General features: G+C 62.1%; 55 protein-coding genes and 1 pseudogene (2 of these 56 cut by a window edge). 26 read left to right on the forward strand and 30 right to left on the reverse strand.

Annotation, left to right across the window (positions count from 1 at the left end; all coding sequences use genetic code 11):
* Both recG and LOY53_RS26260 read left to right on the forward strand, forming a co-directional pair.
* On the forward strand, positions 1-1,878 hold the 3' portion of the coding sequence (gene recG / locus LOY53_RS26255; protein WP_027592142.1) for an ATP-dependent DNA helicase RecG. Its footprint begins 201 nt before the window's first position; the window shows 1,878 of its 2,079 coding nt (coding positions 202-2,079); its start codon lies off the left edge, out of view; the stop codon is at positions 1,876-1,878.
* A gap of 78 nt (positions 1,879-1,956) precedes the next feature.
* The gene (locus tag LOY53_RS26260; RefSeq protein ID WP_252826250.1) at positions 1,957-3,360 is read left to right on the forward strand and encodes an aminoacyl-tRNA deacylase and HDOD domain-containing protein; all 1,404 of its coding nucleotides are present in this window, start codon (positions 1,957-1,959) and stop codon (positions 3,358-3,360) included.
* A gap of 131 nt (positions 3,361-3,491) precedes the next feature.
* On the opposite strand, the gene LOY53_RS26265 is transcribed toward LOY53_RS26260, so the two are convergent.
* The 4 genes from LOY53_RS26265 to LOY53_RS26280 form a co-directional block, all read right to left on the reverse strand.
* Positions 3,492-3,866, reverse strand: a complete 375-nt coding sequence (locus LOY53_RS26265; RefSeq protein WP_027592140.1) for a helicase — start codon at positions 3,864-3,866, stop codon at positions 3,492-3,494.
* Between the two features lie 147 nt (positions 3,867-4,013).
* Positions 4,014-4,313 (reverse strand): HU family DNA-binding protein, encoded by a 300-nt coding sequence (locus tag LOY53_RS26270; protein ID WP_027592139.1) that lies wholly within the window; start codon positions 4,311-4,313, stop codon positions 4,014-4,016.
* 188 nt (positions 4,314-4,501) lie between these two features.
* Positions 4,502-5,650, reverse strand: coding sequence for an NAD(P)/FAD-dependent oxidoreductase (locus tag LOY53_RS26275; protein ID WP_252826252.1), 1,149 nt, complete (start codon positions 5,648-5,650; stop codon positions 4,502-4,504).
* Positions 5,651-5,684: 34 nt separating this feature from the next.
* The gene (locus LOY53_RS26280; protein WP_027592137.1) at positions 5,685-5,852 is read right to left on the reverse strand and encodes a rubredoxin; all 168 of its coding nucleotides are present in this window, start codon (positions 5,850-5,852) and stop codon (positions 5,685-5,687) included.
* Between the two features lie 169 nt (positions 5,853-6,021).
* Between LOY53_RS26280 and LOY53_RS26285 the strand changes: the two genes are divergently transcribed.
* Together LOY53_RS26285 and ubiA are read left to right on the forward strand one after the other, a co-directional pair.
* Positions 6,022-6,579 (forward strand): chorismate lyase, encoded by a 558-nt coding sequence (locus tag LOY53_RS26285; RefSeq protein ID WP_252826253.1) that lies wholly within the window; start codon positions 6,022-6,024, stop codon positions 6,577-6,579.
* The gene (gene ubiA / locus LOY53_RS26290) at positions 6,579-7,469 is read left to right on the forward strand and encodes a 4-hydroxybenzoate octaprenyltransferase (protein ID WP_027592135.1); all 891 of its coding nucleotides are present in this window, start codon (positions 6,579-6,581) and stop codon (positions 7,467-7,469) included. Before LOY53_RS26285 ends, ubiA begins: the two co-directional genes overlap by 1 nt.
* A 109-nt stretch (positions 7,470-7,578) precedes the next feature.
* Here ubiA and LOY53_RS26295 read toward each other — a convergent pair whose 3' ends face one another.
* Positions 7,579-7,947, reverse strand: a complete 369-nt coding sequence (locus LOY53_RS26295; protein WP_085272159.1) for a hypothetical protein — start codon at positions 7,945-7,947, stop codon at positions 7,579-7,581.
* Between the two features lie 172 nt (positions 7,948-8,119).
* Between LOY53_RS26295 and phoB the strand changes: the two genes are divergently transcribed.
* From phoB to LOY53_RS26310, 3 genes are all read left to right on the forward strand, one after another.
* Positions 8,120-8,809, forward strand: coding sequence for a phosphate regulon transcriptional regulator PhoB (gene phoB / locus LOY53_RS26300; protein ID WP_003253341.1), 690 nt, complete (start codon positions 8,120-8,122; stop codon positions 8,807-8,809).
* Between the two features lie 45 nt (positions 8,810-8,854).
* Complete coding sequence (phoR, locus tag LOY53_RS26305) at positions 8,855-10,162, forward strand: phosphate regulon sensor histidine kinase PhoR (protein WP_252826255.1); 1,308 nt, start codon at positions 8,855-8,857, stop codon at positions 10,160-10,162.
* A gap of 139 nt (positions 10,163-10,301) precedes the next feature.
* A complete protein-coding gene (locus LOY53_RS26310) occupies positions 10,302-11,642 on the forward strand; it encodes a hemolysin family protein (protein ID WP_027592132.1) in 1,341 nt (446 codons plus the stop codon).
* A 16-nt stretch (positions 11,643-11,658) separates the two neighbouring features.
* Here LOY53_RS26310 and LOY53_RS26315 read toward each other — a convergent pair whose 3' ends face one another.
* From LOY53_RS26315 to LOY53_RS26360, 10 genes are all read right to left on the reverse strand, one after another.
* Positions 11,659-12,555, reverse strand: coding sequence for a M23 family metallopeptidase (locus LOY53_RS26315; RefSeq protein ID WP_258703443.1), 897 nt, complete (start codon positions 12,553-12,555; stop codon positions 11,659-11,661).
* A 212-nt stretch (positions 12,556-12,767) separates the two neighbouring features.
* A complete protein-coding gene (locus tag LOY53_RS26320; protein WP_027592130.1) occupies positions 12,768-13,658 on the reverse strand; it encodes a response regulator in 891 nt (296 codons plus the stop codon).
* A gap of 165 nt (positions 13,659-13,823) precedes the next feature.
* Positions 13,824-14,594, reverse strand: coding sequence for a phosphate signaling complex protein PhoU (gene phoU / locus LOY53_RS26325; protein WP_027592129.1), 771 nt, complete (start codon positions 14,592-14,594; stop codon positions 13,824-13,826).
* A gap of 94 nt (positions 14,595-14,688) precedes the next feature.
* A complete protein-coding gene (pstB, locus tag LOY53_RS26330) occupies positions 14,689-15,522 on the reverse strand; it encodes a phosphate ABC transporter ATP-binding protein PstB (protein ID WP_252826257.1) in 834 nt (277 codons plus the stop codon).
* A gap of 72 nt (positions 15,523-15,594) precedes the next feature.
* A complete protein-coding gene (gene pstA / locus LOY53_RS26335; RefSeq protein WP_027592127.1) occupies positions 15,595-17,265 on the reverse strand; it encodes a phosphate ABC transporter permease PstA in 1,671 nt (556 codons plus the stop codon).
* A 17-nt stretch (positions 17,266-17,282) separates the two neighbouring features.
* A complete protein-coding gene (locus LOY53_RS26340) occupies positions 17,283-19,571 on the reverse strand; it encodes an ABC transporter permease subunit (RefSeq protein ID WP_099455731.1) in 2,289 nt (762 codons plus the stop codon).
* A gap of 139 nt (positions 19,572-19,710) precedes the next feature.
* Positions 19,711-20,709: a phosphate ABC transporter substrate-binding protein PstS gene (locus LOY53_RS26345; protein ID WP_027592125.1), complete on the reverse strand. Its 999-nt coding sequence runs from the start codon at positions 20,707-20,709 to the stop codon at positions 19,711-19,713.
* Positions 20,710-20,876: 167 nt separating this feature from the next.
* Positions 20,877-21,260: a hypothetical protein gene (locus LOY53_RS26350; protein ID WP_225874404.1), complete on the reverse strand. Its 384-nt coding sequence runs from the start codon at positions 21,258-21,260 to the stop codon at positions 20,877-20,879.
* Complete coding sequence (locus LOY53_RS26355) at positions 21,247-21,750, reverse strand: Panacea domain-containing protein (RefSeq protein ID WP_099430814.1); 504 nt, start codon at positions 21,748-21,750, stop codon at positions 21,247-21,249. The genes LOY53_RS26350 and LOY53_RS26355 overlap by 14 nt, the downstream gene beginning before the upstream one ends.
* A 169-nt stretch (positions 21,751-21,919) precedes the next feature.
* Positions 21,920-23,209: an MFS transporter gene (locus LOY53_RS26360; RefSeq protein WP_099455733.1), complete on the reverse strand. Its 1,290-nt coding sequence runs from the start codon at positions 23,207-23,209 to the stop codon at positions 21,920-21,922.
* A gap of 356 nt (positions 23,210-23,565) precedes the next feature.
* Here LOY53_RS26360 and LOY53_RS26365 point away from each other — a divergent pair, with 356 nt between their 5' ends.
* Complete coding sequence (locus LOY53_RS26365) at positions 23,566-23,964, forward strand: acyl-CoA thioesterase (protein ID WP_003253317.1); 399 nt, start codon at positions 23,566-23,568, stop codon at positions 23,962-23,964.
* Positions 23,965-24,036: 72 nt separating this feature from the next.
* Positions 24,037-24,932: pseudogene (locus LOY53_RS26370) on the forward strand (D-hexose-6-phosphate mutarotase).
* A gap of 124 nt (positions 24,933-25,056) precedes the next feature.
* Here LOY53_RS26370 and LOY53_RS26375 read toward each other — a convergent pair.
* The 5 genes from LOY53_RS26375 to LOY53_RS26395 all read right to left on the reverse strand — a co-directional run bounded on the left by LOY53_RS26375 (position 25,057) and on the right by LOY53_RS26395 (position 28,681).
* A complete protein-coding gene (locus LOY53_RS26375; protein ID WP_085272156.1) occupies positions 25,057-25,626 on the reverse strand; it encodes a DUF3299 domain-containing protein in 570 nt (189 codons plus the stop codon).
* 12 nt (positions 25,627-25,638) lie between these two features.
* A complete protein-coding gene (locus LOY53_RS26380) occupies positions 25,639-25,884 on the reverse strand; it encodes a GlsB/YeaQ/YmgE family stress response membrane protein (protein WP_027592121.1) in 246 nt (81 codons plus the stop codon).
* A gap of 108 nt (positions 25,885-25,992) precedes the next feature.
* Entirely contained in the window at positions 25,993-27,075 is a 1,083-nt protein-coding gene (locus tag LOY53_RS26385; RefSeq protein WP_099430817.1) for a 5-(carboxyamino)imidazole ribonucleotide synthase, read from the reverse strand.
* 10 nt (positions 27,076-27,085) lie between these two features.
* Positions 27,086-27,577, reverse strand: coding sequence for a 5-(carboxyamino)imidazole ribonucleotide mutase (gene purE / locus LOY53_RS26390; RefSeq protein WP_016489856.1), 492 nt, complete (start codon positions 27,575-27,577; stop codon positions 27,086-27,088).
* Between the two features lie 171 nt (positions 27,578-27,748).
* A complete protein-coding gene (locus tag LOY53_RS26395; protein WP_172960396.1) occupies positions 27,749-28,681 on the reverse strand; it encodes a LysR substrate-binding domain-containing protein in 933 nt (310 codons plus the stop codon).
* Between the two features lie 182 nt (positions 28,682-28,863).
* Between LOY53_RS26395 and aspA the strand changes: the two genes are divergently transcribed.
* The 4 genes from aspA to LOY53_RS26415 all read left to right on the forward strand — a co-directional run bounded on the left by aspA (position 28,864) and on the right by LOY53_RS26415 (position 33,750).
* A complete protein-coding gene (gene aspA / locus LOY53_RS26400; RefSeq protein ID WP_027592118.1) occupies positions 28,864-30,288 on the forward strand; it encodes an aspartate ammonia-lyase in 1,425 nt (474 codons plus the stop codon).
* Positions 30,289-30,465: 177 nt separating this feature from the next.
* Complete coding sequence (locus LOY53_RS26405; protein ID WP_099430818.1) at positions 30,466-31,458, forward strand: AraC family transcriptional regulator; 993 nt, start codon at positions 30,466-30,468, stop codon at positions 31,456-31,458.
* 145 nt (positions 31,459-31,603) lie between these two features.
* Positions 31,604-32,647, forward strand: coding sequence for a histone deacetylase family protein (locus LOY53_RS26410; protein ID WP_252826261.1), 1,044 nt, complete (start codon positions 31,604-31,606; stop codon positions 32,645-32,647).
* Positions 32,647-33,750, forward strand: coding sequence for an extracellular solute-binding protein (locus LOY53_RS26415; protein WP_099430820.1), 1,104 nt, complete (start codon positions 32,647-32,649; stop codon positions 33,748-33,750). Before LOY53_RS26410 ends, LOY53_RS26415 begins: the two co-directional genes overlap by 1 nt.
* Positions 33,751-33,924: 174 nt before the next feature.
* Here the strand turns inward: LOY53_RS26415 and LOY53_RS26420 are convergent, their stop codons facing one another.
* A complete protein-coding gene (locus LOY53_RS26420) occupies positions 33,925-35,454 on the reverse strand; it encodes a PLP-dependent aminotransferase family protein (RefSeq protein WP_258703444.1) in 1,530 nt (509 codons plus the stop codon).
* An 89-nt stretch (positions 35,455-35,543) separates the two neighbouring features.
* Between LOY53_RS26420 and LOY53_RS26425 the strand changes: the two genes are divergently transcribed.
* From LOY53_RS26425 to LOY53_RS26435, 3 genes are read left to right on the forward strand one after another with little or no spacing between them, the layout of a single operon-like run.
* Positions 35,544-36,173 carry an FMN-binding negative transcriptional regulator gene (locus tag LOY53_RS26425; RefSeq protein ID WP_258703445.1) on the forward strand — a complete coding sequence of 210 codons (630 nt, stop codon included), beginning with the start codon at positions 35,544-35,546 and terminating at the stop codon, positions 36,171-36,173.
* A gap of 11 nt (positions 36,174-36,184) precedes the next feature.
* A complete protein-coding gene (locus LOY53_RS26430; protein WP_238210064.1) occupies positions 36,185-36,631 on the forward strand; it encodes a GNAT family N-acetyltransferase in 447 nt (148 codons plus the stop codon).
* 7 nt (positions 36,632-36,638) lie between these two features.
* The gene (locus LOY53_RS26435; RefSeq protein WP_252826265.1) at positions 36,639-37,310 is read left to right on the forward strand and encodes a GNAT family N-acetyltransferase; all 672 of its coding nucleotides are present in this window, start codon (positions 36,639-36,641) and stop codon (positions 37,308-37,310) included.
* Here the strand turns inward: LOY53_RS26435 and LOY53_RS26440 are convergent, their stop codons facing one another.
* Entirely contained in the window at positions 37,311-38,210 is a 900-nt protein-coding gene (locus LOY53_RS26440) for a homocysteine S-methyltransferase family protein (RefSeq protein ID WP_258703446.1), read from the reverse strand.
* A gap of 105 nt (positions 38,211-38,315) precedes the next feature.
* Between LOY53_RS26440 and LOY53_RS26445 the strand changes: the two genes are divergently transcribed.
* Together LOY53_RS26445 and LOY53_RS26450 are read left to right on the forward strand one after the other, a co-directional pair.
* Positions 38,316-39,137 carry an ABC transporter substrate-binding protein gene (locus tag LOY53_RS26445; protein WP_258703447.1) on the forward strand — a complete coding sequence of 274 codons (822 nt, stop codon included), beginning with the start codon at positions 38,316-38,318 and terminating at the stop codon, positions 39,135-39,137.
* Positions 39,134-39,955, forward strand: coding sequence for an amino acid ABC transporter permease (locus tag LOY53_RS26450; protein ID WP_258703448.1), 822 nt, complete (start codon positions 39,134-39,136; stop codon positions 39,953-39,955). Before LOY53_RS26445 ends, LOY53_RS26450 begins: the two co-directional genes overlap by 4 nt.
* 133 nt (positions 39,956-40,088) lie before the next feature.
* Here the strand turns inward: LOY53_RS26450 and oadA are convergent, their stop codons facing one another.
* Positions 40,089-41,897: a sodium-extruding oxaloacetate decarboxylase subunit alpha gene (gene oadA, locus LOY53_RS26455; RefSeq protein WP_027592105.1), complete on the reverse strand. Its 1,809-nt coding sequence runs from the start codon at positions 41,895-41,897 to the stop codon at positions 40,089-40,091.
* A gap of 11 nt (positions 41,898-41,908) precedes the next feature.
* Positions 41,909-43,324 (reverse strand): acetyl-CoA carboxylase biotin carboxylase subunit, encoded by a 1,416-nt coding sequence (locus LOY53_RS26460; protein WP_099455745.1) that lies wholly within the window; start codon positions 43,322-43,324, stop codon positions 41,909-41,911.
* 189 nt (positions 43,325-43,513) lie between these two features.
* Here LOY53_RS26460 and LOY53_RS26465 point away from each other — a divergent pair, with 189 nt between their 5' ends.
* Positions 43,514-44,476 (forward strand): LysR family transcriptional regulator, encoded by a 963-nt coding sequence (locus LOY53_RS26465; protein ID WP_027592103.1) that lies wholly within the window; start codon positions 43,514-43,516, stop codon positions 44,474-44,476.
* Here LOY53_RS26465 and LOY53_RS26470 read toward each other — a convergent pair.
* The gene (locus tag LOY53_RS26470) at positions 44,418-44,636 is read right to left on the reverse strand and encodes a PA3496 family putative envelope integrity protein (protein ID WP_081717438.1); all 219 of its coding nucleotides are present in this window, start codon (positions 44,634-44,636) and stop codon (positions 44,418-44,420) included. The genes LOY53_RS26465 and LOY53_RS26470 overlap by 59 nt on opposite strands.
* A 243-nt stretch (positions 44,637-44,879) precedes the next feature.
* On the reverse strand, positions 44,880-45,746 hold the full coding sequence (gene hexR, locus LOY53_RS26475) for a transcriptional regulator HexR (RefSeq protein ID WP_027592102.1): 867 nt from the start codon (positions 45,744-45,746) through the stop codon (positions 44,880-44,882).
* A 103-nt stretch (positions 45,747-45,849) separates the two neighbouring features.
* Between hexR and zwf the strand changes: the two genes are divergently transcribed.
* The 5 genes from zwf to LOY53_RS26500 all read left to right on the forward strand — a co-directional run bounded on the left by zwf (position 45,850) and on the right by LOY53_RS26500 (position 51,490).
* Entirely contained in the window at positions 45,850-47,292 is a 1,443-nt protein-coding gene (zwf, locus tag LOY53_RS26480; RefSeq protein WP_099455746.1) for a glucose-6-phosphate dehydrogenase, read from the forward strand.
* Positions 47,293-47,377: 85 nt separating this feature from the next.
* Complete coding sequence (locus LOY53_RS26485) at positions 47,378-47,695, forward strand: hypothetical protein (protein ID WP_252826273.1); 318 nt, start codon at positions 47,378-47,380, stop codon at positions 47,693-47,695.
* Between the two features lie 122 nt (positions 47,696-47,817).
* Positions 47,818-50,001 (forward strand): DNA helicase II, encoded by a 2,184-nt coding sequence (gene uvrD / locus LOY53_RS26490; RefSeq protein ID WP_252826275.1) that lies wholly within the window; start codon positions 47,818-47,820, stop codon positions 49,999-50,001.
* 113 nt (positions 50,002-50,114) lie between these two features.
* Positions 50,115-50,969: a Tim44 domain-containing protein gene (locus tag LOY53_RS26495; protein ID WP_027592098.1), complete on the forward strand. Its 855-nt coding sequence runs from the start codon at positions 50,115-50,117 to the stop codon at positions 50,967-50,969.
* A gap of 113 nt (positions 50,970-51,082) precedes the next feature.
* Positions 51,083-51,490, forward strand: a complete 408-nt coding sequence (locus LOY53_RS26500) for an SMI1/KNR4 family protein (RefSeq protein WP_252826277.1) — start codon at positions 51,083-51,085, stop codon at positions 51,488-51,490.
* 156 nt (positions 51,491-51,646) lie between these two features.
* On the opposite strand, the gene LOY53_RS26505 is transcribed toward LOY53_RS26500, so the two are convergent.
* Positions 51,647-53,407, reverse strand: coding sequence for a cation:proton antiporter (locus LOY53_RS26505; protein ID WP_252826279.1), 1,761 nt, complete (start codon positions 53,405-53,407; stop codon positions 51,647-51,649).
* Between the two features lie 323 nt (positions 53,408-53,730).
* On the opposite strand from LOY53_RS26505, the gene LOY53_RS26510 reads away from it, so the two are divergent.
* Positions 53,731-54,216, forward strand: coding sequence for an acyl-CoA thioesterase (locus LOY53_RS26510; protein ID WP_027592095.1), 486 nt, complete (start codon positions 53,731-53,733; stop codon positions 54,214-54,216).
* Here the strand turns inward: LOY53_RS26510 and pdxY are convergent.
* Entirely contained in the window at positions 54,213-55,085 is an 873-nt protein-coding gene (gene pdxY, locus LOY53_RS26515) for a pyridoxal kinase PdxY (RefSeq protein WP_258703449.1), read from the reverse strand. The genes LOY53_RS26510 and pdxY overlap by 4 nt on opposite strands.
* A gap of 120 nt (positions 55,086-55,205) precedes the next feature.
* Between pdxY and LOY53_RS26520 the strand changes: the two genes are divergently transcribed.
* A complete protein-coding gene (locus LOY53_RS26520) occupies positions 55,206-55,595 on the forward strand; it encodes a DUF3301 domain-containing protein (protein ID WP_027592093.1) in 390 nt (129 codons plus the stop codon).
* Here LOY53_RS26520 and LOY53_RS26525 read toward each other — a convergent pair whose 3' ends face one another.
* Positions 55,596-56,567, reverse strand: coding sequence for a GTP-binding protein (locus LOY53_RS26525; RefSeq protein WP_258703450.1), 972 nt, complete (start codon positions 56,565-56,567; stop codon positions 55,596-55,598). It abuts the gene before it with no gap.
* Positions 56,568-56,607: 40 nt separating this feature from the next.
* On the reverse strand, positions 56,608-56,789 hold the end of the coding sequence (locus LOY53_RS26530) for a DUF1826 domain-containing protein (RefSeq protein ID WP_258703451.1). The gene runs 445 nt beyond the window's last position; only the last 182 of its 627 coding nucleotides appear in the window; its start codon lies beyond the right edge, outside the window; the stop codon is at positions 56,608-56,610.

The raw sequence follows: 56,789 nt of genomic DNA on the forward strand, positions 1-56,789 counted from the left end.
GGTGCGGACGTGACCATGGGCAAGCGCCGCAGCCTCGTGGTGCGCCTGGGTGACGGCAGCGGCGTATTGAGCCTGCGCTTCTATCACTTCAGCAATGCGCAAAAAGAAGGCCTGAAACGCGGCACCCACCTGCGCTGCTATGGCGAAGCTCGCCCCGGCGCCTCTGGCCTGGAGATCTACCACCCGGAGTACCGGGCGCTCAACGGCGACGAGCCACCGCCCCCGGTGGAACAGACCCTGACGCCGATCTACCCGTCCACCGAAGGCCTCACCCAGCAACGCCTGCGCCTGCTCTGCCAGCAGAGCCTGGGCATGCTTGGCCCGCGCAGCCTGCCCGACTGGCTGCCCGATGAGCTGGCCCGGGACTACCAGTTGGCGCCGTTGGACGATGCTATCCGCTACCTGCACAACCCGCCGGCCGATGCCGACCTCGACGAGCTTGCCGAAGGCCAGCATTGGGCTCAACACCGCCTGGCGTTCGAAGAGCTGCTGACCCACCAGCTGTCGCAGCAACGCCTGCGCGAGAGCCTGCGCAGCCTGCGTGCCCCCGTACTGCCCAAAGCCAGCCGGTTGCCGGCGCAGTACCTGGCCAACCTGGGCTTCAAGCCGACCGGCGCCCAGCAACGGGTGGCCAACGAAATTGCCTACGACCTGGCCCAGGCCGAGCCGATGATGCGCCTGGTACAGGGCGATGTCGGGGCCGGTAAAACGGTGGTCGCCGCACTGGCGGCACTGCAAGCGCTGGAGGCCGGTTACCAGGTGGCGTTGATGGCCCCCACCGAGATCCTCGCCGAACAGCACTTCATTACCTTCAAGCGCTGGCTCGAACCGCTGGGCATCGAGGTGGCATGGCTGGCCGGCAAGCTCAAGGGCAAGGCCCGCGCCAGCTCGCTGGAACAGATCGCCAACGGCGCACCGATGGTGGTGGGCACCCATGCGCTGTTCCAGGAAGAGGTCAAGTTCAAGCACCTGGCCCTGGCGATCATCGATGAACAGCACCGGTTCGGCGTGCAGCAACGCCTGGCCCTGCGCAAAAAAGGCGTGGCCGGCGAACTGTGCCCGCACCAGCTGATCATGACTGCCACGCCGATCCCACGGACCTTGGCGATGAGCGCCTACGCCGACCTCGACACCTCGGTCCTCGACGAGCTGCCACCCGGGCGTACGCCGGTGAACACCGTGCTGGTGGCCGACAGCCGCCGCTTCGAGGTGGTAGAGCGGGTGCGTGCCGCCTGTGCCGAGGGGCGTCAGGCCTATTGGGTGTGCACCCTGATCGAAGAATCCGAAGAACTGACCTGCCAGGCGGCCGAGAGCACCTATGAGGAGCTTGGCAGCGCCCTGGGCGAGCTACGCGTCGGCCTTATCCACGGGCGCATGAAGCCTGCGGAAAAGGCCGAGATCATGGCCCAGTTCAAGGCCGGTGAGCTGCAACTGCTGGTGGCGACCACGGTCATCGAGGTGGGGGTGGACGTGCCCAATGCCAGCCTGATGATCATCGAGAACCCCGAACGCCTGGGCCTGGCCCAACTGCACCAGCTGCGTGGCCGGGTTGGCCGGGGCAGCGCGGTGAGCCACTGCGTGTTGCTGTATCACCCGCCACTGTCGCAGATTGGCCGCGAACGCCTGGGGATCATGCGTGAAACCAACGATGGCTTCATCATCGCCGAAAAAGACCTGGAACTGCGCGGCCCCGGCGAGATGCTGGGAACACGCCAGACCGGCCTGCTACAGTTCAAGGTCGCTGACCTGATGCGTGATGCCGACCTGCTGCCGGCCGTACGTGATGCCGCCCAAGCGCTGATCGCGCGCTGGCCGGACCATGTCAGCCCGTTGCTTGACCGCTGGCTGCGGCATGGCCAGCAATACGGCCAAGTGTGACGCCAGTCCCACAATGGATCCAGATTTGCGGCGGGACTGGTTATACTTCGCGTTTAAAAGAATTAGTGGATACGGACCATGACTGAAGTTGCCCTGGACACCGCAACCCCACACGCGCCCTCTGTCATCCGGCTGCTGCTCGATAAGGTTGGCGTCACCTACCGCGAAGTGCTCGAGCATGCGCAATTGCCTGCCGCCTCGCGGGTGCAGGCGGTGCTCCTCGACGACGAAGTCGGCGCCTTGATGGTGTTGTTCCCGCAGAGCCAGCTGCTTGACCTGAATCGCCTGACCGAGCTGACCGGCCGCAAGTTGACCGCCGTATCGGTCCCCCGGCTCAAGCAGATGCTCGACAAGCACCACCTCAAGCGCCTGCCGGGCATTCCGGCGTTGACCAGCTCGCCGTGCCAGTACGAAAAAAGCCTGCTCGACTGCGAGACGGTGCTGATTCAGTCCGGCGAAGCTGGCCTGTTGCTGGAAATCGACCGCGCGGACTTCAAACGCATGCTCGCCAAGGCCAGCGCCAGCAGCTTTGGCCAGGAGGTGAAGGCCATCAGCCCCAACCTCGATCGGCCCGATGATGACTCCCACGAAATCACCCAGGCGGTCCAAGCCTTTACCGCGCGACGTATCCAGAAGCGCCTGGAAGAAACCATCGAAATCCCGCCGTTGGCCGACACAGCGCAGAAGATCATCAAGCTGCGGGTAGACCCTAACGCCAGCATCGATGACATCACCGGCGTGGTCGAAACCGACCCTGCGCTGGCTGCGCAGGTGGTCAGCTGGGCGGCATCGCCCTACTACGCCTCGCCAGGCAAGATCCGTTCAGTAGAAGACGCCATCGTGCGCGTGCTGGGCTTCGACCTGGTCATCAACCTGGCCTTGGGGCTGGCCCTGGGCAAGACCCTGAGCCTGCCCAAGGACCACCCGCAGCAGGCCACACCGTATTGGCAGCAGTCGATCTACACCGCAGCCATCATCGAAGGCCTGACCCGCGCCATGCCGCGGGCAGAGCGCCCGGAAGCCGGCCTGACGTACCTGGCCGGGCTGCTGCACAACTTTGGCTATCTGCTGCTGGCGCACGTGTTCCCGCCGCACTTCTCGCTGATCTGCCGGCACTTGGAGGTCAACCCGCACCTGTGCCACACCTATGTGGAGCAACACCTGCTGGGCATCAACCGCGAGCAGATCGGCGCGTGGCTGATGAAGCTGTGGGACATGCCGGATGAGCTCTCGACGGCGCTGCGCTTCCAGCATGACCCGTCTTATGACGGCGTCTATGCGGCGTTCCCCAACCTGGTGTGCCTGGCGACTCGCCTGCTGCGTTCGCGCGGTATTGGCTCGGGGCCTCAGGAAGATGTCCCCGATGAACTGCTGGAGCGGTTGGGGGTGACTCGGGAGAAGGCCGAGGATGTGGTGAACAAGGTGCTGGAGGCCGAAACCCTGCTGCGGGAACTGGCATCGCAGTTTCACGCCCCGCACTAATAGCTCGGGGCGTAACGCGCAACCCTTGTAGGAGCAGCCTTGCGCTGCGAAGAGGCCGGTGACTGCAGCGAAAATTCACTGTGTTGTCACCGGCCTCTTCGCAGCGCAAGGCTGCTCCTACAGGGCCAGGCTCAGCGCTTTTTCTTCGGCTTGAGGTACTTCATCAAGCCCTGGAACCACATCACCAACGCCGGATTGCCCTTGATCTGGATGTGTTTGTCCTGAATCCCCTGCATAAAGGCCAACTGCTTGTTGCTTGCCTGCAGCGTGGCAAACCCGTAAGCGGCATCTTTGAACGCAATGGCGAACGCCGGCTGCGGGTGCACGCCGCCTTTGCTGCTGATGCGCTCGTCGCTGACGATGAAGTGCCGGGCGATTTTGCCGTCCAGGGTCTGCATCTGGAATACCAGATCTTTGTCCTTGAGCTGCTGCTTGAACGCCGGGTTGTTACGGCTGGCCCTGGCCATCAACAGCCCCATGGCCCAGAGAAGAAAGCGGAACTTCATCAACGCGCCTCGAATAAAAAATGACTGAGTCGCGCAGTTTATCCTCTTCCAGAACTATTTATGCAAGTTCGCAACATATCCCTACAGAAAGCACAACGGGCGCCCTAGGGCGCCCGCTGAACCGACACTGGGGATGTCAGGATTCGATCACTTGCCTTTCTTGGCTGGCTTGGCCGGTACGTTGACGCTGTCACGCAGGTTCTTGCCTGGCTTGAAGGCTACGGTGTTGCTGGCCTTGATCTTCACCGGCTCGCCGGTCTGGGGGTTCTTGCCGGTACGCGCACCACGGTGACGTTTTTCAAAGGTGCCGAAACCGACCAGGGTCACGGTGTCCTTGTCCAGCGCACCGGTAATGCTGTCGAGGATCGCATTCAGCACCACGTTGGCCTTTTCCTTGGTCAGATCGGCCTTTTCGGCGATGACAGCGGCGAGTTCTGGTTTGCGCATAGTGAAGCCTCTTTGACGGGATTTTTTGTTGTTATGCCGTGCTGCCTCTGGGAGCAGCGCTCAAGGCACCGCAGGCTCTAATCTGCGGCAGACGGGAGTGAGAATGGCACGCTCACCGAGGCCGCGCCAGTATCTGGGCGGCCATTGTGTGAGCAACAACAGGATAAATCCGACAGAACGCCCGCTATTTACGCCATTACCGGGGGTAACTGACGATTCAGCGCCAGCTTTTCCATCACGGCCGCACCGGTCAGGGCATAGCCCAGCAGCTTGCCGTCAGCATCGTGGCAGAGCACCTTGAGGTCGCTGCCCTGCCCCTCCACCTGCCAGTTGCCGTCGTGCCCTTGCGGCGGCGGCGAGACCACCAGCGGGCATGCGGGGGTCTTCACGGTGATCGGCATCGCCCCGTAGCTGACGGCCGTGGGGTTGCCGGCCAGGGTCTGCGCCAAGGCGCGGGCACAGCTCATCAGCGGCATCACATAGAGCAGGTTGATGCCGTCCACCTCGGCGCAGTCGCCCAGGGCGAAGATATTGGCGTGGGACGTGCGCAACTGCCGGTCCACCACCACGCCGCGATTAGTCTGCAGGCCAGCAGCAGCGGCAAGATCAGTGCGGGGGCGCAAGCCGATGGCTGAAACCACCAGGTCGCAAGCGATCACGCTGCCGTCGGACAGGTGCGCCTCAAGGCCCTGCGCCACCTGCTGCAGGCGCGTCAGCACCGGGCCTAGGTGGAAGCGCACGCCAAGGCCTTCAAGCCCGGCCTGCACGGCTGCGGCGGCGGCTGGGTGCAACAGGGTCGGCATCACCTGCTCGCACGGGGCCACCACCTCGACCTGGAACCCGCCCTGGCTCATGTCATTGGCGAATTCGCAGCCAATCAAGCCAGCGCCCAAAATCAGCACGCGCTGCTTACCGGCAGCGGCGGCGCGAAAGCGTGCGTAATCCTCCAGGTCGTTGATCGGGAAAACCTGCCCGCCAGCGTCGCCCTCGATCGGCACCTGCACGGTCTGGGCGCCCCAGGCCAACACCAGGTCACGATAGGCCACGGCCTCTTCGCCGATCCACAGGCGCTTGTGCCCGGGGTCGATGCCGCTGATACGGGTGTGGGTGCGGATTTCGGCCTTGAGCTGCTCGGCCATCGCGCCTGGCTCGGCCATGCACAGCCCATCGGCATCCTTGAGCTTGGCAAAACCCGTGGAGAGCATGGGTTTGGAGTAGGAACGACCATCGTCGGCGGTAATCAACAGCAGCGGCGTCTCGCCATCGAGCTTGCGAAATTCACGGGCCAGGTTGTAGCCGGCCAGGCCAGTACCGATGATGACTACGGGGGACGTCATGTCGTGCTTACCTCAGGGTGGGAACAGGGGATGATCAGCCGATGGCGATCATTTCGAAGTCGCTCTTGCCGACGCCGCAGTCGGGGCACAGCCAGTCTGCAGGGACGTCTTCCCAGCGGGTGCCGGGGGCGATGCCGTCGTCGGGCCAGCCTTCGGCTTCGTCGTAGATCAGGCCACAGACAATACATTGCCATTTTTTCATCGGTACGGATTCCTCGTTTCAGGCTCGGGCTTGTGTCGCTGCTGATGGCCCGCCAGGGGGCCGCCGCGCAATCTTTGGGGGCTTTTTACTGGCCCTGCCAGCAGTATGCAAGCAGTCGGGGCAATCATGCTAAGCTCGCCGCCTCTCTGGCTGTAACAAGCATACCGACGTGTCGTACGAATCCCCGCAAGCAGCCGCTGTCGCGTGGCTGCCGTATTCACAGCTGGCGACCGAGATCGACCAGCCGACCCTGGACTGGCTGTTCGACGAGGGCTCGCTGACCCGCCGCCTGACCCGCCTGTCCCACGATCATTTCTCCGTCACCCCGCTGCTGGAAGGCTGGCAGCCACTGCGTGATGACGAATGCCAGGCCCTGGGCATCGCGCCGGGGGCGCAAGGCTGGGTGCGCGAGGTGTACCTGCGTGGCCACGGCCAACCCTGGGTGTTCGCCCGCAGCGTGGCCAGCCGCAGCGCCCTGGAGCGCGGTGGCCTGGACCTCGAGACCCTGGGCAGCCGCTCGCTGGGCGAGTTGCTGTTCTGTGACCAGGCGTTCATTCGCCACCCCCTGCAAGTGTGCAGTTATCCACAGGCCTGGTTACCGACCGAGGCCCGCCATGATGCGCTTTGGGGCCGACGCTCACGCTTTGAACGGGACGGCCTGGACCTGCTGGTAGCCGAGGTGTTCCTGCCAGCCCTGTGGCAAGCGGCCAAGGAGGAAAACCGCTGATGTACCTGCAACTGCTCAAGTCGCTAAACCGCGTGCACCCGCGCGCCTGGGACTTTGTCCAGCTCAGCCGCATGGACCGCCCCATCGGCATCTACCTGCTGCTGTGGCCGACCCTGTCGGCTGTATGGATTGCAGGCCAAGGTTCGCCGACCCTGGCCAACGTGCTGATCTTCGGCCTTGGCGTGGTGCTGATGCGCGCGGCAGGCTGCTGCATCAATGACTTTGCCGACCGCAAGGTCGATGGCCACGTCAAACGCACCGCTGACCGCCCCTTGGCCAGCGGCCGGGTCAAACCCCGCGAGGCGCTGGCACTGTTCGCGATCCTGGTCGGGGTGAGTTTCCTGCTGGTGCTGTGTACCAACAGCCGGACCGTCTGGCTATCGTTCGGCGCCGTGGCCCTGGCGTTCTGCTACCCGTTCATGAAGCGCTATACCTATTACCCGCAGGTGGTGCTGGGCGCCGCGTATTCCTGGGGTATCCCCATGGCGTTCACCGCTGCTGGCGGTGAGCTGCCGGCCAGTGCCTGGCTGCTGTACATCGCCAACCTGCTGTGGACCGTGGGTTACGACACTTATTACGCCATGGTCGACCGCGACGATGACCTGAAGATTGGCGTGAAATCGACGGCCATTCTGTTTGGCGAAGCCGACCGGGTGATCATCCTGACCTTGCAGTTGCTGTCGTTGGCTTGCCTGCTGTTGGCTGGGAGCCGCTTCGAGCTGGGCGGCTGGTTCCACCTGGGGCTGCTGGGGGCGGCGTTGTGCTTTGCCTGGGAGTTCTGGTCGACGCGCAAGCTGGACCGCGAGTCGTGCTTCAAGGCGTTTCTGCACAATCACTGGGCGGGGTTACTGGTGTTCATTGGGGTCGTGCTGGATTACGCACTGCGCTGACTTTTCCGGCCCTATCGCCGGCAAGCCGGCTCCCACAGAGTTTGCATAGCTGCTGCCCCTGTGGGAGCCGGCTTGCCGGCGATAGGGCCGCAAAGCGGCCCCGGCTATGTCACGGCTTGGCCACGTGCCAGACGTCTTTCATGCCGTCACCGGTGGTATCCCCGGCCTTCTTGTCCTTGACGAAGGTGTACAGCGGCTTGCCGTCATAGGCCCATTGCATCGTGCCATCGTCACGCTTGATCTGTGTCCACTCACCATCTGCCTTTTCGCTCGCTTTAGCCGTCAACGGCGGCCAATTCTTTGCGCAATCGCCATTGCACATCGACTTGCCCCCAGCGTCTTTGTCAAAGGTGTACAGCGTCATGCCGGCATGGTCGACCAGCATGCCGTTCTTCTCCATCGCATGGTCGGCCGAGGCCACCCCCGGGAGTGCCAGCGCAGCAAGAAGGGCCATCCAGCTCAGCGTATGTCGTGTCATTGGATTCACCATTGTTTCCGGGGAAATGAGTTCTGATAGCCGCCGCAGCGGCCCTTTCAAGCCTAGTCCAGTCATGGAATGTCGCCAGAACAGCCAATGCTCTGTCACACAGCTGCAATAATTCCGTTATCTAATGCGGGCCAGACACGATTTTCCAGGAGAGGTTTTGAGCATGGTTGGCAGGAACATTCTGATCGTCGACGACGAAGCGCCTATTCGCGAGATGATCGCCGTTGCATTGGAAATGGCCGGCTATGACTGCCTGGAAGCGGAGAACTCGCAACAGGCCCACGCGATCATCGTCGACCGCAAGCCTGACCTGATCCTGCTCGACTGGATGCTGCCGGGCACCTCGGGCATCGAACTGGCCCGCCGCCTGAAGCGTGACGAGCTGACCGGGGACATCCCGATCATCATGCTCACCGCCAAAGGTGAAGAGGACAACAAGATCCAAGGCCTGGAAGTGGGCGCCGATGACTACATCACCAAGCCCTTCTCACCCCGCGAGCTGGTCGCCCGCCTGAAAGCCGTGCTGCGTCGCACCGGCCCGAGCGACAGCGAGGCGCCGATCGAAGTCGGTGGCCTGCTGCTTGACCCGATCAGCCACCGCGTGACCATCGACGGCAAACCGGCCGAGATGGGCCCCACCGAATACCGCCTGCTGCAGTTCTTCATGACCCACCAAGAGCGCGCCTACACCCGTGGCCAGTTGCTGGACCAGGTTTGGGGCGGCAACGTCTATGTCGAGGAGCGTACCGTCGACGTGCACATCCGCCGCTTGCGCAAGGCGCTGGGTGAAGCCTACGAAAATCTGGTACAAACCGTCCGCGGCACTGGCTACCGTTTCTCGACCAAGAGCTGACACGCCTGCACGCCTGGCTGCACGACGTTGTACAAGGACCGTCAATTGAACCAGAACTGGCACGCGACCCTGATTCGCCACCTGCTGCTGCTGATCTCTGTCTGCCTGGTCGGTGGGCTGGTCAGCGGTTATTACGGCTGGAGCCTGGCCATCGGCCTGGCCCTGTACCTGGGTTGGACCCTCAAGCAGCTGCTGCGCCTGCATGACTGGCTGCGTAACCATCAACCCGACGAGGCCCCGCCAGACGGCTATGGCCTGTGGGGCGAAGTATTCGACAGCATCTACCACCTGCAACGTCGCGACCAACGCGTACGCGGCCGCTTGCAGGCGGTGATCGACCGGGTGCAGGAGTCCACCGCCGCGCTGCGCGACGCGGTGATCATGCTCGACAGCGACGGCAACCTGGAATGGTGGAACCGCGCCGCCGAAACCCTGCTGGGCTTCAAGACCCCGCAGGACGGCGGCCAGCAGGTGACCAACCTGGTGCGCCACCCTCGCTTCAAGGAATACTTCGAGGCGGAGAACTACGTCGAACCGCTGGAAATCCCTTCGCCGATCAATGACCGGATGCGCGTGCAGCTGCACATCACCCGCTACGGCAATAACGAGCACCTGATGCTGGTGCGCGATGTCACCCGCATCCATCAGCTCGAACAGATGCGCAAGGACTTCGTCGCCAACGTTTCCCATGAGTTGCGTACGCCGCTGACGGTGATTACCGGCTACCTGGAAACCTTGCTCGACAACGTCGAGGACGTAAACCCGCGCTGGACTCGAGCCCTGCAGCAGATGAGCCAGCAAGGTTCACGCATGCAAACCCTGCTCAATGACTTGCTGTTGCTGGCCAAGCTGGAGGCCACCGACTACCCCTCCGACAACCTGCCCGTGCCCGTCGATGCCCTGCTGCAGTCGATCAAGGGCGATGCCCAGGCGCTGTCCGGCCCACGTAACCAGCGCATCAGCCTGGAAGCCGCACCCGGCGTCAGCCTCAAGGGCAGCGAGGCAGAGCTGCGCAGTGCGTTCTCCAACCTGGTGTTCAACGCGGTCAAATACACCCCGGACGAGGGCAGCATTCGCATCCGCTGGTGGGCCGATGCCCAGGGTGCGCACCTCAGCGTGCAGGATTCGGGTATCGGCATCGATGCCAAGCATTTGCCACGGCTGACCGAGCGCTTCTACCGCGTCGACTCCAGCCGGGCGTCCAATACCGGGGGCACGGGGTTGGGCCTGGCGATCGTCAAGCATGTACTGCTGCGCCATCGCGGGCGCCTGGAGATCAGCAGCGTGCCGGGGCATGGCAGCACCTTTACCTGTCACTTTGCGCCGGCACAATTGGCCAACGGCAAGGGTTGAGAAGGCTGCGCCGCAACCCCATCAAGACCATCACCCTTTGCTTTTGCGGTTTCAACCGCTACATTGGACCCCCTGTGCCAGCCTGTGCTGGCACTTTTTTTCTCCATTCCCCAAAGACGGACCCCGTAAAAACTCCATCATGGACCCTTCCCCTGGTATCAGCCTCACCTCGTTATTCGCCGATTTCGGCATGATCATCTTTGCCTTGCTCCTGGTGCTGCTCAACGGCTTCTTCGTTGCCGCCGAGTTCGCCATGGTCAAGCTGCGCTCAACCCGCGTCGATTCCATTGCCGAACTGCACGGCTGGCGTGGCAGCATCCTGCGTAAGGTGCACAACCAGCTCGACGCCTACCTGTCCGCCTGCCAGCTGGGCATCACCCTCGCCTCCCTGGGCCTGGGCTGGGTCGGCGAGCCAGCGTTCGCCCACCTGCTGGAGCCGCTGCTGGCCTACATGGGCGTTGACACGCCAGAGCTGATCAAGGGCATTTCGTTCTTCGTCGCCTTCTTCGTCATCTCTTACCTGCACATCGTGGTCGGTGAGCTGGCGCCCAAGTCCTGGGCGATCCGCAAGCCCGAGCTGCTGTCGCTGTGGACCGCGGTGCCGCTGTACCTGTTCTACTGGGCGATGTACCCGGCCATCTACCTGCTCAATGCCAGCGCCAACACCATCCTGCGCATTGCTGGCCAAGGTGAGCCTGGCCCGCACCATGAGCATCATTACAGCCGCGAAGAGCTCAAGCTGATCCTGCACTCCAGCCGTGGCCAAGACCCGAGCGACCAGGGCATGCGCGTGCTGGCCTCGGCAGTGGAAATGGGCGAGCTGGAAGTGGTCGACTGGGCTAATTCCCGCGAGGACATGGTCAGCATCGACGCGCACGCGCCGCTCAAGCAGATCCTGGCCCTGCTGCGCCGCCACAAGTTCAGCCGTTACCCGGTCTACGACGCCGAGCGCGAAGAGTTCACCGGGTTGCTGCACATCAAGGACCTGTTGCTGGAGTTGGCTGAACTCGACCACCTGCCCGAAACCATCGACCTCGAAGACCTGGCCCGGCCGCTGGAGCGGGTTTCACGGCATATGCCGCTGTCGCAGTTGCTGGAGCAGTTCCGCAAGGGCGGCGCGCATTTCGTGCTGGTCGAGGAAGCCGATGGCAAGGTAATCGGCTACCTGACCATGGAAGACGTGCTGGAAGTACTGGTCGGCGATATCCAGGATGAACACCGCAAGACCGAGCGCGGCATCCTCGCCTACCAGCCGGGCAAGCTGCTGGTGCGCGGTGACACGCCGCTGTTCAAGGTCGAGCGCCTGCTGGGCATCGACCTGGACCACATCGAGGCTGAGACCTTGGCTGGTCTGGTGTATGAAACACTCAAGCGCGTCCCCGAAGAGGAAGAAGTGCTTGAGGTCGAAGGCCTGCGCATCATCATCAAGAAGATGAAAGGGCCGAAGATCGTGCTGGCCAAAGTGCTGAAGCTGGATTGACCTTACGGCCCATCGTTCAGGGGTTGCCCGCCGTAAAGTCGGGCAGCCCACTGATCGGCCTGTCGAACTGATAGGGTATCGACTCCAGCGCCAACCCCACGTTGCGCTGCACCACAAAATGCAGGTGCGGGCCGGTGCTGTTGCCGGTGTTGCCGGACTTGGCCAGTACCTGCCCCTGCCTCACCCGCTGCCCCTCAGCCACCACCACCGAACCACGCATCAGGTGCAGGTACACGCCCATGGTGCCGTCGGCGTGCAGGACCCTGACGAAATTGCCCGAAGGGTTGCTGCCACGCCCGGTCTGGCTGTTCTCGACATTCACCACCACCCCTTCCCGGGCCGCAATGATGGTCGTGCCCTCAGGCATGGCGATATCCATGGCATAGCGCCCCTTGGGGCCAAAATGGCTGAAGCGGCCGTTGGGCCCCTGCGTCACCCGAAACGGCCCGCCCAGCCAGGGGAAGGCGTACCGATAACCCTGAGGCCGCAGCCCCGGGTCACCCATTGCCTGCAGCAGCGTCGAGCGATAGCCCAGCAACGTACCAGGGCGGCCCCGCAGCACGCTGAGCATTTGGGTTGAACGCCCTGGCAGCACCCTGCGCACGATCCGCGGCGCATTGCCGCCTTGGGCGTTGATCAGCTTGTCCAGGTGCAATTCGACCTGCACCGGCACATGCGATTCATTGCGCGCAGAAAAGCTCACGCCGCCCTGGAACACGATCGCGTTGAGCCGCACCTGGCTTTCCTGGCGCTCGACCATGGATTCATGCAGCTCGATCGGCTTGGCACCGGGGCCTGGTCGGTCGGTATAGGCACCCACACCGTTGGCATCGGTGATCGGGTAGAGGGTCACGCCCAGGCTCGACGCCGAGGCCATGAGCAATGCACAGAACAGCAGCAGGCGGGCGGGCATGATAGTGGCTTTTTGACAGTTGTGATCTGTCGAAGCCTAGCAGCCGGTTTGGCGGGGGATATGACAGTTGGTCGGATGGCGAACACGTACCCTGTAGGAGCAGCCTTGTGCTGCGAAGAGGCCGTTGATAACAGCCAATATCACGGTGTCATCACCGGCCTCTTCGCAGCACAAGGCTGCTCCTACAGGAACCGCGGATGCCTGATTGTGGATCAGGCGCCGGGCGTGAAGTGCTTCTGCGCCGTGCCGCGGGCAATCAGCCGCGACAGGTAGTCGAGCTTCTGCGCATCCTGATCGACGAACTTGAAGGTCAGCTGCAGCCAGTCGCTGTCTGGCTTGGGCTCCAGCGCCGCGACGGCATGCAGGTAACCGTTCAGGCGCGCGACTTCGGCGTTTTCGCCTTGCTCCAGGTCCAGTACCGCGCCCTCCAGCACCTGCGGCAGCGCTTCGCTACGGCGCACCACCAACAGCGCCTCTTTCAGGCTCAACGCCTTGATCACGCACGGCTGTGTGCCGCTAGACAGGCGCAACTGGCCTTGGCCACGGCCACTGGGTGCAGCCGCAGGCGGTGCCGGCGCATTGATCAACGGCTTGGCCGGCGCGGCAGCAGGCGCCGCGACCTTGACGGCTTCAGGCTTGCCGCCCGTCAGCGCGCTCAGCGAATCGTTGGCAAACGCCGAATTCGCCCGCGCAGGCCCAGTGGCCATCAGGCTGTCGAGTTTGCCGATCTTGGTCAGGGCTTTCTTCACCTTGGTCAGCAACTGCTCGTTGGTGAACGGCTTGCCGACGAAATCGGACACACCGGCCTGAATGGCCTGGATCACGTTCTCCTTGTCACCACGGCTGGTCACCATGATGAACTGCAGGCTCTTCAACGCGGGCTGCTGACGGCACCAGCTGAGCAGCTCCAGGCCCGACATCTCGGGCATTTCCCAGTCGCACAGGACCAGGTCGAACGGCTCCTTGCCCAACATGGCCATAGCCTTGCGACCGTTGACCGCATCGTCGATGACCATGCCCGGAAAGGCATTGCGCAGGCACTTCCTGACCAGATCGCGGATGAACGGGGCGTCATCCACGACCAGCACATTGACTTTACTCATCGATACTCCTCTTGAATCCCGACTAGCCTATCGGCAAGTGATGGCTACTTGCCACAACTGCGCGTGGAGCGGGACTTCTTCACACCGTTCGCGGGTGCCTGATGGCTGCTCGACCGCAAACGAAAACGCCCGGCCTAAGCCGGGCGTTGAGGCTCGGGAGCAATACTATTTATCGTCCGCTTGGCCCGGAACATTAGCGCTTTCGGCCTCATCGCCGCTGGTGCCCTGCACTTCCGCCTTCATGCGCTTGAGGCCCATGTGACGGACGTCGGTACCGCGTACCAGGTAAATCACCAGTTCGGAAATGTTGCGGGCGTGGTCGCCGATACGCTCCAACGAACGCAAGGCCCAGATGACGCTCAGCACCCGCGAAATCGAACGCGGGTCTTCCATCATGTAGGTCACCAGCTCGCGCAGCGCGGTCTTGTACTCGCGGTCGATGGTCTTGTCGTACTGCGCCACCGACAACGCCAGGTCGGCATCGAAGCGGGCAAAGGCGTCCAGCGCGTCGCGCACCATGTTGCGCACCTGGTCGCCGATGTGGCGCACCTCAACGTAACCGCGCGGCGACTCGCCTTCTTCGCACAGCTGGATGGCGCGGCGGGCGATCTTGGTCGATTCGTCACCGATGCGTTCCAGGTCGATCACCGACTTGGAGATGCTGATAATCAGGCGCAGGTCGGACGCCGCTGGCTGGCGGCGGGCGAGGATGCGGACGCACTCCTCGTCGATGTTGCGCTCCATCTGGTTGATCTGCTCATCGACCTCGCGCACCTGCTGAGCCAGGCCCGAATCGGCCTCGATCAGCGCGGTTACCGCGTCGTTGACCTGTTTCTCGACCAGGCCGCCCATGGCCAGGAGGTGGCTGCGCACCTCTTCGAGCTCGGCGTTGAACTGCTGGGAGATGTGATGCGTAAGGCTTTCTTTGTTGATCATCGTTTCGCTCCGCGAAAAAGCTGCAAGCCTCAAGCCGCAAGCTTCAAGTCGTTCGTGTTATCCCTTGGCCCCAGGCCTGCGGCTGGCAGACCGACTAGCCATAGCGACCGGTGATGTAGTCTTCGGTCTGCTTCTTCGCCGGGTTGGTGAACAGGGTGTCGGTGTCCCCGAATTCGACCAGTTTGCCCATGTACATGAAGGCGGTGTAGTCCGAGACGCGCGCCGCCTGTTGCATGTTGTGGGTCACGATGACGATGGTGTACTTGGATTTCAATTCGTAGATCAGCTCTTCGACCTTCAGCGTCGAGATCGGGTCCAGTGCCGAGCACGGTTCGTCGAGCAGCAGCACTTCTGGTTCCACGGCGATGGTGCGGGCAATGACCAGACGTTGCTGCTGGCCACCCGACAGGCCCAGGGCCGAATCGTGCAGGCGGTCTTTGACCTCATCCCACAGGGCGGCGCCCTTCAGTGCCCATTCGACGGCTTCGTCGAGGGTGCGCTTCTTGTTGATGCCTTGGATGCGCAGGCCGTAGACGACGTTCTCGTAGATGGTCTTGGGGAAAGGGTTCGGCTTCTGGAACACCATGCCCACACGGCGGCGCAGCTCGGCCACGTCTTCGCCCTTGCGGTAGATATTGGTGCCATACAGGTTGATGGCGCCATCCACACGGCAACCGTCAACCAGGTCGTTCATGCGGTTGAAGGTACGCAGGAGGGTCGACTTGCCGCAGCCGGACGGGCCGATGAAGGCGGTCACGCGCTGCTTGGGGATATTCATGCTGACGTCGAACAAGGCTTGCTTGTCGCCGTAGAACAGGCTCAGGCCCGGTACTTCGATGGCCACGGTCTCTTCGGCCAGGCGCAGGCTCTGCTTGTCGCGGCCCAGGGCAGACATGTCGATGCCGTGGGTATGGGATTCGTGCTGCATGGTCAACTCCATACGCTATCAATTCGTTTCAAAGGGCCGCCCGGCTTGCAGGCGGCACGCTTGTAATCAGGATCAGTGGTCCAGCGCCTTGTACTTCTCGCGCAGGTGGTTACGGATCCACACCGCCGAGAGGTTGAGGGTGGCGATCACCAGCACCAGCAGCAGCGCGGTGGCGTACACCAGCGGGCGCGCGGCCTCGACGTTAGGGCTCTGGAAGCCAACGTCATAGATGTGGAAGCCCAGGTGCATGATCTTCTGGTCCAGGTGCAGGTACGGGTAGTTGCCATCCAGTGGCAACGACGGCGCCAGCTTCACCACACCCACCAGCATCAGTGGCGCCACTTCACCCGCGGCGCGGGCCACGGCGAGGATCATGCCGGTCATCATGGCCGGGCTGGCCATCGGCAGGACGATTTTCCACAGGGTCTCGGCCTTGGTCGCGCCCAGGGCCAGCGAGCCCTCGCGCACGGTGCGTGGGATCCGCGCCAGGCCTTCTTCGGTGGCCACGATCACCACCGGTACCGCCAGCAGCGCCAGGGTCAGCGAGGCCCACAGCAGGCCCGGTGTACCCAGGGTGGGTGCCGGCAGCGACTCGGGGAAGAACAGCCGGTCGATCGAGCCACCCAGCACATAGACGAAGAAGCCCAAGCCGAACACGCCGTAGACGATCGCCGGTACACCCGCCAGGTTGTTCACCGCGATGCGGATCAGGCGCGTCACCGGGCCCTGTTTGGCGTATTCGCGCAGGTAGACTGCAGCCAGCACGCCGAACGGGGTCACGATCACGGCCATGATCAGGGTCATCATCACCGTACCGAAGATGGCCGGGAAGATACCGCCCTCGGTGTTGGCTTCACGCGGGTCGTCGCTGAGGAACTCCCAGACCTTGGCGAAGTAAGTGCCCATCTTGGTCAGCCCGGACATGCCGTTCGGCTGGATGGCGTGCACCACCTTGCTCAGGTTGATCTCCACTTCGCGGCCGTTGGCATCACGTGCCACCAGGCTGTCGCGGGAGAAGGCCTGGTGCAGGCCGCTGAGGCGGTCTTCGATGGCCTTGTAGCGGCTGTTCAGCTCGGCACGCTCGGCGTCCATGTCGGCCTGGGCAGCGGCGTCGAGCTTGCCCTCCAGTTCCAGCTTGCGGCTATGCAGGCGCAGGCGTTCGAGGCCATGGTTGATGGCGCCGATGTCTTTTTTCTCGAGCTGCTGCAATTCGCCGTTGAGCTGGTTGGCGCGCTTGAGGCGGGCCTGCAGTTCGTTCCAGGCGGCAGGGCCTTCGGCGACCACGCGGCCTTCTTCCTTGACGCTGACCAGGTAGCCGTAGAAGTTGCCCCACTCGCGGCGTTCCAGCGCCATCAGGTCGACCGGGCGTTGCTCATCGACCAGCCAGTCGCCCACCACCCAAGTGAAGTCGCTGCCGTTGAGGTCGCGGTTACCGACCTTGATCAGCTCACGGGTCATGAACTCTGGGCCCTGCTCAGGTACCGGCAAGCCGGCACCCTTCAGGCGTGCACGGGGCACTTCTTCTTTTTGCACCACTTCGCCGACGACGATGTGATCAGCCTGGCCAGGCACCTTGTAGGTGGCCTGGACCAGGTCGGCCGGCCAGAAGTGGCCCAGGCCTCGCACGGCGATGACCGACAGCAGGCCGATGGTCATGATCACCGCCATGGCAACCGCGCCACCGCTGATCCAGACGCCTGGGGCGCCGCTCTTGAACCAGCCTTTGAGGGAATCCTTTTTCACGGATCTCTACCTTTCTATCAAAGCGACGAGTATTTCTTGCGCAGACGCTGGCGAATCAGCTCGGCCAAGGTGTTCATGATGAAGGTGAACATCAGCAGCACGAGGGCCGCCAGGAACAGCACGCGATAGTGGCTGCCACCGACTTCCGACTCTGGCATTTCTACCGCCACGTTGGCGGCCAGGGTGCGCATGCCTTCGAACAGGTTCATCTCCATCACCGGGGTGTTGCCGGTGGCCATGAGCACGATCATGGTCTCGCCCACCGCACGGCCCATGCCGATCATCAGCGCCGAGAAGATACCCGGGCTGGCGGTGAGGATGACCACGCGGGTCAGGGTCTGCCACGGCGTCGCACCCAGGGCCAGGGAGCCCAGGGTCAGGCTGCGCGGCACGCTGAACACGGCGTCTTCGGCAATCGAGTAGATGTTCGGGATAACCGCGAAGCCCATGGCGATGCCGACTACCAGGGCGTTGCGCTGGTCGTAGGTGATGCCCAGGTCGTTGGTGATCCAAAGGCGCATGTCGCCGCCGAAGAACCAGGTCTCCAGGTAAGGGCTCATGGTCAGTGCGAACCAGCCGGTGAACAGGATCACGGGGATCAGGATCGCCGCTTCCCAGCCATCCGGCACGCGCAGGCGGATCGACTCCGGCAGGCGGCTCCAGACGAAGCCGGCCAGCAGGATGCCGAACGGCATCAGCACGAACAAGCTGAACACACCCGGCAAGTGGCCTTCGAGGTACGGCGCGAGGAACAGGCCGGCGAAGAAGCCGAGGATCACCGTCGGCATCGCTTCCATCAGCTCGATCACCGGCTTGACCTTGCGGCGCATGCCAGGGGCCATGAAGTAGGCGGTGTAGATGGCGGCGGCAATGGCCAGCGGGGCGGCCAGGATCATCGCGTAGAACGCAGCCTTCAGGGTACCGAAGGTCAGCGGCGACAGGCTCAGCTTGGGCTCGAAGTCGGTGTTCGACGCAGTCGACTGCCAGACGTACTTGGGCTCGTCATAGTTCTCGTACCAGACCTTGCCCCACAGCGCGCTGAAGGAGACTTCCGGGTGCGGGTTCTTCAGGCTCAGCGGCAACAGCTTGCCGCCTTCCTCGATGATGATGCGGTTGGCACGCGGCGACAGGGCCAGGATGCCAGCGCCTTCTGCAGCCGGCTCGACCAGCAGCGTGCGGTGCGCGGTGCTGTGGAACACACCAAGCTTGCCTTCGGCGTCCAGGGCGATGAAGCCCTTACGGCGCTCTTCGGCATCGATCTGGACGATCGGCGCGTTGCCCATCTGGAAGCTGCGGATCAACTTGAAGCGCGACTCGCCATCGGGATCGCGGGCCATGAACCACTGGTTCAAGCCACCTTTGGAGTCACCGAAGATCAGCGAGATACCACCCACCAACTGGCCACTGGCCGTGATTTCGGCATTGCCATCTTCCAGCAGCTTGTAGCGGCCGTTGAGGCTCTTGTCACGCAAGCTGAAGACATCGGCGGTGGCACGGCCGTTGACCACATACAGCCATTGCTGGCGCGGGTCGACATAGATGGCCTTGACCGGTTCGGTCATCTGCGGCAGGTCGATACGGTTCTGCTCGCTGGTGACCTCGCCGGTCATCATGTTCTCTTCGCGGGTCAGTTGGGTGACCTGCAAGTGCGAGCCGGTGGAACCTGCCAGCAGCAGGGTTTCGCCGTTGACGTTGACGCTCACGTGTTCCAGGGGGCGGCCCTGGTCGTCAAGCACGAACGCGTCCTTGCCGTAGGGGTAGTCGATGCCTGGGGTGATGGTCTTCTTGTTGTCCGGGTAGGTGATCTTGTAGGTGTGGTGGAACACCAACGCCTGACCATTGGACAGACCCAGCACAACCAGCGGGCTACCCGGCTGATCGGTGCTGATGGAGCTCACCTGGGTACCGGCCGGCAGCGGCAGGTCGACGCGCTGCAGCTCGGCACCGGTCTTGGTGTCGAAGAACAGTGCCTGCCCCTTGTCAGAAACCCGCATGCCCACCAGGTTCTGCTCTTCAAGCGCGATCATCAGCGGCTTGCCGGCATCCTGTTGCAGCCAGGTCGGCTCCAGGGCCTTCTTGCTGGTCAGCTCAGCGCCCTGGAACAGCGGCAGCACCACATAGGCCAGGTAGAAGAAAATCAGGGTAATTGCCGCCAATACGGCAAGCCCGCCCACCAGTACATACCAGCGGGTCAGGCGGTCCTTGAGCGCACGCATGCGGCGCTTGCGTTGCAACTCGGGCGTATTGAAGTCAATCCGCACGGGTTGGGAATTTTGGGTCATGGTGGAGTTGGCCAGATCATTCATGCGCACACCCTAGCGGTCCCGTATGACAAAAACATGACAATGCAGTGACGCAAGAAAGCCCGACGCTCAGGAGTTCTGGCTTCGGACTGAGAATTCGTGGAAGTGGCCGGGCTTTGGCGCCGGCCGCTTCCTCAATTACTTACTTCTTTGCGACGTTACCAGCGTGGGACAGGCCCAGGTCAGCCAGGGTCTTGTCGACCACTTTGGCCGGCAGCGGGATGTAGCCATCCTTCACCACGACCTGCTGGCCAGCTTGCGACAGCACCAGCTTGATGAACTCGGCGTCCAGCGGGGCCAGAGGCTTGTTCGGGGCCTTGTTGACGTAGACGTACAGGAAGCGGGACAGCGGGTACTTGCCGTTCAGGGCGTTTTCTTCGTTGTCTTCGATGAACTCGCCGCCTTCTTTCTTGGCCAGTGCTACGGTCTTGACGCTAGCGGTCTTGTAGCCGATGCCCGAGTAGCCAATGCCGTTCAGCGAGGAGCTGATCGACTGCACGACCGAAGCCGAGCCAGGCTGTTCGTTGACGTTAGGCTTGAAGTCGCCTTTGCACAGGGCTTCTTCTTTGAAGTAGCCGTAGGTGCCCGATACCGAGTTACGGCCGAACAGCTGCACTGGCTTGTTGGCCAGGTCGCCGGTCACGCCCAGGTCACCCCAGGTTTTGACATCGGCCTTGGCGCCGCACAGGCGGGTGGACGAGAAGATCGCATCGACCTGAGCCATGGTCAGGCCCTTGATCGGGTTGTCCTTGTGGACGAATACAGCCAGGGCGTCAACGGCGACCGGGATGGCGGTCGGCTTGTAGCCGTACTTCTGCTCGAAGGCCTGCAGCTCGACGTCCTTCATCTTGCGGCTCATCGGGCCCAGGTTGGCGGTGCCTTCGGTCAGCGCGGGTGGCGCGGTGGAAGAGCCGGCGGCCTGGATCTGGATGTTTACGTTCGGATATTCCTTCTTGTAGGCCTCAGCCCACAGGGTCATCAGGTTGGCGAGGGTGTCCGAACCGACGCTGGAGAGGTTGCCCGAAACACCGGTGGTCTTGGTGTAAGTCGGGATTGCTGGGTCGACAGCGGCTACCGCATTGGCGGTTGCAACGCCAGCGGCGGCGAAGGTAAGGGCCGCCATCAAACGCTTCAGTTTCATGCCTTGCTCCTAGCAGGAATATTGGGGGTGTTGGATGGATCGGGCCCAAGTATCTGCAGGCCGCATGAATACGATATGACTTCAATGTGACAATTGGATGAAAGGCCATCACCGGGTGCCGGGGATGGCCTTTTCAAGATGTTGCAAGGAGGCTTTTAGACGGAGGGCTAGCCGCCTGATCGCTTGCCGCCGGCAGGAAAGAGGCCGCGAATGACGCCGAGGAAGGCGGCAAACAAGTTAATCGACGTAGCGGTTGTTACAGCAATCAGCAGATTGTCGGAGAACGGCGACTTCCCGGTGTAGTAAGTCGCCCAGCCGTTCCAGACTAAAAGCGCACACCAAAACGAAACACCGGCGACCGCAAACCAAAACGCGCGGCCTGCATACTTTTTGCGCAGTTGGCGCTCAGCCTTCTGGTCCTTGAGGTTTTCTACCTTTTCGCGGTCAGCGTCCTTTTCAGCCGCGTCATTGACTGGCTGAACATCTTCAACCGGACCTTCGCCGGAAACCTCAAGGTTCAAATCACCTAGATCGAGATCATTCTTTGCCACTGAAACGGCTCTCAGGGTGAATTTTTTGAGCCATCTCGCCCCAGGTGATCGGCGAGCCGTCTGCATCACCTTCTGCCCAGGCGGTCCCCGCCTCATGCGTCAGATTGGAGAGTTCGGTGCCCGTCAACTTGCCGTACTTGCTGATGATTTTATCGATCAGGTTGTGGGTGGCCTGATCTGACTTTGGAACGGTTGGCGTGATGAGGATCGCATCACCATCGCTATCAAAATTTATATTCTTGATCAGCGATGTCACCTCTTGGGCGCCATAGGATTTGAGCTCATGGTAAAGCGACGGGATGACCGGGCCAAACTTCCAGCGGGCAAAATTATCATCGATTAGAGGAGATCTCTCCCCGTTCAGACGCAGATGCCATGACTGCGTGTAGAAGAGAAGCTTCTGAAGCTTCATCGGCGTGAGATTTCGGATTTCACCTTTTCGCGCACGCTCAATGAAGGCGTTTGCCACAGCTAATGCTGAATAGGCCATGGGCACCTCCATGAAGGATCAAGTAGCCAAGGCCTTACTGTACATGAATACAGGGCCAACAGCAGCTTAAGGGAGCCGAATGAACATGTAGGCAAAATCGCCTGACAGGAAGGGAATGTTGCCCTATCTGTTCACCAGTAGGGCAACACACCGGCGCTATCGGGCGTGGTCAGCGCTTATTGGCGAACAGATAAACGCCTACGGCCAGCCCGACAGCACACAGCCCCGCCACATAATAGGCCGGCGCCATTGGGCTGACCTTCAACAGCGCGGTCACCACCATCGGCGTCAGCCCGCCGAAGATGGCGTAGGCGACGTTGTAAGAGAACGACAAGCCGCTGAAACGCACCACCGGTGGGAAGGCCTTGACCATCACATAGGGCACGGCGCCGACGATACCGACGCACAGGCCGGTCAGCGCATACAGCGGGAACAGCAGGTCGGGGCGGGTCGGCAGGCTGTGGTAGAAGGTCCAGGAGCTGGCCAGCAAGAGCAGGCTGCCGACGATGAACACACGCCCAGCGCCGATGCGGTCGGCCAGGCTGCCGGCACCGATACAGCCGAGGCTGAGCAGCACGATGGCCAGGCTGTTGGCCTTGAGCGAGTCGGTCGGGCTGATTTGGTAGAAGCTCTGCAGCAGCGCCGGGGTCATCAGGATCACCACCACGATGCCAGCCGACAGCAGCCAGGTCAGCAGCATCGACAAGATGATCGCGCCACGGTGATCACGCAGCACGGCACGCAGCGGCAGCTCTTCGGCCAAGGCCTTGCGCTGCTGCATCTCGGCAAAGACCGGGGTTTCGTGCAGCCAGCGGCGCAGGTACACCGAGAACAGGCCGAACACACCCCCCAGCAAGAACGGTATACGCCAGGCGTAATCGGCAACTTCAACTGGGGTGTAAATGCTGTTGATCAGGGTCGCGACCAGCGAGCCGAGCAAAATGCCCGAGGTCAGGCCGGCGGTCAGCGTGCCGCAGGCGTAGCCGGTATTGCGCGCTGGTACGTGCTCAGAGACGAACACCCAGGCGCCCGGCACTTCGCCACCAATCGCCGCGCCCTGAATCACGCGCATCAGCAGCAGCAGAACCGGTGCCCACAGGCCAATCTGCGCGTAGGTCGGCAGCAGGCCCATGATCAGGGTCGGCAGCGCCATCATGAAGATGCTCAGGGTGAACATCTTCTTGCGCCCGAGCAGGTCACCGAAGTGCGCCATGACGATGCCGCCCAGTGGCCGCGCCAGGTAGCCGGCGGCGAAGATGCCGAAAGTCTGCATCAAGCGCAGCCATTCCGGCATGTCGGCAGGGAAGAACAGCTTGCCGACCACCGTGGCGAAGAACACGAAGATGATGAAGTCGTAGAACTCCAGTGCACCGCCCAGGGCGGACAGTGAAAGGGTCTTGTAGTCGCTGCGGGTCAGCGGCCGTGAAGGCTGCTCGATACTGCTCGGCACGGAGGTCATCGATCTTTCTCTTGTAGGTCATGCAGGCCGCTTGGCGCGCGACTTCTGGATTGGTAGACGAGCGAAGATAGCAAATTGCCGAGGCGCGCCGAAAGCGATACAAAAACCATACAGATATTCATGAATGTGCGGTCGTCGCTGGCCGTTATGCTCTATATACTGGCCGTTCGTAGGAAAAGGTTGCTCCTAGCGTGGGATGTTGTGCGAAAACGCCGGTCTGCATGTCAGGCGGTTTCGCAGAGTTTCCCTACGGCCGCCCAGTGAAACGAAATCGGCGTAGTATGTTTCCAGCTGAATCGTTTACCCGGCCTTTGCGCCACACCAACGAAAGCGTCACGGGTCAGAGGCCCCATCGCATGATTGAGCTCGAACAAGAAGATCCAATCCCGCAAGGCGACCTGGCCTTGCAAATCACCGCACTCCCTCGTGAGACCAATGGCTTTGGTGACATCTTTGGCGGCTGGCTGGTCGCCCAGATGGATTTGGCCGGCACTGCCATGGCCAGCCGTGTCGCGGGTGGCCGTGTGGCCACGGTGGCCATCGATCGCATGGCCTTCCTGGTCCCGGTCGCCGTGGGCGCCCAGCTGTCGTTCTATACCCAGACCCTGGAAATCGGCCGCAGCTCGATCCAGATGATGGTCGAAGTGTGGAGCGACGACCCGCTGTCCAGCGAATGGCGCAAGGTGACCGAAGCGGTATTCGTCTTCGTCGCCATCGACGGCAGTGGCCGCACCCGCTCTGTGCCTCGTCGCTGAGCCACGCCGGCGGTAAACTCATTGCACGTGCCCGGGTCCAAGGCCCACAGGGCAATCAATGAGACGAGTGCAATGGCTACTTTCAAGGTCGACACCGAGCAACACGGCGAACTCAATTGCTGGCGCATCACCAGCGAGCATGCCGAACTACTGATCGCCCAGCAGGGCGCGCAGATCCTCAGCTACCAGCGCGTGGGCGAACCGCCGCTGCTGTGGCTGAGCGACCAGGCCATTTTCCGCCAGGGCAAATCCGTGCGCGCCGGGGTACCGGTGTGCTGGCCGTGGTTTGGCAATCTGCAGCGCAACCCCGCGTCTGTACAAAATATGTACAAGGGCGAACAAGCCCCGCGCATGGGCTGGTGCGGGGTCGTGACTGGCAGTTGAACGGGGCCGAGCAGGTCGGCGACACGATTCAGATCGAATTCGAGCTGCCTGCGGCTCAAGGTGACTTGCCCGACTGGCCGCATGAGGTCGAGCTGAAGCTGCTGATCGAGCTGGGCGAACAGCTGAACGTGACGCTGACCAGCTATAACCTCGGCAGCGAGAGTGTGACCATCAGCCAGGCCCTGCACAGCTACTTTGCCGTCAGCGACGTGCGCCAGGCGCGGGTCGAGGGTGTGGACGGGTTGAGCTACATCGAGACCTTGGCCGACTGGGAGCAACGCCAGCAGCAAGGTGCGCTGGCATTTGCCGGGGAGACTGACCGGATCTACCTGGCTACCCCGCAAACCCTGAGCATTGTCGACCCGCACTGGGCCCGGCGGATTACCCTGACCAGCAGCGGGTCACGCTCGGCGGTGATCTGGAACCCGTGGACCGAGCGGGCGCGGGAGCTGCCGGACATGGCGGATGATGGCTGGCAGCGGATGCTGTGCATCGAGACGGCGAATGTGTGGGATGACGTGGTGGAATTGAAGCCTGGCGCGAGCCATTCGCTGGGCGTGCAGATTGGTTGTGAAATGATCTGAGCTTTGCAGTGGTTTTGCGGGCCTCTTCGCGGGTAAACCCGCTCCCACAGGTACTGCACCGCATTCGAAATGGGTGAAGTACCTGTGGGAGCGGGTTTACCCGCGAAGAGGCCGGTGCAGGCAATCAGAGGTCGGCGTCCTCCACCACCCTCACCTTCTGCGCATCCAGCGCATAGGCCGCATCCGCCAGGTCGTTGCTGACCTTCTCCACCTTCAACGCCCCGCTAACCCACAGCGGCGTGTAGATGTCGTCGATTTTCAGCCCCTTCGGATAACGCACCAGCACCAACTGGTTCGGTGGCGGTGGCGGCACGTGGATGCAGGCACCCGGGTACGGCACCAGGAAAAACAGCGTGCTGTTGCCCTTGGCATCGCTCTCAAGCGGCACCGGGTAACCGCCCAGGCGAATTTGCTTGCCGTTCATGGCGGCCACGGTCTTGGTCGAGTACATCACCGCCGGCAACCCTTTGCTCTGCTTGAGGCCGCCCTTGTCGGTGAAGGTGCCCATGGCCTCCGGCGAGTTGTGGTCGATTTCAGGCATCTGCTCAAGGGCCTTCTGGTCCGACTTGGGCATCAGCTCCAGCCAATCGGTTTCGGGCAGCTCGGCACGGGCCAGGGTGCTGGCCAGAAGCAAGGGGATGAGAAATAAGGCACGCATGAAAATGCTCGGCAACTCGGATGAATTGCCGAGCATTCTAAACGGTATTCAGCGTTTCTTGATTAATCCGTAGATCACCAGAAGGACGACGGCACCGACCAGCGCGCCGAAGAACCCTGCGGCCTGCCCCGCCTGATAAATCCCCAGTGCCTGGCCGCCGTAGGTGGCGAGCAAGGAGCCGGCAATACCCAGCAGGATGGTCATGATCCAGCCCATGCTGTCGTCGCCCGGCTTGATGAAGCGGGCCAGCAGGCCAACGATGAGGCCGATGAAGATGGTTCCAATGATGCCCATGGCAATCCCTCTGCAGTGAAGATGGAACAAGCCAAAGCCTAGACGGGCTTTGGCTTGTTGCCATGTTCAGAGGGCAAGCCGCTTGCAGAAGTTCGATTTGCAGCCCGATCAGTTGCTGATCAGCGCCTCTACTTCGGCAATCTTGCGCTCGAGGGTGGCCATGTCCTGGCAACGCAGGGTGGCATGGCCAACCTTGCGCCCGACCTTGAAGGCCTTGCCATAGTGGTGCAGGTGGCAGTCTTCGATGGCGACCACTTTATCCACCGCGGGTACTTCGCCGATGAAGTTGAGCATGGCGCTCTCACCGACCTTGGCGGTCGAGCCCAGCGGCAGGCCGGCAACGGCGCGCAGGTGGTTCTCGAATTGGCTGCACTCGGCGCCTTCGATGGTCCAGTGCCCGGAGTTGTGCACACGCGGGGCGATTTCGTTGGCCTTGAGGCCACCGTCGACTTCGAAGAACTCGAACGCCATCACGCCGACATAGTCCAGCTGCTTCAGCACACGGCCAACGTAGTCTTCGGCCAGGCCTTGCAGCGGGTGCGCTTCGCTGGCCACCGACAAGCGCAGGATGCCGCTCTCGTGGGTGTTGTGCACCAGCGGATAGAAGCGGGTTTCGCCATCGCGGGCACGGACGGCCACCAGCGAGACTTCGCCGGTGAACGGCACGAAGCCTTCCAGCAGGCACGGCACGCTGCCCAGCTCGGCGAAAGTATCGACGACGTCTTCAGCACTGCGCAGGACCTTCTGGCCCTTGCCGTCGTAGCCCAGGGTGCGGGTCTTGAGCACGGCTGGCAGGCCGATGCTGGCGACCGCGGCATCCAGGTCTGCCTGGGAGAGAATGTCGGCAAAGGCCGGGGTCGGAATACCCAGGTCGCGGAACATGCTCTTCTCGAACAGGCGGTCGCGGGCAATACGCAGCGCTTCGGCGCTTGGGTAGACCGGGACGAACTGCGAGAGGAAGGCCACGGTCTCGGCCGGGACGCTTTCGAACTCGAAGGTCACCAGGTCGACTTCGTCGGCCAGCTGGCGCAGATGGTCCTGGTCACCGTAGTCGGCGCGCAGGTGCTCGCCCAGAGGGGCGGCGCAGGCATCTGCAGCCGGGTCGAGGAACGCGAAGTTCATGCCCAGCGGAGTACCCGCCAGGGCCAGCATGCGGCCGAGCTGGCCACCACCGATTACACCGATCTTCATGGGGTCAGCCTCAAGCCTGGCGCGGGTCTGGATTGTCCAGCACGGTGTCGGTCTGTTCCGTGCGGAACTGCTTGAGCGCCGCGTGGTACTGCGGGTACTTGGCGCCCAGGATGCTCGCCGACAACAAGGCAGCGTTGATCGCGCCCGCCCGGCCGATGGCCAGGGTTGCAACCGGAACGCCCGCCGGCATCTGCACGATCGATAGCAGCGAATCGACACCCGACAGCATCGACGACTGCACCGGCACGCCCAGCACCGGCAGGTGGGTCTTGGCGGCGCACATGCCTGGCAGGTGGGCTGCGCCACCGGCACCGGCGATGATCACCTCGATGCCACGGCCTTCGGCCTCTTCGGCATACTGGAACAGCAGATCCGGGGTGCGGTGGGCGGAAACCACCTTCACTTCGTAGGGAATGCCGAGTTTTTCCAGCATATCGGCGGTGTGGCTAAGGGTGGACCAATCGGACTTGGAGCCCATGATCACGCCAACCAGTGCACTCATCGTCGAGCCTCTTCGCTTGTGCGCCCTTGGGCGCGTCAAAAAACAACAAGCCACGCGGGACGACCGGCGTGGCTTGTTTGCTGATCAGGACCGGAGCTATCCGGTCTAAAGGCCGCGCAGTATACCGTAACCCTGGGCGATGCTGGCACCCCCGGCGACCAACTGTCGGCCTTATTTTTCGGGGCTTTGGCTGACTTTTGGGTCAACCGCCGCCGCCCCCTCCAGCTTGCGCCACAACAAGCGCACGTTGGCCTTGCGCACCAGGGCGCAGCGGTACAGGCGGATTTCCAGGGGCACGTGCCATTGGCTGCCACCGCAGATGGCCAGTTCGCCTCGCTCCAGCTCGCCGCGCATCGACAGGCGTGGCACCCAGGCAATGCCCATGCCCTCAAGCGCCATGCTCTTGAGGCTGTCGGCCATGGCGGTTTCATAAACAGTGGTGTAGCGCAGGTTGCGCTGGCGCAGCAGCAGGTTCACCGAACGGCCGAGGAAGGCACCGGCGGTGTAGGCCAAGAGTGGCACGCTGCCCTCGCCTTCCAGGTCGAACAAGGGCTGGCCGTCGGCATCCACGGCACACACCGGCAACATTTCGGTGGTGCCCATGTGCAGCGATGGGAAGATCTCGGCATCCATCTGCAGCGCGGCATCGGGGTCATAGAAGGCCAGCATCAGGTCGCAACCGCCTTCGCGCAGGGCATGCACCGCATCACCCACGTTGGTCGCCACCAGACGGGTGGCGATGTTCAACCCGTCGTTGCGTAACTGGGCCACCCAGCGTGGGAAAAACCCCGACGCCAGGGAGTGTGCCGCCGCCACTTGGATAACCTCGCCCTGGCCACCTTCGAGGTGGTGCAAATGGCGCAGAATTTCGCTCAACTGGTCGACAACGGTGCGCGCCGTGACCAAAAACAGCTGCCCGGCCTCGGTCAGTTCAATCGGCGTGCGGGAACGATTCACCAGCTGCAGGCCCAAGGCTGCTTCGAGGCTGCGAATACGTCGACTGAAGGCCGGTTGAGTGACGAAACGCCGCTCTGCCGCCTGCGAAAAACTGCGCGTGGCAGCCAGGGCGCTGAAGTCTTCCAGCCATTTGCTTTCCAGGTTCACGAAGCACATCTCCCGGCGTGCACCAAAATGGAACACGCTCGAATGTCAATTGGCGTCACATGAAACACTATGCCGTTTGTGCATAGGTTAGCGTGCAACAGCATTGGCCGCAAAATCCTCTTCGGGCCTAGGATTAGCGCCATTCCGGCATGTGCCGGGTCAAATTCGAGATGATATACATCATGTCTGCCGCTGCATCGTTCCGCGTCGAAAAAGATCTGCTGGGTACCCTTGAAGTTCCTGCTGATGCCTACTACGGCATCCAGACCCTGCGCGCTGCCAACAACTTCCACCTCTCCGGTGTTCCGCTGTCGCACTACCCGAAACTGGTAGTGGGCCTGGCGATGGTCAAGCAGGCTGCTGCTGACGCCAACCGAGAGCTGGGGCACCTGAGCGATGCCAAGCACGCCGCCATCAGCGCCGCCTGCGGCCGGCTGATCAAAGGCGACTACCACGAGCAGTTCGTGGTGGACATGATTCAAGGCGGTGCTGGTACTTCTACCAACATGAACGCCAACGAAGTCATCGCCAACATCGCGCTGGAGGCCATGGGCCACCAGAAGGGTGAGTACCAGTACCTGCACCCGAACAACGACGTGAACATGGCGCAGTCGACCAACGACGCCTACCCGACTGCGATCCGTCTGGGTCTGCTGCTGGGTCATGACGCCCTGCTCGCCAGCCTCGACAGCCTGATCCAGGCCTTCGCCGCCAAAGGTAAAGAGTTCGACCACGTACTGAAGATGGGCCGTACCCAACTGCAGGACGCCGTGCCGATGACCCTGGGCCAGGAATTCCGCGCCTTCGCCACCACCATGACCGAAGACCTCAACCGTCTGCGTTCGCTGGCGCCGGAGCTGCTGACCGAAATCAACCTGGGTGGTACTGCCATCGGTACCGGCATCAACGCCGACCCGGGCTACCAGATGCTCGCCGTACAGCGCCTGGCAACCATCAGCGGCCAGCCGCTGGTACCGGCTGCCGACCTGATCGAAGCCACCTCCGACATGGGCGCCTTCGTGCTGTTCTCCGGCATGCTCAAGCGTACCGCGGTCAAGCTGTCGAAGATCTGCAACGACCTGCGCCTGCTGTCCAGCGGCCCGCGTACCGGCATCAACGAGATCAACCTGCCAGCGCGTCAGCCAGGCAGCTCGATCATGCCAGGCAAGGTCAACCCGGTTATCCCGGAAGCCGTCAACCAGGTGGCCTTCGCCATCATGGGCAACGACCTGGCCCTGACCGTCGCCGCCGAAGGTGGCCAGCTGCAGTTGAACGTGATGGAGCCGCTGATCGCCTACAAGATCTTCGACTCGATCCGCCTGCTCCAGCGCGCCATGGACATGCTGCGCGAGCACTGCATCGTCGGCATCACTGCCAACGAACAGCGCTGCCGTGAACTGGTCGAGCACTCGATCGGCCTGGTCACCGCCCTGAACCCTTACATCGGCTACGAAAACGCCACCCGTATCGCCCGTGTTGCCCTGGAAACAGGCCGCGGTGTGCTGGAACTGGTGCGCGAAGAGAAGCTGCTGGACGAAGAGATGCTCAACGACATCCTGCGCCCAGAAAACATGATCGCACCGCGTCTGGTTCCGCTGAAGGCGTAACCGACCGCTTCAACTGTCTCACCAGGTCGAGGGACTAGACACCTCTCAACCTTTCAAAGGCCCGAGCGCATGCATCGGGCCTTTTTTTTGCCTGCATGATCTAGCGCGGTTGCCCTGCCCCAGGTTTGCGGCACACAACTTGCTCCATAATGCATCCCAACCAACGGGATACTGAGCATGCTGCATAGCCACCTGACCACCCTCAACGCGGTTTCGCTGATCCTCAACGTCTTTCAGGCAGAGGGTTGCGAGGCTTCGGCCTTGCTCGCCGGCAGCGGCATCGGCCCGGCGGACCTGGGGCATGCAGACGCGCGCATCACCACCCAGCAAGAGCTGCAGGTGTGTGCCAATGCCGTCGCCCGGCGCGAAGACATCGGCCTGGAGCTGGGCCAGCGCATGCACGTGTCGTGCTATGGCATGCTCGGTTACGCCCTGCTCTCCAGTGCCACTTTGGGTGACGCCTTGCGCCTGGCGCTGCGCTTTCCGGCACTGCTGGGAACAGTCTTCCAACTGCGCCTGATCGACGACGGCCAGCGTGTCTGGCTCAGCGCCAGCGATTACCGCGACAGCCCGGCGCTGACCGCTTTCAATGCAGAGTTCTGCCTGGTCTCGCTGAAAGTCATCTGCGACGACTTGCTGGGTCGGCCCCTGCCACTGCTCGGCAGCCGCTTCGAGCATGCCCGGCCGGGCTACCACAGCCTTTATACCCGTGCCTTCCAATGCCCGATCGGCTTCGCGGCCGAGGACAACGCGTTTGCCTTCGAGCGGCGCTGGCTGGATACGCCGCTACCGTTGGCCGACCCCATCACCCACAAAGCCATGAGCGAGCGCTGCCGACGCCTGAACCTCGAGTTCACAGGGCGTCAGGCCTGGCTGGGCAAGATACGCCAGCTGCTGGCCCAACAACTGGACGCAGCGCCCGGGCTTGAGGGTTTGGCGCGGCAGATGAACTGCTCATCGCGGACCCTGCGTCGGCACCTGCAGGCGCTGGGCAGCAGTTATCAACAGCTGCTCGATGAGCTGCGTTTCGAGCGGGCCAAGCAGTTGTTGGCCGATGAACAGATGCCGATCTACCGGATTGCCGAAACCTTAGGGTTCAGCGAAACGGCCAGCTTCCGCCATGCATTCCAGCGCTGGAGTGGCGTGGCGCCCAGCCACTTTCGCGGTTGACCTGGGCTTGCCCGCGAAGAGGCCAGCACATTAAACCCGGCCAGCGACCTTGGCCACATCGATCCCCTTTTGGCCGTTTGCGTCGTTCTCCGCTACCGGGCTGCCCCTGAAAATGGGCCCACGCCAGTCCAACCGGAGAACAACAATGCTGACGATCTATTCCGATGACCACCGCCTGCACCACGGCCGCTGCGAGCTGATCGACGGCAAGCTGATGCCCTGCTTCGAAATGCCTTCGCGCGCCGATCATGTGCTCGATCAAGTGAACAAGCGCCAGCTGGGCGACGTGAAGGCGCCGGACGACTTCGGCCGCGCGCCGCTGCTGCGCGTCCACAGTGCCGACTACCTGGACTTCTTTGAAGGCGCCTGGGCGCGCTGGGCCGCGTTGGGCCACGAAGGCGACCTGCTGCCTTTCACCTGGCCAGCCCGCACCCTGCGCCAGGTCAAACCCACCGGCCTGCATGGCGAGCTTGGCTACTACAGCTTCGACGCCGGCGCGCCGATTACCGCCGGTACCTGGCAAGCCGCCTACAGCGCCGCCCAGGTCGCGCTCACGGCCCAGGCCGCCATCCAGCAAGGCGCTCATTCGGCGTTCGCCCTGTGCCGCCCACCGGGGCACCATGCCGCCGGCGAAGTGATGGGCGGTTACTGCTACCTGAACAACGCTGCCATCGCTGCCCAGGCGTTCCTGGACCAAGGCCGCGCCAAGGTCGCCATCCTCGACGTCGACTATCACCACGGCAACGGCACCCAAGACATCTTCTACAGCCGCAGCGATGTGTTCTTCGCCTCGATCCACGGCGACCCGCAGGACGAATTCCCGTTCTTCCTCGGCTATGCCGACGAAACGGGCGAAGGCGCAGGTGAAGGCTGCAACATCAACTACCCGTTGCCGGCCGGCAGTGACTGGGCCGCCTGGAGCGCAGCGCTGGAAGACGCGTGCCAGCGCATCGCTGCCTACGACGCCGATGTGCTGGTGATCTCGCTCGGGGTGGACACCTTCAAAGACGACCCGATCTCCCAGTTCAAGCTGGACAGCCCTGACTACCTGGAAATGGGCAAACGCATCGCCCAGCTCGGCAAGCCGACCCTGTTCGTGATGGAAGGCGGCTACGCTGTGGAAGAAATCGGCATCAACGCGGTCAATGTGCTGGAAGGTTTCCAGCGCGCCCAGCCAGGAGCCCGATAATGGCCCGACTCAAGCGTCTGCTCGCCCCGATCATCGCTGCCACCCTGTTCACCGGCGCCCTGCAGGCCCAGGCCGAACAGCGAACCCTGCGGGTCTACAACTGGTTCGACTACATCACCCCGCAGACCTTGGTCGACTTCCAGAAAGACAGCGGCGTAAAGCTGATCTACGACATTTTCGACACCAACGAGGCACTGGAAGCCAAGCTGCTGACCGGCAACTCCGGGTATGACGTGGTGGTGCCGTCCAACGTGTTCCTTGCCAAGCAGATCGAGGCTGGCGTATTCCAGCCACTGGACCGCAGCAAGCTGCCGAACTGGCAACACCTGGACCCGGCACTGATGAAGCTGATCGAGGCCAACGACCCCGGCAACAAGTTTGCCGTGCCCTACATGTACGGCACCGTGCTGATCGGCTTCAACCCGGCCAAGGTCAAGGCTGCGCTGGGTGAGAACGCGCCTGTGGACAGCTGGGACCTGATCTTCAAGGAAGAGAACATCGCCAAGCTCAAGCAGTGCGGCGTTGCCTTGCTCGATTCGCCCTCGGAGATCTTGCCACTGGCCCTGCAGTACCTGGGCTTGCCGCCCAACAGCGACAAGCCTGCCGACTACAAGAAGGCCGAGGAGCTGCTGCTGAAGATTCGCCCGCACGTCACGTATTTCCATTCCTCCAAGTACATGGCCGACATCGCCAACGGCGACATCTGCGTGGCGGTGGGCTACAGCGGCAGCTTCTCCCAGGCCGCCAACCGGGCCCGCGATGCGAAGAATGGCGTGGTGGTCGACATGCGCCTGCCCAAGGAAGGAGCGCCGATCTGGTTCGACATGCTGGCGATTCCAAAAAACGCCGCCAACGCCGAAGACGCCCACACCTTCATCAACTACCTGCTGCGCCCGGAGGTGATTGCGCCGATCAGTGATTTTGTCGGCTATCCGAACCCGAACAAGGACGCCACCGAGAAGGTGAACCCGGCGATTCGCAATAACCCCAACCTTTACCCGACGGCGGAAGCAATGGCCAAGCTGTACACCCTCAAGCCGCTGCCACGCGATGCCGAGCGCGCGCGCACCAGGGCCTGGACGCGCATCAAGTCCGGCACCTAGATGGTATGTAGGCCACAGCCCACATCGCTGTAGGAGCAACCTTGCGCTGCGAAGAGGCCAGTAAACCCAGCAGCATCTTCGCTGCCTTTATCGGCCTCTTCGCAGCACAAGGCTGCTCCTACCGGGGTAAGGCGTGGTGCAATGAGTAGCGATTGGGCCGCACAGCGGCCCCGTTCACTTTCGCCAGGCACTGCGCAATCGCATCAGTGCATTGGCGATGTCGCCTTCCGGCACGGCCGCAAACCCCAGCACCAGCCCAGCCCGCTTATCCACAGGCACCTCGCTGTCATCCAACCAGTAACTACTCAGCGGATTCACCTCAACGCCAACCGCTTCGGCCTTGGCGACCAACGCTTGCTCCCGCGCAAAGTTATCCACATCCACCTTCACGTGCAGCCCCGCCGCCACTTCCGGCATGGCGCCCAAGCCTGGAACATCCACAGGCCAGCCCGCCTTGAGCACGTTGCGACGGCTCAACGCCGCCCGGCGCATACGCCGGATGTGCCGCTGAAAATGCCCCTGGGCCATGAACTCGGCCATCACGCACTGGCTACTGACCTCCGAATGCCGCATGGCCAACGCCCGCCCCTGGCTGAAGGCCTGCACCAGGCGCCCAGGCAGCACCAGGTAGCCCAGGCGTAACGCGGGGAAGGCAATCTTGCCGAACGTGCCGATGTACAGCACCCGCCCCTGCCGGTCCAATGCCGCCAGCGGTGCCAATGGCGCACCGCTGTAGCGGTACTCGCCGTCGTAATCGTCTTCGATGATCCAGCCATCGCTGCGCTCGGCCCAGGCCAGCAATGCCAGGCGCCGTGCCAGGCTCATGGTCACCCCGGTCGGGTACTGGTGGGCTGGCGTCACATAGGCCAGGCGGCAGTCCGCCAGCTGCATCAGCCGCTGGCAATCCATACCCTCGTCATCCACTGGCACGCCCATCACCCTGCCACCCGCCACGGCGAAGGTATGCCCGGCGGCCCGGTAGCCCGGGTTTTCCACAGCCACCCCGTCGCCAGGCTGCAACAGCAACTGTGCACAAAGGCTGATGGCCTGCTGTGCACCACTGGTGATCACAATTTGTTCAGCCGTGCACGATAAGCCCCGCGAACGACGTAAATAGGTGGCAATCAGCTCACGCAGCTGCAGCTCGCCTGCCGGTTCACCGTAGCCCAGCTGCGCAGGGTCCGGGTTACGCCAGAAACCCGCTTGCAGCTTGGCCCAGACGTCAAACGGGAACAGATCGAAGGCCGGAATCCCTACCCGGAATGCGCGCGGCGCGCCACTTCTGGGAGGCGGCAAATGGTTACTTTTCAGACGCTCCAAAGGCTCGCTGGTGCGCTCACAGCTGGATAAATCCTCAGTCTTTTCTGAGGAAAATGTGGATAAACCTGTTGATAACCCTAGGGATAACCCTGTGGACAGTTGTGTGGATAGTTTATCGAGCTGGGTGACATAGGTGCCGTCCCCCACCCGGCTCTCGATATACCCTTCGGCATACAACTGGTCGTAGGCACGCACCACACTGTTGCGCGACAGCGCGAGGATGGCTGCCAGGTCACGGCTGGCCGGTAACCGCGTACCGCTGCTCAAGCGCCCATCCAGCACCCGTGCACGCAAGGCCTGGTAAAGCTGCTGGCTAAGCCCTCGCTGGCGGTCCAGCACGATGCCAGCGGGGTCGAAGGGCAAGATGAGGGGGCGCTTGTTCACCGTATTGGACCTGTCAAATCAGTCATAAATGGATCTTACACAGAACCAATAGCCTGCCTAGGATGGAGCCATTCAACAAGGAACCCACCATGTACAACAGCAAGCCCCACCAGGAACACGACCTCGATCGCCTGCACCAGCACATGGCCGATACTCGCCTTGCCGTGCTTATCAGCCACGGCGAACACGGGCTGCTGGCCACCCACCTGCCGGTGTTGATCGACCCCGAGCAAGGCGAGTTCGGCACGGTCTACGCGCACCTGGCGCGGGCCAACGCTCAGTGGAAAGACCTGGAGCAAGGCACTGAAGCGCTGCTGGTGTTCCCCGGCGCTGACGCTTATGTAAGCCCAAGCTACTACCCCAGCAAGGCCGAGAACCCCAAGGTGGTACCGACCTGGAACTACCTGGCGGTGCACGCCTACGGCCCGGTTGAAGTGATCCACGAAGCCGCGCCCCTGCTGCAGATCGTCAGCCGCCTGACCGACCGTCACGAGCAGGGCCGCAGTGAACCCTGGAAGGTCTCCGACGCCCCCAGCGACTACATCGACGGCATGCTGCGCGCGATTGTCGGCATACGCCTGCCGATCGCCCGCCTGCAAGGCGCCCGCAAGCTCAGCCAAAACCGTTCGGCCGAGGACATCGCAGGCGTGCGCGAAGGCCTGAGTAGCAGTGCCGACTACCCTGACAACCAACTGGCGGCGCACATGCGCCAACTCTGAAGGAAAAGCCCATGCCCAGCGTCACTCTGCGCCCCGTCAGCGCCAACGACCATGCAGCTTGGCTTGCCCTGTGGCAGGCCTACTTACGCTTCTACGAAACCGAGTTGGCCGAAGCAATCAGCGCCAACACCTGGCAGCGCCTGCTCGACCCCAACGAGCCCACCCATTCGGCCCTGGCCTGGGTCGATGGCAAGGCCGTAGGAATGGTCAACTGGATCTATCATCGCTCCAACTGGAGCATCGAAAATTCATGCTACCTGCAGGACCTTTATGTAGATAACACGCAGCGTGGCCTGGGCATCGGCCGCCAACTGATCGAGCATGTCTACGCTACCGCCAAGGCTGCCAACTGCGCCAAAGTGCACTGGCTGACCCACGAGACCAACGCCACCGCCATCAGCCTGTACCAACAGGTCGCCGAGCGGCCGGGCTTCATTCAATTCCGCAAAGGGCTGTAGGCACGACATGACTGACGCACTGAACTGGAAACCCGCCACCGCGCCCACGGCAGCGCCCCTCGAGGGCCGCTTTATCCGCCTGGAAAAACTCGACCCGGCGCGCCACGGCGACGACCTCTGGGACGTACTGCAGGGCCCGGATGCAGACCCGGTTCTGTGGGATTACCTGCCCTATGGGCCATTCCCGGAACGCGGCGCCTTCGACCGCTGGCTGCACGGCAATGCCGCCAGCCCAGACCCATTGTTCTTTACCGTCATCGACCGCCCCACCGGCCAGGCCCAGGGCATTCTCAGCCTGATGTCGATCGTGCCCGACCATGGCCGCATCGAGATCGGCCACATCGCCTTCGGCGCCGCCATGCAGCGCACGCCCAAGGGCACCGAAGCGGTGTACCTGCTGGGCAAGCGGGCGTTCGAGCTGGGCAACCGCAGGCTCGAGTGGAAGTGCAACAACGCCAATGCCCGCTCCAAGCGCGCGGCAGAACGGTTTGGCTTTGTCTACGAAGGGGTTTTCCGCAAGCACCTGGTGGTCAAGGACCACAACCGCGACACCGCGTGGTACTCGATTACCGATGATGAATGGCCACAGGTGGCGGCAGGGTTCGAGCGCTGGCTGAGTGCCGACAACCAGCGCCCTGAGGGGCAAGCCAGGACGCTGGAAGCCTGCCGCAACGGGTGATCAGGCCAGGTTGGCCTTGAGCGCCGAAATGTGCTCCGGGCCAATCCCACAGCAACCGCCGAGCAGGCTCGCGCCGCGTTGCCGCCAGTTGCTGGCCCAGCTCAGGTAGCCCGGTGGGTCAAGGTCTTCACGCAGCTCATCGAGGCCATCGTTGGCGGTGGCGTCCTTGGGCTGTGGCGGGAAGGCATTGGCGTAGGCGCCGATGGCGATGTCCACGCCCAGGCGCTCGAAGGTCTCGCGCGCCACGTCCAGCGCCGCGCCAATCACCTCAGGCTGGCTGCAGTTGAACAACAGCGTACTGACACCCAGCCCGGCAATCGCTTCGGCCGCGTCGGCGACCGTTTGTCCGGAACGCAGCCGCGGCACGTCGATGTCACCTTCGTCCTGCAGCGTGAACGAAACCCAGAACGGCCTGCCGTCCTGTGGCAATTGCGCGCCGATGGCCCGCACTTCCTCGATCGAGCTCTGGGTTTCTGCCAGCCACAGGTCCACGTAGGGCGACAGGCCGGCCAGCAGGGGGGTCAGCACTTCGGCGACGCGCTCGGGCTGATACAGGTCCGGGCGATAAGAGCCGAACAACGGCGGCAGCGAACCGGCAACGCGTACCGGCGCGGCAGCCGCATCGGCTGCAGCACGGGCCAATTGCCCCGCCGTTGCAGCCAATGTGCGCCCTTCCTCGGCGAACCGCTCTTCACCAATATGGAAGGGCACTACCGCATAGCTGTTGCTGGTGATGACCTGAGCCCCGGCCTCGATATACGCCGCATGTACCGCTAGCACCGCTTCAGGTGCTTCGCTCAAGGCCAGCGCTGACCACTCGGGCTGCCGAAACGGCGCACCACGACGCTGCAGCTCTCGCCCCATACCGCCATCCAGAATTACCAGCGATCGTTCGCCCATATGACTATCACTTATATGTTTATGAATAAAATTCATTAGTGTGTAACTTGTTATAACTATTAAATACCCAGCACCGATTGTCCAACAACTTTTTCAGGTACTTCCATGCGCTTGCTTACCTTGCTCGGCACCGGCCTCATCGCCCTGTGTGCCACCACTCAAGCCTTCGCAGGCGCCACATTGGACCGAGTGGAATCGCGCAAGGAAATGGTCAACGTGCTGATGGAAAGCTATCCGCCGTTCTCGTTCCTGAACGCGCAGAACCAGCTCGATGGTTTTGACGTGGATGTAGCCAAGGCCGTCGCCGAAAAACTGGGCGTCAAGCTGCGCCTGGAAACGCCGTCCTGGGATGTGATTGCCGCGGGCCGCTGGAGTGGCCGCTACGACCTTTGTGTGTGCTCCATGACGCCAAGCAAGGCACGCGCCGAGGTGTTTGATTTCCCGGTCGAGTACTACGCCTCGCCCGCCGTGATTGTGGTCAACGCCAAGGATGATCGCATTCATTCAGCCAAGGACCTGGATGGCCGTAAGGTCGGCTTGACCAGCGCATCCAGCTACGAGAGCTACCTGAACAAGAACCTGGTCATCGAAGGTAACGAAGACAAAAAAATCAATTACCCCTTCGAAATGGTGCAAATCGCACCCTACGACACCGACAACGTCGCCTTCCAAGACCTGGGCCTGGGTGCCGGCGTGCGCCTGGACGCGATCCTGACCAACCTGGTCACTGCCCAGCCCCGCCTCGACCAGGACAAACGCTTCAAACTGGCCGGCGCGCCGCTTTATGAAGAGCCCAACTCGGTGGCTATCGAAAAAGGCGACCCGGAATGGGATGCCAAGCTGCGCCAAGTCTTCGCCGAGCTCAAGGCCGACGGTACCTTGGCCAAGTTGTCCCAGAAATGGATCGGCGCCGATATCAGTAAATGAGTGCTCATCAACCTGCCCCTCGCCCGACTGCGAAAGCCTCGGGCGCTGGACTGTTCGGATTCCGCACACGCCTATACCTGACCTGGGTTGGGCTGTTTGTGCTGTTTGCCGCGTTTTTCCTGAGCTTTGACCTCAAGTTTTCGATCATTGTCGAGAAATTCCCGTATCTGGCGGGGTTCAAGCTGGGGCCGAACGGCTTCCTGCAGGGCGCGGCGCTGACCCTGTTCCTGTGCGTGTGCTCCATCGTCGTTTCCGTGGCACTGGGCTTCGCTGCAGCGCTGGCACGCCTGTCGAGCAGCGCAGTGCTGCTGGGCATCGCCAGCTTCTACACGTCGTTTTTCCGTGGCACACCGCTGCTGATCCAGATCCTGCTGATCTACCTGGGCTTGCCGCAGCTCGGTGTGGTGCCTGGGGCCATCAGTGCCGGCATCATCGCCCTGTCGCTGAACTATGGCGCCTACCTCAGCGAGATCTTCCGAGCCGGCATTCTTGGCGTAGCCCCCGGGCAGCGCCAGGCGGCGATGGCGCTAGGCCTCGGCCCTGCACAGATCTTCTGGCACATCACCCTGCCCCAGGCCATGCGCACCATCATCCCGCCAAGCGCCAACCAGTTCATTTCGATGCTCAAGGACTCGTCGCTGATTTCGGTGATGGGCGTATGGGAAGTGATGTTCCTGGCCCAGTCCTATGGCCGTTCCAGCTACCGCTACCTGGAGATGCTGACGACCGCAGCGGTGATCTACTGGGTGCTGTCGATTTTGCTTGAACTGGTGCAGGCCAAGCTGGAGCGGCATTTTGGCAAGGGCTATCAGCACTGAAAGCCGGCATCGTACAGATATGCATTAAATTGCATATCTTCGCCATGCATCGCTAAAAATATGCAATTTAATGCATAAAAAAGGGGAGCATCCGCTCCCCAGAGGTAAACCGCTTTTCAGATAAAGGTTTCTATCAACCTTCGATCTCGATCAGGATCTCGCCCGGGGTCACGCGGTCGCCCTTGGCCACGTGGATGGCCACGACTTTGCCGGCGATCGCAGCCTGTACTTCGGTCTCCATCTTCATGGCTTCGGTGATCAGCACGGCCTGGCCGGCCTTGACCATGTCGCCTTCCTTGACCAGTACATCGACGATGTTCCCAGGCATGGTGGTGCTGACATGGCCGGGGTCGGTGGCCTGCTTGCGCTTGCTGCCGCCGCCGCCGACGAACTCGTTGAGCGGCTCGAACACCACTTCTTCTGGCATGCCGTCGATCGACAGGTAGAAGTGACGCTTGCCCTCTGCCTTGACGCCCACACCGGTGATGTCCACACGGTAGGTTTCGCCGTGCACGTCGATAACGAACTCGGTCGGCACGCCCTCGCCGCCAGGTGCGGCAATGGCGCCAGCTTCCGGGATCGGCAACAGGGCTTCGGGGGTCAGGGTGCCGGCTTCACGCTCTTCGAGGAACTTACGGCCGATGTCCGGGAACATGGCGAAGGTCAGCACGTCTTCTTCGCAGCGAGCCAGGGCGCCGATGTCGTTACGCAGCTTGGTCATTTCTGGCTTGAGCAGGTCGGCCGGGCGCACGTCGATCACTTCTTCGCTGCCAATGGCCTGGCGGCGCAGTTGCTCGTTGACCACGCCCGGCGCCTTGCCGTAACCGCCTTGCAGGTACAGCTTCACCTCGTTGGTGATGGTCTTGTAGCGCTCGCCGGCCAGCACGTTGAAGAACGCCTGGGTACCGACGATCTGCGAAGTCGGGGTCACCAGCGGTGGGAAGCCGAGGTCTTCACGCACCCGCGGGATTTCCGCCAGCACTTCGTTCATGCGGTTGAGGGCGCCCTGCTCCTTGAGCTGGTTGGCCAGGTTGGAAATCATGCCGCCCGGCACCTGGTTGACCTGCACGCGGGTGTCCACCGCGGTGAACTCGCTTTCGAACTGGTGGTACTTCTTGCGCACGGCGTAGAAGTACAGGCCGATTTCCTGCAGCAGCTCCAGGTCCAGGCCGGTGTCGAACTCGCTGCCCTTGAGCGCAGCGACCATCGACTCCGTGCCCGGGTGGCTGGTACCCCAGGCGAAGCTGGAGATCGCGGTGTCGATGTGGTCGGCACCGTTTTCCACAGCCTTGAGCTGGCACATGGCAGCCAGGCCAGCGGTGTCATGGGAGTGGATGAACACCGGCAGCGACTGCTCGGCCTTCAGTGCCTTGACCAGCTCGCCCGTGGCAAACGGGGTCAGCAGGCCGGCCATGTCCTTGATCGCCACCGAGTCGCAACCCATGGCTTCCATCTGCTTGGCCTGGTTCACGAAGGCTTCGATGGTGTGCACCGGGCTGGTGGTGTAGGCGATGGTGCCCTGGGCGTGCTTGCCGGCGGCCTTGACCGCTTCGATGGCCACGCGCAGGTTACGCACATCGTTCATGGCGTCGAAGATGCGGAACACATCGATGCCGTTGACGGCAGCCTTGGCGACAAAGGCTTTGACCACGTCATCGCTGTAGTGGCGGTAGCCCAGCAGGTTCTGGCCGCGCAGCAGCATTTGCAGGCGGGTGTTGGGCAGCGCGGCGCGCAGCTTACGCAGGCGCTCCCACGGGTCTTCCTTGAGGAAGCGCACACAGGCGTCGAAGGTGGCACCGCCCCAGACTTCCAGCGACCAGTAGCCGACTTTGTCGAGCTTTTCGCAGATCGGCAGCATGTCTTCGGTACGCATGCGGGTGGCCAGCAGGGACTGGTGGGCGTCGCGCAGGATCGTGTCGGTTACGTGGATTTTCTTGGACATTATTAGGTTCCTCACAGGCCTGCGTGGGCGGCGATGGCGGCGGCGATGGCCAGGGCCAGCTCTTCGGGTTTGCGCTTGATCGAGTAGTTGGTCAGTTCAGGGTGGCTTTCGACGAAGCTGGTGTTGAACTGGCCGCTACGGAATTCCGGGTTGCGCAGGATTTCCTGGTAATACGCCGCAGTGGTTTTCACCCCTTGCACGCGCATGTCGTCCAGGGCCCGCAGGCCGCGGTCCATGGCTTCCTCCCAGGTCAATGCCCAGACCACCAGTTTCAGGCACATGGAGTCGTAGAACGGCGGAATGGTGTAGCCGGTGTAGATGGCCGTGTCGGTGCGCACGCCTGGGCCGCCGGGTGCGTAGTAACGGGTGATCTTGCCAAAGCTGGGCAGGAAGTTGTTTTTCGGGTCTTCGGCGTTGATCCGGAACTGCAGCGCGTAGCCGCGGTGCTGGATGTCTTCCTGCTTGACCGACAGCGGCAGGCCAGACGCGATGCGGATCTGCTCACGCACGATGTCGATGCCGGTGATTTCCTCGGTGATGGTGTGCTCCACCTGCACCCGGGTGTTCATTTCCATGAAGTACACCTCGCCATCGGCGAGCAAGAACTCCACGGTACCGGCGTTTTCGTAATTCACAGCCTTGGCTGCACGCACCGCCAGGTCGCCGATGTAGGCGCGCTGCTCGGGGGTGAGCTGCGGGCTTGGGGCGATCTCGATGAGCTTCTGGTTGCGGCGCTGGATCGAGCAGTCGCGCTCGAACAGGTGCACCACGTTGCCAAAGCTGTCACCGAGGATCTGCGCCTCGATGTGCTTGGGGTTGACGATGCACTTTTCCAGGAACACTTCCGCCGAACCGAAGGCCTTGGTGGCCTCGGAAATCACCCGGGGGAAGTTCTGCTCCAGCTCTTCACGGCTGTTGCAACGGCGAATACCGCGGCCGCCACCGCCGGAGGTGGCCTTGAGCATCACCGGGTAACCGATGCGGTCACCTTCGCTCAGGGCTTCATGGATATCGGCAACGTTACCTTCGGTGCCCGGTGTGACCGGGACGCCGGCCTTGATCATGGTGCGGCGCGCTTCGGTCTTGTCGCCCATGCGGCGAATGACGTCGGCAGCCGGGCCGATGAACTTGATCCCGCGCTCGGCGCAGATCTCTGCCAGTTCAGCGTTTTCCGACAGGAAACCGTAACCCGGGTGCAGGGCATCACAACCGGTTTCGACAGCGAGGTTCACCAGCTTGCGCGGGTTCAGGTACCCGGCCAGCGGCTCGGCACCGATGCTGTGGGCCTCGTCAGCGCGCTTCACGTGCAGCGCATGACGGTCGGCGTCGGAATAGATCGCTACCGAGCGAATGCCCATCTCGGCGCAGGCACGCACGATCCGAACTGCGATTTCACCTCGGTTGGCGATCAGGATTTTTTTTATCACTGGAGTCTTCCCAAAGCCGTAGGAACAGTCGAGCCGGTTCTACCGGTCGGCGCGTGACCAGACGTTGCTGGCCAGTCGCACATTCACCCTAGCGCTGTAGGTCGATAAACAAAAATCAATATTTGTTAGGGGCAGTATTAGCAAAAGCTTATAGTGCCGTAACAAGGTTTTGCCGGAGCCTGGATAAAAATGCGTAAGTCCCTGATGCGTATGACTTTACGTCAGTTACAGATCTTCAACGAAGTGTGCGATCTGCGCTCGTACAGCCGCGCGGCCGAGGAGATGGCGCTCACGCAACCCGCCGTTAGTCTACAGATCCGGCAACTTGAAGAACTGATCGGCCAGCCGCTGTTCGAGTACGTCGGCAAGAAGCTCTACCTGACCGAAGCAGCCGAAGCGCTGCAGCGCGCCAGCCGCGACATCTTCGGCCGGCTAGAGAGCCTCGACATGCAACTGTCGGACATGCAGGGCTCACTGCAAGGGCAGCTGAAGCTGGCGATCGAGTCCAGTGCCAAGTACTTCGTGCCACACCTGTTCGCCGCCTTCAAGCAACGACACCCGGAGGTCAACCTGACGCTCACGGTGGTCAACCGCGCCCAGGCGATCCGGCGCCTTTCGGACAACCGTGACGACCTGATCATCATGTCCATGGTGCCGCAGGACATGGGCCTGGAATTCCTGCCGTTCCTGAACAACCCGATCGTCGCCGTGGCCCCGCCGGACCATCCGCTGTGCAAGCTCGAGCACCTGCGCCTGCAAGACCTTGAGCCTCATACCCTGCTGGTCCGCGAACAAGGCTCGGGCACCCGCAAGGCGTGCGAGGAGTACTTCAAGGACAAGCGCGTGCACTTCACCCAGACCCTCGAAGTGGCCTCGGCCGATGCCCAGCGCGAGTGTGTGATTGCAGGCTTGGGCATCGCCCTGCTGACCCGCCATGCGTTGAACATGGAGCTGGCCACGGGAGTGCTGAAAGAATTGCCGGTGGAGGAACTGCCGCTGTACCGAAGCTGGTGCGTGGTACAGGCCAAGGCCAAGCGGCAGTCACCGGTGGCCCTGGCATTTTTAGCGTTCATCCGCAGCGAACGCGTGCTTATCAGCGCAATTGTGGAGCGTTTTTCGGGGAAGTCGCTGCCGACGCCTGCCACACCGTGAGCGCTTGTAGCTCAGGGTAGTCGGCCAAGTCACGGAGCAATTGACGCTGGTCGCAGTAGCTTTCGATCGCGCGGCGATACTCCATGCGGCGCTGATCCTTTTCCTGCTGCTTGCGAGCCTTGGCGTTGGGTTGGTACGTACCGTCGAAGTCACGAGCCATTGCCTGTCTCCCAGTTAGGATGCGGGAGTTTCAGACTGGCGCTGGCGGTTTACGGTTTTGCGGTGGGGAGGTTACAAAACCATGAATTTTCACTGGCTTCATCGCCCGGCCTTGCGCCCGCTGTAGGAGCAGCCTTGTGCTGCGAAGAGGCCAGTGATAGCAGCGAAGATTCATGGCGTTTTCACCGGCCTCTTCGCAGCGCAAGGCTGCTTCTACAAAGGGCCGTGCAGGTAATCGCGAGGGTCAGTCGTCGGTGGCCTTGATCGACTTGGGCGACAACCGCAGGCTGCGCAAACTGCGCTTCACGCTCTTGAGGTGGTTGACCAGGCTCGGCCCACGCGCCATGGCAACGCCCATGGCCAGCACATCGATCACCACCAGGTGCGCGATACGGGAGGTCAGCGGGGTATAGATCTCGGTGTCTTCATGCACGTCGATCGCCAGGTTGACGGTGGACAGCTCCGCCAACGGGGTTGCGCTCGGGCACAGGGTGATCAGGTTGGCACCACTTTCACGCACCAGGTTGGCGGTGATCAGCAGGTCTTTGGAACGGCCCGACTGGGAAATGCACACCGCTACATCGCCTGGCTTCAAGGTGACCGCCGACATGGCCTGCATGTGCGGGTCGGAATAGGCGGCGGCACTGAGCAGCAGGCGGAAGAATTTGTGCTGGGCATCGGCAGCCACCGCGCCGGACGCGCCAAAACCGTAGAACTCCACACGCTGCGCCTGCGCCATCGCACTCACGGCCTGCTGCAGCGCCTGCGGGTCGAGGTGCTCGCGCACTTCCATCAGCGTGTGCAAGGTAGTGTCGAAGATCTTCAGGCTGTAATCGGCGACCGAATCATCTTCATGGATCGCGAACTGGCCGAAACTGGCCCCGGCGGCCAGGCTCTGCGCCAGCTTCAACTTGAGGTCCTGGAAACCTGAACAGCCAATCGCCCGGCAGAAACGCACGATGGTCGGTTCACTGATACCCACGTTGTGCGCCAGGTCGGCCATCGAGCTGTGCATGACGGCAGCCGGGTCTAGCAGCACGTGGTCGGCCACTTTCAGTTCCGATTTGCGCAGCAGGTGGCGCGATTGGGCGATATGTTGCAACAGATTCACGGGCTGGACTCGGTTATGATCGGCTGGCCGGGATGTAGCTTTCTTGTAGTTATACTACATGGGCGCCAACCCGCCCAGTTAAACGAACGTGGAGAGTGGTGGTTTGACTATTCCTTGCGACATTCTGGTCTTCGGTGGCACCGGCGATCTGGCCCTGCACAAACTGCTTCCAGCGCTCTATCACCTGTTTCGCGAGGCTCGCCTGAACAACGCCGTGCGGATCATCGCCCTGGCGCGGCGCAACCTGCCACGTAACGACTACCTGAAGCTCGCCGAGCGCCACTGCCGGGCGCAAATTGCCCGTAATGACTTCGACGAGGAGGTCTGGCAGCGGTTCTCCGCCCGGCTCGACTACTTCGCCATGGACGCCGCGCAAAGCGCCGACTTCGGCCGCCTGGCACGCTACCTCGGCGAGCCCGGCGGGCTGACGCGGATCTTCTACCTGGCCACCGCCCCCAACCTGTTCGTGCCCATCGCCAACCACCTGCGCATCGCCGGCCTGGCCGACCCCGAGGCCCGTATCGTGCTGGAAAAACCGATCGGCCATTCACGGGCGTCCGCCACGGCCATCAATGAAGCGATTGGCGCGGTGTTCGAGGAAGCCCAGGTGTTTCGTATCGACCACTACCTGGGCAAGGAGACCGTGCAGAACCTGATGGCCCTGCGCTTTGCCAACGCCCTGCTGGAGCCGGTCTGGCGCAACAGCCAGGTCGACCATGTGCAGATCAGCGTCTGCGAAACCCTGGGTGTAGAGAACCGCGGCGGCTACTACGACCGCGCCGGCGCGACCCGCGACATGCTGCAGAACCACCTGCTGCAGTTGCTGTGCCTGGTAGCCATGGAGCCGCCGGCGCAGTTCGAGGCCGAGGCGGTGCGGGACGAGAAAGTGAAGATTCTACGTGCCCTGAAGCCGATCACCGGCCAGGACGTACAGGACACCACCGTACGTGGCCAATATGGCGCCGGGCGCATCGGCGGGCAGGAAGTGCCGGCGTACTACTTCGAAAAAGACGTGGACAACGACAGCGACACCGAGACCTTCGTTGCCGTGCAGGCCCACATCGACAACTGGCGCTGGGCCGGCGTGCCCTTTTACCTGCGCACCGGCAAACGCATGGCGCGGCGCTCGTCGCAGATCGTCATCCAGTTCAAGCCAGTGCCCCACGAGCTGTTCAACGGCGGCCAGGTCAACCAGCTACTGATCCAGTTGCAGCCTGAAGAACGTATCAGCTTGCGCATGATGACCAAGAGCCCGGGCAAGGGCATGCGCCTGGAGCCGGTCGACCTTGACCTGAACCTGGCTCAGGTATTTGGCCAGACGCGCCGCTGGGACGCCTATGAACGCCTGTTGCTGGACATTTTGGAGGGTGATTCGACGCTGTTCATGCGCCGCGATGAGGTCGAAGCGGCCTGGGCCTGGATCGACCCGATCATCAAGGGTTGGGAGGAGCACTTCCAGGCACCACGCCCCTACGCGGCTGGCAGTAACGGGCCTGAGCAGGCCAACAGCCTGCTGGCGCACCAGGGCAGGCATTGGCACAGCTGAACTGTTTCTGGCTGCGATGCTGTTCGTGGGTGCATGACCCTGTGCTCACGCGGCACTTCGTCGCGCGACTTCGGAGAACAGAAACATGACCCTCGACACCAATGGCTGGGTTGCCCAAATGGACAACATGCCTGGCGCTACCGCATTTCGCGTATCCGGCAGCGTCATGGTTGGCCACCCCGGTATCCACCCGACCCTGAGCCTGCGCAAGATGCAAGACAAGTCCTTCGCGCTGGCACTTGAACTGACGCTCGAAACCGACAAAGGCATTTATCCACAGGTGGTCACGCAAAAGCCGGTGAGCTTCAACCTGCCAGGCGACCACAGCAACATCCCCAAGGTAGACATCTTTCACGATGGCATCCTGATCACCAGCATCACCGAGATCATGGTGACCTACTGAGCACCCGGCCTGCCTTTAAGGCAGGCCCTTGCTCGGGCACTCGGATGAACGGTGGGCCTGCAGGGTGAACATTTATACAGTAGACGTTTGCCCCATCCCTTGCCTCGCCCTAGAATGGCCCGATGCGCACAGATGACCTCTCCCTCCTGCTGAACTCCCTCAATGACGCCCAACGCCAGGCCGTAGCCGCCTCGCTCGGGCGTCAACTGGTGCTTGCCGGCGCCGGTTCCGGTAAAACCCGCGTGCTGGTGCACCGCATCGCCTGGCTGATCCAGGTCGAGCAGGCCTCGCCGCACTCGATCTTGTCGGTGACCTTCACCAACAAGGCCGCGGCAGAAATGCGCCAGCGGATCGAGCAGTTGCTGGGGATAAACCCGGCGGGCATGTGGGTGGGCACGTTCCACGGCCTGGCCCATCGCCTGCTGCGCGCGCACTGGCAGGAAGCCCGGCTGGTGCAGAACTTCCAGATTCTCGACAGCGATGACCAGCAGCGCCTGGTCAAGCGGGTGATGCGCGAGCTCGGCCTCGATGAGCAGAAGTGGCCGGCACGCCAGGCGCAGTGGTTCATCAACGGGCAGAAAGACGAAGGCCTGCGCCCCCAGCATATCCAGGCCGGCGGTGACCTGTTCCTGTCGACCATGCGCGACGTCTATACCGCCTACGAACAGGCCTGCGAGCGCGCCGGGGTCATCGATTTCTCTGAGCTGCTGCTGCGTGCCCTGGACCTGTGGCGCGATCACCCTGGCCTGCTGGAGCATTACCAGCGGCGCTTCCGCCATGTGCTGGTGGACGAGTTCCAGGACACCAACGCCGTGCAGTACGCCTGGTTGCGCCTGCTCGCGCGCGGTGGCGACAGCCTGATGGCGGTGGGTGACGACGACCAGTCAATCTACGGCTGGCGCGGCGCCAAGATCGAAAACATCCACCAATACACGGCCGACTTCCCCGACGCCGAGATGATCCGCCTGGAGCAGAACTACCGCTCGACCGGCGGCATCCTCAAGGCAGCCAACGCCTTGATCGCCAACAACAGCGGGCGCCTGGGCAAAGAGCTGTGGACCGACATGGGCGAAGGCGAACCGCTGACCCTGTACGCGGCCTACAACGAACACGATGAAGCGCGCTACGTGGTGGAAACCATCGAGAGCCTGATCAAACAAGGCAATACGCGCAACGAAATCGCCATTCTGTACCGCTCCAACGCCCAGTCGCGGGTGCTGGAAGAAGCCCTGCTGCGCGAACGCATTCCGTACCGCATCTACGGCGGCCAGCGCTTCTTCGAACGTGCCGAAATCAAGAACGCCATGGCCTACCTGCGGCTGCTCGAAGGCCGTGGCAACGATGCAGCGCTGGAGCGGGTCATCAACGTGCCACCGCGCGGTATCGGCGAAAAAACCGTCGAAGCCATCCGCGACCACGCCCGCCACAGCCAGCTATCGATGTGGGAGGCGATGTGCCAATTGATCGCCGCCAAAGCCCTCAAGGGCCGCGCCGCCAGCGCCCTGGGTGCGTTCATCGAGTTGATCGAGGGCTTGGCCGCCAAGGTTGTGGACATGCCACTGCATACCATGACCCAGGTCACCATCGAACAGTCCGGCCTGATCCTCTATCACCAGGAAGAAAAGGGTGAAAAGGGCCAGGCACGGGTAGAAAACCTTGAGGAACTGGTCAGCGCTGCGCGCAACTTCGAGTCCAGCGACGAAGACGCCGACCTCTCGCCGCTCTCCGCCTTCCTTGGCCACGCATCGCTCGAAGCAGGCGATACCCAGGCCGACGAGCATGAAGACAGCATTCAGCTGATGACCTTGCACAGCGCCAAAGGCCTGGAATTCCCCTACGTGTTCCTGGTGGGCATGGAAGAAGGCCTGTTCCCGCACAAGATGAGCCTGGAAGAGCCTGGCCGCCTTGAAGAGGAACGCCGCCTGGCCTACGTGGGCATTACCCGCGCCATGCGCCAGCTGGTCATGACCTACGCCGAGACACGTCGCCTGTATGGCAGCGAGACCTACAACAAGGTGTCGCGTTTCGTACGCGAAATTCCGGCAGGCCTGGTCCAGGAAGTGCGCCTGTCCAACAGCGTCAGCCGCCCATTCGGCGGGGCGAAGGCCACCACCAGCAACCTGTTCGCCAATGCCAATATTCCGCAGACCGCGTTCAATCTCGGCCAGCGGGTGCAGCATGCGGTGTTCGGCGAAGGGGTGATCCTCAACTTCGAAGGTTCTGGCGCCCAGGCACGTGTGCAGGTGAATTTTGCCGAAGGCAGCAAGTGGCTGATGCTGGGGTACGCCAAGCTCGAGGCGGTGTAGGCACCGCCTTGTAACATTCAGGCAAAAGCTCGAAACATTATGTCGCTGGTCATGTGCCCGGGAACCTGTGCACCATGACGCGCGTGCAATCCACAACAGGGGATATCCCACTTATGCAACGTTTTCTTAGCATCGCTCTGGCGCTCTGCGTCGGCTTGACGCTGAGCCTGGACGCCAACGCCAAGCGGTTCGGCGGCGGCAAGAGCTCGGGCTCCGCGCCTATTCACCAGACCCGTCAGGCCACGCCAACCACGCCTGCCGCCGCGCCGACTGCGCCAGGCCGTGCACCGGCTGCCGCCAGCGGTGCTTCGCGCTGGCTGGGCCCACTGGCCGGCCTCGCCGCCGGTGGCCTGCTGGCCTCCATGTTCATGGGTGACGGCTTCCAGGGCATGCAGATCATGGACTTCCTGATCATGGGCCTGATTGCGTTCCTGGTGTTCCGCTTCATTGCCGCGCGTCGCCGCCAGCAGCAGCCGCAAATGGCCGCACCGGGCCACGCGCCGTTCCAGCGTGAAGCCCACGCACAGCCTGCCCAGCCGTCGGTCTTCGGTGGTTCGGCCGCACCTGCCGCTGCAGCCGCTCCGGTGATCAACGCACCGGCCTGGTTCAACGAGCAGAGCTTCCTGGCTGCCGCGCAAAGCCACTTCCAGTCTCTGCAGCAGCACTGGGATGCCAACGAGATGGACAAGATCGCCGAGTTCGTCACGCCGCAGATGCTCGAGTTCCTCAAGCGCGAACGTGCCGAGTTGGGTGATGGCTTCCAGGCCACCTACATCGACAACCTCGAAGTGCAGTTGGACGGTGTAGACGACCGCGCCGACCGTACCGACGCCACCCTGACCTTCCGTGGCGTGTCGAAGACCTCGCGCTTCGACCAGGGCGAAGTGTTCAGCGAAAGCTGGCACATGGTTCGCGCCCAGGGCGAGAACCAGCCTTGGCTGGTCGCCGGTATCCGTCAAAACGGCTAACCGACTGGCGCACTACAAAAACCCCGGGCCTTGTCCCGGGGTTTTTGCTTTTGCCACACTGGGCTACTAGGGTATAACGCGCAGCGTTGTCATCAGGTAAGAGGAAGTGAACCGTGGAAGAAGTGATTGAACAACTCCGTGAAGCCAATGAACCGGTACCGGTACCCTTGGAGCTTCCCGATGAAGATCAGCTGGTAGAAATCGAAGAGCAGCTGTTCATCAACATTCCCTTCGTGTTCAAGGAGTTCCTGCTGACCGTCAGTGATGTGGTCTACGGCTCGCTGGAACCCGTGACCGTCACCGATCCGCAGTCGCATACCTACCTGCCGGATGTTGCATCCAATGCCTGGGATGCCGGCGTGCCGCGCGAGCTGATCCCGATCTGCCAGGACGGTGATAACTATTACTGCGTGGAAGAAGACGGCACTGTCGTGCTGTGGAACGCCGAAGAAGAAATCGTCCTTGAAGACAGCTGGGAATCGGTCTGGCACTGGGCGCGGGACGTCTGGCTGGAAAGCTGATTATTCCTACAAGAGCATCAGAAATATCGCCAGGAAAAATAATGGCTCAAAGCCATTAATGCGATTAAAATCGCCAGGCTTTCTGCGCCTGGCGACATCGCTACCGCTCCATCCCCTCGGACGACGGTGAAATCTTGCGCAGGGAGCATTACCTCCTCAGTGCGAATTCTCGCGGCTGTTCTCCAGCGTCTCCAGCAAGGCAATCTGCATGCGCGTGTGCACGCGGATAAACCAACGCCACAGCAAAGCCACCACCACTGCCGCCACCACCGCAATGACCAATAGCAGTTCACTGGTGGGCAGGATGCTGGCCGACAGCGCCGACAACAGCAGGAAGATCACCAGCAGCGACAGCAGCGGGATTACCTCGGCAATCACACGCCGCACACGCTGGGTGTGACGCCCCGCCATTTCAGGCTTAACGCCCATTTCCGCCAGCAGCATCGACAGCGCCTTGAGCTTGCGATACGCCGCAATCAGGAACGGCAACGACAGCAGCAATGCCGCCCCCCAGATCACCGCCTTTTGCTGGCTGACATCGGTGAACCACTCACTGAGCCAGTTGCCAATGCGCCCAGCGAAGTAACCACCGCTGAAGAAGATGGCAATCACCAGCGCCAGGTTCACGCCAACCTGCAACAGGATGCGGCGGATCATGGCCGCCAGCATGGCACCCTCACCTTGCGGCTGAATGTTGCGCAACCATTCGCCATACAGCGACAGCACACGCGCCAGACGGCTCGGCACCACCTTACCCAGCTTCAATGACAGGGGGTCGGCCGCACGGATCAGGTAAGGCGTCAGCAGTGTGGTAATGGCCGAAACAGCAACCGCCACCGGATAAAGGAAATCGCTGGTGACCTGCAGGGTCATGCCCAGCGCGGCGATGATGAACGAAAACTCGCCGATCTGCGAAAGCCCCATGCCGACACGCAATGAAGTGCGGCCATCATTGCCCGCGATAAACGCCCCCATGCCACAGGACAACATCTTGCCCAGCACCACCGCCAAGGTAATGACCACGATCGGCCAGGCGTAGTCGATCAGTACCTGAGGGTCGATCATCAAGCCGATGGCGACAAAGAAAATGGCGCTGAACAGGTCACGTACCGGCTCGATCAGTTGCTCGATTTTAAGCAGCTGGCGCGACTCGGCCATGATCGCGCCAATCAGGAAGGCGCCCAAGACCATGCTGTATTCCAGCTTCACCACCAGCAGGCAGAACCCGAAACACAGGCCCAACACGGTAATCAGCAACATCTCGTTGCTTTCGAATTTCGCCACATAGGCCAACAGCCGTGGCACCAGCAAGATGCCGATGACCAGCGCGACAATCATGAACAGCGACAACTTGCCGACCGTGGAAAACACCTCGCCAGAGCTGACCGTGCCGCTGACGGCGATGCCCGAGAGCAAGGCGATGATGCCGATACCGAGGATATCCTCGACGATCAGCACGCCGAATATCAGTTGAGCGAAGCGCTCGTTCTTCATCTTCAGGTCGTTGAGCGCTTTGACGATGATGGTGGTCGAGGAGATCGCCAGGATAGCGCCGAGGAACAACGAATCCATGGTATTCCAATCGAACCAGCGACCGATCTCGAACCCGATCCAGATCATCAGCACGATTTCCAGGAACGCCGCGATGAACGCTGTGGCGCCGACCTTGAACAGCTTGCGCAGGCTGAACTCGAGCCCCAAGCAGAACATCAGGAAGATCACCCCGAGTTCGGCGAGGGTCTTGATGGTGTCTTCATCGTGTATCAGGCCAAACGGCGGTGTGTGTGGGCCGATGATGAAGCCGGCGACGATATAGCCCAACACGACGGGTTGCTTGAGGCGGTGGAAGAGAATCGTGACCACCCCGGCAACCAGCATGATCACTGCCAGGTCCTGGATGAAGCTGATGGCATGCATGGCGCGATACTCCTTTTATCGAATGCCCGGGCAGACCGCTCCTCTGCCAAGGCAAACCGAGCGAGCAGCAAGTACATACTGTATTGAATGCAGGAAAGCCCATGTTGCATGGGCGTACTCAGGTTAACATCGCACCCCGCCGCATAACGCCGGTGCAATATGTAGAAACAGATCGGCAGGTTAACCGCCGCCGATGGCGTGATCAGCGTGACCATGGCGCATCAGCCAACGTCCCGTACCAGGCAGGCAAACTCAAAGAGGGGAAACAGAACGTGTCAGCAGATACCCGCCCCGATTCAGCGCAACCTCACCGTGAGCACACTATGGAACCTGGAAACGCCCAGCTGAGCATGACCGTCCTGATGACCCCGGACATGGCCAACTTCTCCGGCAACGTGCATGGCGGCACCTTGCTCAAGTACCTGGACGAAGTCGCCTATGCCTGTGCAAGCCGCTACGCTGGCAGCTACGTGGTGACCCTGTCGGTCGACCAGGTGATCTTCCGTGAACCCGTGCACGTGGGTGAACTGGTGACGTTCCTCGCATCGGTCAACTACACCGGCAACACCTCGATGGAGGTGGGCATCAAGGTGGTGACCGAAAACATCCGGGAACGCTCGGTGCGCCATTCCAACAGCTGCTTTTTCACCATGGTGGCGGTCGATGACAACCGCCGCCCGGTAGCGGTGCCGCCGCGCCAACCGCACAGCAGCGAGGAGAAGCGCCGGTTCCTGCAGGGCCAGCAACGCCGGCAAATCCGCCAGGAGCTGGAAAAGCGTTACCAGGACCTCAAGACCGACGCCGTTTAAAGCGCCAGGCGCTGCGCTTCGAAGCGCACGCGCGGGTGGGCGATACGATCCTGGGCCCGCACCAGCTGCAGTTCGTAGCTGGCACAGGCCTGGGTTTCGAGCAGCACTTCATGCACTGCCGAGGCCGTGAACTCGAATGCCTGCAGCCACGTGTCGCCAAGCAGCACACGGGCCAGGAACAGGCCAGACGTCAGGTCGCCCACGCCCACTGGCTGACGCGGAAAAGCCAGCAGCGGGCGGCGCAGGTGCCAGCTGTCTTCGGCGGTCACCAACAGCATCTCGAACTGGTCCTCGGCGCGCCCGGGATACCCCAGGTGCTTGACCACCACTACTTTCGGCCCACGCGCGAGCAGGCTGCGCGCCATCTGCACGCAATCTTCCAGCGACTGCGCACGGCGGCCACAAAAACTGTCCAGCTCCAGCTGATTAGGGCAAAGGATGTCGGCCCGGGCGGCCGCTTCTTCAAGCAGAAACTCGCTCACTTCCTGCGGCACGATGCAGCCTTTCTCGGGGTGGCCCATGACCGGGTCGCACAGGTACAGCGCTTTGGGGTTCACACCCTTGATGCGCTCGACCCCCGCCAGGATCGCCCGCCCCTGTTCGGCACTGCCCAGGTAGCCAGAAAGCACCGCATCGCAGTGGCCCAGCTCGCCGATGTTGGAAATGCCTTCCACCAACGCAGGAATTTGCGCTGGAGCAAGCACGTCGCCTGCCCACTGGCCATACTGAGTATGATTGGAAAACTGCACGGTATTGAGCGGCCAGACATTGACCCCAATACGCTGCATGGGAAACACCGCGGCGCTGTTGCCGGCGTGGCCGAACACCACATGTGACTGGATGGCGAGCAGGTGCGGGGTACGTTTCATGCGGGAGATTTCCAAAGCTGTTTCAAGGATTGTGCGCAGCGCAGTATGAACTCGATTGCCACCTGTACGACAGGCCAGGGACGCAGTTAAGCTGGTTCGACCTGTTTGGAGCATACGCAAATGTTGACCCTGGAGAATCTCTTCGTCCTGATGCTGGTCGCCACGGCAGGCGCTTGGTTGTGGCACAACCATGGGTTGCGCGAGAAAGCCTTGGAGCGGGTCAAGCAGCATTGCGCCAAGCTCGACCTCGAACTGCTCGACGATGCCGTTGCGCTCAAGCGCATCGCCTTTGTCCGTGACGCCAACGGCAAAAAGCGCCTGGCGCGCATCTATGCCTTCGAGTTCACCGTGACGGGTGAGCAGCGTCACCCCGGCACCGTCACCCAGTTCGGCGCCCACAGCGTGCAGATCGAACTAGCGCCCTACCCGTTCGAGATCAAGACGCCACCGCGCACTGACAATGTGATCGAGATGCAGCAGTGGCGCCAAGAGCACAACCGCTGGCGCTGATCAACGCATAAGGCATTCCTTCAAGCCGGCCTCCAGGGCCGGCTGCGGTTGAGCGTGATCAAAAATCAGCTCGATGCGCGTATCCCTGCGCCAGTCGCTCGGCTGCCACTGCGGCAGCACCCCGTCCAGCCCATTGAAAGACTGCCAGCCTTGCCCTGTGTGGATAACTCCCTTGGCACGGCGCCACGGCCAGGCGTGCAAAAACGCTAATAAGCGTTGTGGATAAAATTGCTGGCTGGGATGCCAGCGCCAGCCAATACTCCAACCTCCCTCCCCTTGCTGCGCACTGCAGATTGGCTCATTGGGCTTATTCCATAGGGTTGCAGGCGTATTCACCAGATTGTCGACAATCCTGTTATCCACATCTGACGCCGAAATACCCCCTGTGGATGAAATCGGAAGCCGCGAAATGGACAGCATCCCCTGGCTTGTCCAAAGAATATCTTTTTGTGGAAATTTCTTAGTTATCAACAACCTATGATATTCATCCACAGCTTCGGATTTGTTGAAAACCACTGTCTTGCAGGCCTCGAAAGCATGTAGTTGAGCCTCCGGAAGCGGCTCGTCGCGGAGCATTTTTTGAGCGTCCACAACCATGAGAAGTGGCTGGATTGTCAGCACTCCAACCCAAGGCGCTTGCTGAAGTTGAGCAAGCAACTGCAACGGATGGCCTAAACCAGAGGGCTCGATGAACAATCGATCAGGTCGGGCCTTGCGCAACAGCCGGCCCAAACCCACCTGGAACGGCATGCCATTGACGCAGCACAGGCAGCCCCCAGCGACCTCACCGATGGCGATGCCGTCCTCGTCGCGGCTTAGCAAGGCGGCATCGAGCCCCACCAGGCCGAACTCATTGATCAACACGGCCCAACGCTCACCGGCCGGGCGCTGGGCCAGCAAATGACGGATGAGCGTGGTCTTGCCGGCGCCCAGTGGGCCGGCAATCACGTGGGTAGGTATGTTTTGCAACATGGCATGGCTTAAGGCTGGAGGTTCGCCTCACTATGCGCCGTCACGCCAGCCAGTCAAGGCTGAGCAACAAGCGCCCCTGGCGCCCGGAGGGGGAGCGATGAACCAACCCAGCGCCCTCGTTGCCCTGCCACTTTTCGCCTTTGAGCAGGGCCACTTCGCCTGCCTGCAGGCACTGAATGTTATCCACAGATGGCACGGCGACGTGAAGTTCGCGGCGATCCA

Source organism: Pseudomonas sp. B21-031, from assembly GCF_024748985.1.
GTDB classification, from domain to species: Bacteria; Pseudomonadota; Gammaproteobacteria; order Pseudomonadales; family Pseudomonadaceae; genus Aquipseudomonas; species Aquipseudomonas kermanshahensis.

Bases quoted from the DNA above. Each gene is read 5' to 3' on its own strand.
- LOY53_RS26260 (WP_252826250.1), top strand. From the start codon at position 1,957: ATGACTGAAGTTGCCCTGGACACCGCAACCCCACACGCGCCCTCTGTC.
- LOY53_RS26265 (WP_027592140.1), bottom strand. From the start codon at position 3,866: ATGAAGTTCCGCTTTCTTCTCTGGGCCATGGGGCTGTTGATGGCCAGG.
- LOY53_RS26270 (WP_027592139.1), bottom strand. From the start codon at position 4,313: ATGCGCAAACCAGAACTCGCCGCTGTCATCGCCGAAAAGGCCGATCTG.
- LOY53_RS26275 (WP_252826252.1), bottom strand. From the start codon at position 5,650: ATGACGTCCCCCGTAGTCATCATCGGTACTGGCCTGGCCGGCTACAAC.
- LOY53_RS26280 (WP_027592137.1), bottom strand. From the start codon at position 5,852: ATGAAAAAATGGCAATGTATTGTCTGTGGCCTGATCTACGACGAAGCC.
- ubiA (WP_027592135.1), top strand. From the start codon at position 6,579: ATGTACCTGCAACTGCTCAAGTCGCTAAACCGCGTGCACCCGCGCGCC.
- LOY53_RS26295 (WP_085272159.1), bottom strand. From the start codon at position 7,947: ATGACACGACATACGCTGAGCTGGATGGCCCTTCTTGCTGCGCTGGCA.
- phoB (WP_003253341.1), top strand. From the start codon at position 8,120: ATGGTTGGCAGGAACATTCTGATCGTCGACGACGAAGCGCCTATTCGC.
- LOY53_RS26310 (WP_027592132.1), top strand. From the start codon at position 10,302: ATGGACCCTTCCCCTGGTATCAGCCTCACCTCGTTATTCGCCGATTTC.
- LOY53_RS26315 (WP_258703443.1), bottom strand. From the start codon at position 12,555: ATGCCCGCCCGCCTGCTGCTGTTCTGTGCATTGCTCATGGCCTCGGCG.
- LOY53_RS26320 (WP_027592130.1), bottom strand. From the start codon at position 13,658: ATGAGTAAAGTCAATGTGCTGGTCGTGGATGACGCCCCGTTCATCCGC.
- phoU (WP_027592129.1), bottom strand. From the start codon at position 14,594: ATGATCAACAAAGAAAGCCTTACGCATCACATCTCCCAGCAGTTCAAC.
- pstB (WP_252826257.1), bottom strand. From the start codon at position 15,522: ATGCAGCACGAATCCCATACCCACGGCATCGACATGTCTGCCCTGGGC.
- LOY53_RS26340 (WP_099455731.1), bottom strand. From the start codon at position 19,571: ATGAATGATCTGGCCAACTCCACCATGACCCAAAATTCCCAACCCGTG.
- LOY53_RS26345 (WP_027592125.1), bottom strand. From the start codon at position 20,709: ATGAAACTGAAGCGTTTGATGGCGGCCCTTACCTTCGCCGCCGCTGGC.
- LOY53_RS26355 (WP_099430814.1), bottom strand. From the start codon at position 21,750: ATGGCCTATTCAGCATTAGCTGTGGCAAACGCCTTCATTGAGCGTGCG.
- LOY53_RS26360 (WP_099455733.1), bottom strand. From the start codon at position 23,209: ATGACCTCCGTGCCGAGCAGTATCGAGCAGCCTTCACGGCCGCTGACC.
- LOY53_RS26365 (WP_003253317.1), top strand. From the start codon at position 23,566: ATGATTGAGCTCGAACAAGAAGATCCAATCCCGCAAGGCGACCTGGCC.
- LOY53_RS26375 (WP_085272156.1), bottom strand. From the start codon at position 25,626: ATGCTCGGCAATTCATCCGAGTTGCCGAGCATTTTCATGCGTGCCTTA.
- LOY53_RS26380 (WP_027592121.1), bottom strand. From the start codon at position 25,884: ATGGGCATCATTGGAACCATCTTCATCGGCCTCATCGTTGGCCTGCTG.
- LOY53_RS26385 (WP_099430817.1), bottom strand. From the start codon at position 27,075: ATGAAGATCGGTGTAATCGGTGGTGGCCAGCTCGGCCGCATGCTGGCC.
- purE (WP_016489856.1), bottom strand. From the start codon at position 27,577: ATGAGTGCACTGGTTGGCGTGATCATGGGCTCCAAGTCCGATTGGTCC.
- aspA (WP_027592118.1), top strand. From the start codon at position 28,864: ATGTCTGCCGCTGCATCGTTCCGCGTCGAAAAAGATCTGCTGGGTACC.
- LOY53_RS26405 (WP_099430818.1), top strand. From the start codon at position 30,466: ATGCTGCATAGCCACCTGACCACCCTCAACGCGGTTTCGCTGATCCTC.
- LOY53_RS26410 (WP_252826261.1), top strand. From the start codon at position 31,604: ATGCTGACGATCTATTCCGATGACCACCGCCTGCACCACGGCCGCTGC.
- LOY53_RS26415 (WP_099430820.1), top strand. From the start codon at position 32,647: ATGGCCCGACTCAAGCGTCTGCTCGCCCCGATCATCGCTGCCACCCTG.
- LOY53_RS26425 (WP_258703445.1), top strand. From the start codon at position 35,544: ATGTACAACAGCAAGCCCCACCAGGAACACGACCTCGATCGCCTGCAC.
- LOY53_RS26430 (WP_238210064.1), top strand. From the start codon at position 36,185: ATGCCCAGCGTCACTCTGCGCCCCGTCAGCGCCAACGACCATGCAGCT.
- LOY53_RS26435 (WP_252826265.1), top strand. From the start codon at position 36,639: ATGACTGACGCACTGAACTGGAAACCCGCCACCGCGCCCACGGCAGCG.
- LOY53_RS26440 (WP_258703446.1), bottom strand. From the start codon at position 38,210: ATGGGCGAACGATCGCTGGTAATTCTGGATGGCGGTATGGGGCGAGAG.
- LOY53_RS26445 (WP_258703447.1), top strand. From the start codon at position 38,316: ATGCGCTTGCTTACCTTGCTCGGCACCGGCCTCATCGCCCTGTGTGCC.
- LOY53_RS26450 (WP_258703448.1), top strand. From the start codon at position 39,134: ATGAGTGCTCATCAACCTGCCCCTCGCCCGACTGCGAAAGCCTCGGGC.
- oadA (WP_027592105.1), bottom strand. From the start codon at position 41,897: ATGTCCAAGAAAATCCACGTAACCGACACGATCCTGCGCGACGCCCAC.
- LOY53_RS26465 (WP_027592103.1), top strand. From the start codon at position 43,514: ATGCGTAAGTCCCTGATGCGTATGACTTTACGTCAGTTACAGATCTTC.
- LOY53_RS26470 (WP_081717438.1), bottom strand. From the start codon at position 44,636: ATGGCTCGTGACTTCGACGGTACGTACCAACCCAACGCCAAGGCTCGC.
- LOY53_RS26485 (WP_252826273.1), top strand. From the start codon at position 47,378: ATGACCCTCGACACCAATGGCTGGGTTGCCCAAATGGACAACATGCCT.
- uvrD (WP_252826275.1), top strand. From the start codon at position 47,818: ATGCGCACAGATGACCTCTCCCTCCTGCTGAACTCCCTCAATGACGCC.
- LOY53_RS26495 (WP_027592098.1), top strand. From the start codon at position 50,115: ATGCAACGTTTTCTTAGCATCGCTCTGGCGCTCTGCGTCGGCTTGACG.
- LOY53_RS26505 (WP_252826279.1), bottom strand. From the start codon at position 53,407: ATGCATGCCATCAGCTTCATCCAGGACCTGGCAGTGATCATGCTGGTT.
- LOY53_RS26510 (WP_027592095.1), top strand. From the start codon at position 53,731: ATGGAACCTGGAAACGCCCAGCTGAGCATGACCGTCCTGATGACCCCG.
- pdxY (WP_258703449.1), bottom strand. From the start codon at position 55,085: ATGAAACGTACCCCGCACCTGCTCGCCATCCAGTCACATGTGGTGTTC.
- LOY53_RS26520 (WP_027592093.1), top strand. From the start codon at position 55,206: ATGTTGACCCTGGAGAATCTCTTCGTCCTGATGCTGGTCGCCACGGCA.
- LOY53_RS26525 (WP_258703450.1), bottom strand. From the start codon at position 56,567: ATGTTGCAAAACATACCTACCCACGTGATTGCCGGCCCACTGGGCGCC.